The organism is Pseudokineococcus sp. 5B2Z-1, from assembly GCF_037482305.1.
In the GTDB taxonomy this organism is placed as follows: Bacteria; Actinomycetota; Actinomycetes; order Actinomycetales; family Quadrisphaeraceae; genus Pseudokineococcus.
The window spans coordinates 218,824-273,129 of sequence record NZ_JBBHZG010000003.1; the positions used below are offsets into that span (position 1 = coordinate 218,824).

At 75.4% G+C, this 54,306-nt stretch carries 62 protein-coding genes, 1 tRNA gene and 4 pseudogenes (1 of these 67 only partly in view); 32 read left to right on the top strand and 35 right to left on the bottom strand.

The features are described 5' to 3' along the window. Window positions 1-4: 4 nt before the first annotated feature. Window positions 5-978: pseudogene (locus WDV85_RS09485) on the bottom strand (zinc-binding dehydrogenase). Between the two features lie 107 nt (window positions 979-1,085). Here WDV85_RS09485 and WDV85_RS09490 point away from each other — a divergent pair. Continuing rightward, the gene (locus tag WDV85_RS09490) at window positions 1,086-3,260 is read left to right on the top strand and encodes a RecQ family ATP-dependent DNA helicase (protein WP_339570372.1); all 2,175 of its coding nucleotides are present in this window, start codon (window positions 1,086-1,088) and stop codon (window positions 3,258-3,260) included. Window positions 3,261-3,334: 74 nt separating this feature from the next. Here WDV85_RS09490 and WDV85_RS09495 read toward each other — a convergent pair whose 3' ends face one another. Continuing rightward, complete coding sequence (locus WDV85_RS09495; protein ID WP_339570373.1) at window positions 3,335-4,432, bottom strand: NAD-dependent epimerase/dehydratase family protein; 1,098 nt, start codon at window positions 4,430-4,432, stop codon at window positions 3,335-3,337. A 203-nt stretch (window positions 4,433-4,635) separates the two neighbouring features. Here WDV85_RS09495 and fabG point away from each other — a divergent pair, with 203 nt between their 5' ends. The 5 genes from fabG to WDV85_RS09520 all read left to right on the top strand — a co-directional run bounded on the left by fabG (window position 4,636) and on the right by WDV85_RS09520 (window position 8,365). Continuing rightward, window positions 4,636-5,397, top strand: coding sequence for a 3-oxoacyl-ACP reductase FabG (fabG, locus tag WDV85_RS09500; protein WP_339570374.1), 762 nt, complete (start codon window positions 4,636-4,638; stop codon window positions 5,395-5,397). Window positions 5,398-5,408: 11 nt separating this feature from the next. Further along, window positions 5,409-6,155, top strand: coding sequence for a maleylpyruvate isomerase N-terminal domain-containing protein (locus tag WDV85_RS09505; protein WP_339570375.1), 747 nt, complete (start codon window positions 5,409-5,411; stop codon window positions 6,153-6,155). Continuing rightward, window positions 6,152-6,700: a GNAT family N-acetyltransferase gene (locus WDV85_RS09510; RefSeq protein WP_339570376.1), complete on the top strand. Its 549-nt coding sequence runs from the start codon at window positions 6,152-6,154 to the stop codon at window positions 6,698-6,700. Before WDV85_RS09505 ends, WDV85_RS09510 begins: the two co-directional genes overlap by 4 nt. 169 nt (window positions 6,701-6,869) lie before the next feature. Next, the gene (locus WDV85_RS09515) at window positions 6,870-7,415 is read left to right on the top strand and encodes a hypothetical protein (protein ID WP_339570377.1); all 546 of its coding nucleotides are present in this window, start codon (window positions 6,870-6,872) and stop codon (window positions 7,413-7,415) included. Further along, on the top strand, window positions 7,412-8,365 hold the full coding sequence (locus WDV85_RS09520) for a hypothetical protein (protein WP_339570378.1): 954 nt from the start codon (window positions 7,412-7,414) through the stop codon (window positions 8,363-8,365). The genes WDV85_RS09515 and WDV85_RS09520 overlap by 4 nt, the downstream gene beginning before the upstream one ends. A gap of 25 nt (window positions 8,366-8,390) precedes the next feature. Here WDV85_RS09520 and WDV85_RS09525 read toward each other — a convergent pair whose 3' ends face one another. Together WDV85_RS09525 and WDV85_RS09530 are read right to left on the bottom strand one after the other, a co-directional pair. Further along, complete coding sequence (locus WDV85_RS09525; RefSeq protein ID WP_339570379.1) at window positions 8,391-8,843, bottom strand: hypothetical protein; 453 nt, start codon at window positions 8,841-8,843, stop codon at window positions 8,391-8,393. An 82-nt stretch (window positions 8,844-8,925) separates the two neighbouring features. Further along, window positions 8,926-9,324, bottom strand: coding sequence for a VOC family protein (locus tag WDV85_RS09530; RefSeq protein ID WP_339570380.1), 399 nt, complete (start codon window positions 9,322-9,324; stop codon window positions 8,926-8,928). Window positions 9,325-9,347: 23 nt separating this feature from the next. On the opposite strand from WDV85_RS09530, the gene WDV85_RS09535 reads away from it, so the two are divergent. Beyond that, the gene (locus tag WDV85_RS09535) at window positions 9,348-9,860 is read left to right on the top strand and encodes a GNAT family N-acetyltransferase (protein WP_339570381.1); all 513 of its coding nucleotides are present in this window, start codon (window positions 9,348-9,350) and stop codon (window positions 9,858-9,860) included. Between the two features lie 54 nt (window positions 9,861-9,914). Here WDV85_RS09535 and WDV85_RS09540 read toward each other — a convergent pair whose 3' ends face one another. Genes WDV85_RS09540 through WDV85_RS09550 form a run of 3 tightly spaced genes read right to left on the bottom strand, consistent with a single transcriptional unit; the run spans window position 9,915 to window position 11,118 of the window. Continuing rightward, entirely contained in the window at window positions 9,915-10,385 is a 471-nt protein-coding gene (locus WDV85_RS09540; RefSeq protein WP_339570382.1) for a DUF2975 domain-containing protein, read from the bottom strand. Continuing rightward, complete coding sequence (locus WDV85_RS09545; protein WP_339570383.1) at window positions 10,385-10,648, bottom strand: helix-turn-helix domain-containing protein; 264 nt, start codon at window positions 10,646-10,648, stop codon at window positions 10,385-10,387. Before WDV85_RS09545 ends, WDV85_RS09540 begins: the two co-directional genes overlap by 1 nt. Further along, window positions 10,648-11,118, bottom strand: a complete 471-nt coding sequence (locus tag WDV85_RS09550; RefSeq protein ID WP_339570384.1) for a DUF2975 domain-containing protein — start codon at window positions 11,116-11,118, stop codon at window positions 10,648-10,650. Before WDV85_RS09550 ends, WDV85_RS09545 begins: the two co-directional genes overlap by 1 nt. 196 nt (window positions 11,119-11,314) lie before the next feature. On the opposite strand from WDV85_RS09550, the gene WDV85_RS09555 reads away from it, so the two are divergent. Continuing rightward, window positions 11,315-11,869 carry a hypothetical protein gene (locus tag WDV85_RS09555; protein WP_339570385.1) on the top strand — a complete coding sequence of 185 codons (555 nt, stop codon included), beginning with the start codon at window positions 11,315-11,317 and terminating at the stop codon, window positions 11,867-11,869. Window positions 11,870-11,924: 55 nt separating this feature from the next. After that, window positions 11,925-12,221, top strand: coding sequence for an antibiotic biosynthesis monooxygenase family protein (locus WDV85_RS09560; protein WP_339570386.1), 297 nt, complete (start codon window positions 11,925-11,927; stop codon window positions 12,219-12,221). A gap of 96 nt (window positions 12,222-12,317) precedes the next feature. Here WDV85_RS09560 and WDV85_RS09565 read toward each other — a convergent pair whose 3' ends face one another. Next, on the bottom strand, window positions 12,318-12,728 hold the full coding sequence (locus WDV85_RS09565) for an ester cyclase (protein WP_339570387.1): 411 nt from the start codon (window positions 12,726-12,728) through the stop codon (window positions 12,318-12,320). Between the two features lie 70 nt (window positions 12,729-12,798). Continuing rightward, window positions 12,799-13,557 carry an alpha/beta hydrolase gene (locus tag WDV85_RS09570; protein WP_339570388.1) on the bottom strand — a complete coding sequence of 253 codons (759 nt, stop codon included), beginning with the start codon at window positions 13,555-13,557 and terminating at the stop codon, window positions 12,799-12,801. Window positions 13,558-13,639: 82 nt separating this feature from the next. Here WDV85_RS09570 and WDV85_RS09575 point away from each other — a divergent pair, with 82 nt between their 5' ends. Continuing rightward, window positions 13,640-14,650: an HD domain-containing protein gene (locus WDV85_RS09575; RefSeq protein ID WP_339570389.1), complete on the top strand. Its 1,011-nt coding sequence runs from the start codon at window positions 13,640-13,642 to the stop codon at window positions 14,648-14,650. Between the two features lie 64 nt (window positions 14,651-14,714). Here WDV85_RS09575 and WDV85_RS09580 read toward each other — a convergent pair whose 3' ends face one another. Further along, complete coding sequence (locus WDV85_RS09580) at window positions 14,715-14,951, bottom strand: hypothetical protein (protein ID WP_339570390.1); 237 nt, start codon at window positions 14,949-14,951, stop codon at window positions 14,715-14,717. A gap of 202 nt (window positions 14,952-15,153) precedes the next feature. Here WDV85_RS09580 and WDV85_RS09585 point away from each other — a divergent pair, with 202 nt between their 5' ends. Then, window positions 15,154-15,450: a hypothetical protein gene (locus WDV85_RS09585; RefSeq protein WP_339570391.1), complete on the top strand. Its 297-nt coding sequence runs from the start codon at window positions 15,154-15,156 to the stop codon at window positions 15,448-15,450. A 31-nt stretch (window positions 15,451-15,481) separates the two neighbouring features. Here the strand turns inward: WDV85_RS09585 and WDV85_RS09590 are convergent, their stop codons facing one another. Together WDV85_RS09590 and WDV85_RS09595 are read right to left on the bottom strand one after the other, a co-directional pair. After that, window positions 15,482-16,120, bottom strand: coding sequence for a hypothetical protein (locus tag WDV85_RS09590; RefSeq protein ID WP_339570392.1), 639 nt, complete (start codon window positions 16,118-16,120; stop codon window positions 15,482-15,484). Window positions 16,121-16,157: 37 nt separating this feature from the next. After that, entirely contained in the window at window positions 16,158-16,559 is a 402-nt protein-coding gene (locus WDV85_RS09595) for a VOC family protein (protein ID WP_339570393.1), read from the bottom strand. Between the two features lie 101 nt (window positions 16,560-16,660). Here WDV85_RS09595 and WDV85_RS09600 point away from each other — a divergent pair, with 101 nt between their 5' ends. Further along, window positions 16,661-17,395: a hypothetical protein gene (locus tag WDV85_RS09600; protein ID WP_339570394.1), complete on the top strand. Its 735-nt coding sequence runs from the start codon at window positions 16,661-16,663 to the stop codon at window positions 17,393-17,395. 60 nt (window positions 17,396-17,455) lie between these two features. Here WDV85_RS09600 and WDV85_RS09605 read toward each other — a convergent pair whose 3' ends face one another. Both WDV85_RS09605 and WDV85_RS09610 read right to left on the bottom strand, forming a co-directional pair. Continuing rightward, window positions 17,456-18,691 (bottom strand): MFS transporter, encoded by a 1,236-nt coding sequence (locus WDV85_RS09605; protein WP_339570395.1) that lies wholly within the window; start codon window positions 18,689-18,691, stop codon window positions 17,456-17,458. After that, window positions 18,688-19,341 carry a helix-turn-helix domain-containing protein gene (locus WDV85_RS09610; RefSeq protein WP_339570396.1) on the bottom strand — a complete coding sequence of 218 codons (654 nt, stop codon included), beginning with the start codon at window positions 19,339-19,341 and terminating at the stop codon, window positions 18,688-18,690. Before WDV85_RS09610 ends, WDV85_RS09605 begins: the two co-directional genes overlap by 4 nt. A gap of 153 nt (window positions 19,342-19,494) precedes the next feature. Between WDV85_RS09610 and WDV85_RS09615 the strand changes: the two genes are divergently transcribed. Then, window positions 19,495-20,850, top strand: coding sequence for a hypothetical protein (locus tag WDV85_RS09615; RefSeq protein WP_339570397.1), 1,356 nt, complete (start codon window positions 19,495-19,497; stop codon window positions 20,848-20,850). 28 nt (window positions 20,851-20,878) lie between these two features. Here the strand turns inward: WDV85_RS09615 and WDV85_RS09620 are convergent, their stop codons facing one another. The 4 genes from WDV85_RS09620 to WDV85_RS09635 form a co-directional block, all read right to left on the bottom strand. Continuing rightward, entirely contained in the window at window positions 20,879-21,460 is a 582-nt protein-coding gene (locus WDV85_RS09620; RefSeq protein WP_339570398.1) for a hypothetical protein, read from the bottom strand. A gap of 110 nt (window positions 21,461-21,570) precedes the next feature. Beyond that, on the bottom strand, window positions 21,571-22,209 hold the full coding sequence (locus WDV85_RS09625) for a CG0192-related protein (RefSeq protein ID WP_339570399.1): 639 nt from the start codon (window positions 22,207-22,209) through the stop codon (window positions 21,571-21,573). A 75-nt stretch (window positions 22,210-22,284) separates the two neighbouring features. Continuing rightward, window positions 22,285-22,755 (bottom strand): hypothetical protein, encoded by a 471-nt coding sequence (locus WDV85_RS09630; protein ID WP_339570400.1) that lies wholly within the window; start codon window positions 22,753-22,755, stop codon window positions 22,285-22,287. A gap of 373 nt (window positions 22,756-23,128) precedes the next feature. Further along, entirely contained in the window at window positions 23,129-23,971 is an 843-nt protein-coding gene (locus WDV85_RS09635) for a hypothetical protein (RefSeq protein ID WP_339570401.1), read from the bottom strand. Between the two features lie 272 nt (window positions 23,972-24,243). Between WDV85_RS09635 and WDV85_RS09640 the strand changes: the two genes are divergently transcribed. Then, a complete protein-coding gene (locus WDV85_RS09640) occupies window positions 24,244-24,636 on the top strand; it encodes a hypothetical protein (RefSeq protein WP_339570402.1) in 393 nt (130 codons plus the stop codon). A gap of 104 nt (window positions 24,637-24,740) precedes the next feature. Here WDV85_RS09640 and WDV85_RS09645 read toward each other — a convergent pair whose 3' ends face one another. Next, the gene (locus tag WDV85_RS09645) at window positions 24,741-26,027 is read right to left on the bottom strand and encodes an MFS transporter (RefSeq protein WP_339570403.1); all 1,287 of its coding nucleotides are present in this window, start codon (window positions 26,025-26,027) and stop codon (window positions 24,741-24,743) included. A gap of 60 nt (window positions 26,028-26,087) precedes the next feature. On the opposite strand from WDV85_RS09645, the gene WDV85_RS09650 reads away from it, so the two are divergent. Then, window positions 26,088-26,714: an ArsR/SmtB family transcription factor gene (locus WDV85_RS09650; protein ID WP_339570404.1), complete on the top strand. Its 627-nt coding sequence runs from the start codon at window positions 26,088-26,090 to the stop codon at window positions 26,712-26,714. On the opposite strand, the gene WDV85_RS09655 is transcribed toward WDV85_RS09650, so the two are convergent. Then, window positions 26,715-27,926 (bottom strand): hypothetical protein, encoded by a 1,212-nt coding sequence (locus WDV85_RS09655; RefSeq protein WP_339570405.1) that lies wholly within the window; start codon window positions 27,924-27,926, stop codon window positions 26,715-26,717. A 161-nt stretch (window positions 27,927-28,087) separates the two neighbouring features. Beyond that, complete coding sequence (locus WDV85_RS09660; RefSeq protein ID WP_339570406.1) at window positions 28,088-28,507, bottom strand: GNAT family N-acetyltransferase; 420 nt, start codon at window positions 28,505-28,507, stop codon at window positions 28,088-28,090. Between the two features lie 255 nt (window positions 28,508-28,762). Here WDV85_RS09660 and WDV85_RS09665 point away from each other — a divergent pair, with 255 nt between their 5' ends. Continuing rightward, window positions 28,763-29,194: a hypothetical protein gene (locus WDV85_RS09665; RefSeq protein ID WP_339570407.1), complete on the top strand. Its 432-nt coding sequence runs from the start codon at window positions 28,763-28,765 to the stop codon at window positions 29,192-29,194. A 109-nt stretch (window positions 29,195-29,303) separates the two neighbouring features. On the opposite strand, the gene WDV85_RS09670 is transcribed toward WDV85_RS09665, so the two are convergent. Further along, window positions 29,304-29,795: a MarR family winged helix-turn-helix transcriptional regulator gene (locus tag WDV85_RS09670; protein WP_339570408.1), complete on the bottom strand. Its 492-nt coding sequence runs from the start codon at window positions 29,793-29,795 to the stop codon at window positions 29,304-29,306. A 46-nt stretch (window positions 29,796-29,841) separates the two neighbouring features. Between WDV85_RS09670 and WDV85_RS09675 the strand changes: the two genes are divergently transcribed. From WDV85_RS09675 to WDV85_RS09700, 6 genes are all read left to right on the top strand, one after another. After that, entirely contained in the window at window positions 29,842-30,750 is a 909-nt protein-coding gene (locus WDV85_RS09675; RefSeq protein ID WP_339570409.1) for an EamA family transporter, read from the top strand. A 184-nt stretch (window positions 30,751-30,934) separates the two neighbouring features. Beyond that, complete coding sequence (locus WDV85_RS09680) at window positions 30,935-31,321, top strand: hypothetical protein (protein ID WP_339570410.1); 387 nt, start codon at window positions 30,935-30,937, stop codon at window positions 31,319-31,321. Window positions 31,322-31,481: 160 nt separating this feature from the next. Beyond that, window positions 31,482-32,123 (top strand): SigE family RNA polymerase sigma factor, encoded by a 642-nt coding sequence (locus WDV85_RS09685; RefSeq protein ID WP_339570411.1) that lies wholly within the window; start codon window positions 31,482-31,484, stop codon window positions 32,121-32,123. Continuing rightward, the gene (locus WDV85_RS09690) at window positions 32,120-33,154 is read left to right on the top strand and encodes a hypothetical protein (protein WP_339570412.1); all 1,035 of its coding nucleotides are present in this window, start codon (window positions 32,120-32,122) and stop codon (window positions 33,152-33,154) included. The genes WDV85_RS09685 and WDV85_RS09690 overlap by 4 nt, the downstream gene beginning before the upstream one ends. A gap of 233 nt (window positions 33,155-33,387) precedes the next feature. After that, on the top strand, window positions 33,388-34,485 hold the full coding sequence (gene trpS / locus WDV85_RS09695) for a tryptophan--tRNA ligase (RefSeq protein WP_339570413.1): 1,098 nt from the start codon (window positions 33,388-33,390) through the stop codon (window positions 34,483-34,485). A gap of 102 nt (window positions 34,486-34,587) precedes the next feature. Beyond that, window positions 34,588-35,115 (top strand): GNAT family N-acetyltransferase, encoded by a 528-nt coding sequence (locus WDV85_RS09700; RefSeq protein WP_339570414.1) that lies wholly within the window; start codon window positions 34,588-34,590, stop codon window positions 35,113-35,115. A gap of 91 nt (window positions 35,116-35,206) precedes the next feature. Here WDV85_RS09700 and WDV85_RS09705 read toward each other — a convergent pair. The 4 genes and pseudogenes from WDV85_RS09705 to WDV85_RS09715 all read right to left on the bottom strand — a co-directional run bounded on the left by WDV85_RS09705 (window position 35,207) and on the right by WDV85_RS09715 (window position 37,671). Further along, window positions 35,207-35,865, bottom strand: a pseudogene (locus WDV85_RS09705) (class I SAM-dependent methyltransferase). Between the two features lie 97 nt (window positions 35,866-35,962). Next, window positions 35,963-36,667 (bottom strand): class I SAM-dependent methyltransferase, encoded by a 705-nt coding sequence (locus tag WDV85_RS17125; protein ID WP_445263282.1) that lies wholly within the window; start codon window positions 36,665-36,667, stop codon window positions 35,963-35,965. A 90-nt stretch (window positions 36,668-36,757) separates the two neighbouring features. Then, a pseudogene (locus tag WDV85_RS17130) lies at window positions 36,758-37,105 on the bottom strand (VOC family protein); the annotation flags it as partial. A 236-nt stretch (window positions 37,106-37,341) separates the two neighbouring features. Then, window positions 37,342-37,671, bottom strand: a complete 330-nt coding sequence (locus WDV85_RS09715; protein WP_339570417.1) for a hypothetical protein — start codon at window positions 37,669-37,671, stop codon at window positions 37,342-37,344. 252 nt (window positions 37,672-37,923) lie between these two features. Here WDV85_RS09715 and WDV85_RS09720 point away from each other — a divergent pair, with 252 nt between their 5' ends. The 4 genes from WDV85_RS09720 to WDV85_RS09735 all read left to right on the top strand — a co-directional run bounded on the left by WDV85_RS09720 (window position 37,924) and on the right by WDV85_RS09735 (window position 40,278). Then, window positions 37,924-38,256 carry a hypothetical protein gene (locus WDV85_RS09720; RefSeq protein WP_339570418.1) on the top strand — a complete coding sequence of 111 codons (333 nt, stop codon included), beginning with the start codon at window positions 37,924-37,926 and terminating at the stop codon, window positions 38,254-38,256. Window positions 38,257-38,349: 93 nt separating this feature from the next. Beyond that, window positions 38,350-38,622 (top strand): hypothetical protein, encoded by a 273-nt coding sequence (locus tag WDV85_RS09725; RefSeq protein ID WP_339570419.1) that lies wholly within the window; start codon window positions 38,350-38,352, stop codon window positions 38,620-38,622. Between the two features lie 417 nt (window positions 38,623-39,039). After that, on the top strand, window positions 39,040-39,564 hold the full coding sequence (locus tag WDV85_RS09730) for a hypothetical protein (RefSeq protein ID WP_339570420.1): 525 nt from the start codon (window positions 39,040-39,042) through the stop codon (window positions 39,562-39,564). Between the two features lie 189 nt (window positions 39,565-39,753). Further along, window positions 39,754-40,278, top strand: a complete 525-nt coding sequence (locus tag WDV85_RS09735; protein WP_339570421.1) for an AAA family ATPase — start codon at window positions 39,754-39,756, stop codon at window positions 40,276-40,278. 74 nt (window positions 40,279-40,352) lie between these two features. Here the strand turns inward: WDV85_RS09735 and WDV85_RS09740 are convergent, their stop codons facing one another. From WDV85_RS09740 to WDV85_RS09770, 7 genes are all read right to left on the bottom strand, one after another. After that, window positions 40,353-40,892 (bottom strand): DinB family protein, encoded by a 540-nt coding sequence (locus WDV85_RS09740; protein ID WP_445263283.1) that lies wholly within the window; start codon window positions 40,890-40,892, stop codon window positions 40,353-40,355. 79 nt (window positions 40,893-40,971) lie between these two features. Further along, on the bottom strand, window positions 40,972-41,523 hold the full coding sequence (locus WDV85_RS09745; protein ID WP_339570423.1) for a 2'-5' RNA ligase family protein: 552 nt from the start codon (window positions 41,521-41,523) through the stop codon (window positions 40,972-40,974). 111 nt (window positions 41,524-41,634) lie between these two features. Then, window positions 41,635-42,039: a hypothetical protein gene (locus tag WDV85_RS09750; RefSeq protein ID WP_339570424.1), complete on the bottom strand. Its 405-nt coding sequence runs from the start codon at window positions 42,037-42,039 to the stop codon at window positions 41,635-41,637. Between the two features lie 193 nt (window positions 42,040-42,232). After that, window positions 42,233-42,580 carry a type II toxin-antitoxin system PemK/MazF family toxin gene (locus WDV85_RS09755; RefSeq protein WP_339570425.1) on the bottom strand — a complete coding sequence of 116 codons (348 nt, stop codon included), beginning with the start codon at window positions 42,578-42,580 and terminating at the stop codon, window positions 42,233-42,235. Next, a complete protein-coding gene (locus WDV85_RS09760; protein ID WP_339570426.1) occupies window positions 42,567-42,797 on the bottom strand; it encodes a ribbon-helix-helix domain-containing protein in 231 nt (76 codons plus the stop codon). The genes WDV85_RS09755 and WDV85_RS09760 overlap by 14 nt, the downstream gene beginning before the upstream one ends. A 162-nt stretch (window positions 42,798-42,959) precedes the next feature. Further along, on the bottom strand, window positions 42,960-43,613 hold the full coding sequence (locus WDV85_RS09765) for a hypothetical protein (RefSeq protein ID WP_339570427.1): 654 nt from the start codon (window positions 43,611-43,613) through the stop codon (window positions 42,960-42,962). 362 nt (window positions 43,614-43,975) lie between these two features. Beyond that, window positions 43,976-44,710, bottom strand: a complete 735-nt coding sequence (locus WDV85_RS09770) for an aspartate/glutamate racemase family protein (protein WP_339570428.1) — start codon at window positions 44,708-44,710, stop codon at window positions 43,976-43,978. 107 nt (window positions 44,711-44,817) lie between these two features. On the opposite strand from WDV85_RS09770, the gene WDV85_RS09775 reads away from it, so the two are divergent. Then, complete coding sequence (locus tag WDV85_RS09775) at window positions 44,818-45,714, top strand: LysR family transcriptional regulator (RefSeq protein ID WP_339570429.1); 897 nt, start codon at window positions 44,818-44,820, stop codon at window positions 45,712-45,714. A gap of 109 nt (window positions 45,715-45,823) precedes the next feature. Here the strand turns inward: WDV85_RS09775 and WDV85_RS09780 are convergent, their stop codons facing one another. Beyond that, the gene (locus tag WDV85_RS09780; RefSeq protein ID WP_339570430.1) at window positions 45,824-46,495 is read right to left on the bottom strand and encodes an NAD(P)H-binding protein; all 672 of its coding nucleotides are present in this window, start codon (window positions 46,493-46,495) and stop codon (window positions 45,824-45,826) included. A 283-nt stretch (window positions 46,496-46,778) separates the two neighbouring features. On the opposite strand from WDV85_RS09780, the pseudogene fdh reads away from it, so the two are divergent. The 3 genes and pseudogenes from fdh to nrfD form a co-directional block, all read left to right on the top strand. Continuing rightward, window positions 46,779-50,033 (top strand): annotated as a pseudogene (fdh, locus tag WDV85_RS09785) (formate dehydrogenase); the annotation flags it as partial. Window positions 50,034-50,347: 314 nt separating this feature from the next. Further along, a complete protein-coding gene (locus WDV85_RS09790; protein WP_445263284.1) occupies window positions 50,348-51,361 on the top strand; it encodes a 4Fe-4S dicluster domain-containing protein in 1,014 nt (337 codons plus the stop codon). After that, window positions 51,358-52,614 (top strand): NrfD/PsrC family molybdoenzyme membrane anchor subunit, encoded by a 1,257-nt coding sequence (gene nrfD / locus WDV85_RS09795; protein ID WP_339570432.1) that lies wholly within the window; start codon window positions 51,358-51,360, stop codon window positions 52,612-52,614. Before WDV85_RS09790 ends, nrfD begins: the two co-directional genes overlap by 4 nt. A 110-nt stretch (window positions 52,615-52,724) precedes the next feature. On the opposite strand, the gene selD is transcribed toward nrfD, so the two are convergent. Further along, window positions 52,725-53,747 carry a selenide, water dikinase SelD gene (gene selD, locus WDV85_RS09800; protein WP_339570433.1) on the bottom strand — a complete coding sequence of 341 codons (1,023 nt, stop codon included), beginning with the start codon at window positions 53,745-53,747 and terminating at the stop codon, window positions 52,725-52,727. Between the two features lie 107 nt (window positions 53,748-53,854). Here selD and WDV85_RS09805 point away from each other — a divergent pair. Next, window positions 53,855-53,947, top strand: a tRNA-Sec gene (locus WDV85_RS09805). A gap of 73 nt (window positions 53,948-54,020) precedes the next feature. Further along, window positions 54,021-54,306, top strand: partial view of an L-seryl-tRNA(Sec) selenium transferase gene (gene selA, locus WDV85_RS09810; RefSeq protein WP_339570434.1) — the 5' portion only. 1,091 nt of this gene lie beyond the right edge of the window; 286 of the gene's 1,377 nt are visible here — the first part of the coding sequence; its start codon is at window positions 54,021-54,023; the stop codon falls past the right edge of the window.

Below are 54,306 nucleotides of genomic sequence, written 5' to 3' on the forward strand. Positions count from 1 at the left end.
GTCGTCAGCGCCAGGGCTCGACGACGATGACGCCCGCCGCGGTGCGGCGCGGCAGCTCGACCAGAGCGCGTCCGGCGTCGGTCAGGGGCAGCACCTCGCCGACGAGGGCGCCCGGGTCCAGGGCGCCGGAGGCGACGAGCGCCAGCAGCCCGGGGTAGTCGGCAGCGGCCATGCCGTGGCTGCCGAGGAGGTCCAGCTCGTGGCTGATGGCCCGGTCGAGGGCGACGCGCGGGCGGCCCGCGCCGTCGGGCCCCGGCGGCAAGAGGCCGACCTGGACGAGCCGTCCCCGGCGCCTGAGCGACCAGACGCCCTGCGCCAGCGTGGCTTCCGACCCGAGCGCCTCGACGGCGACCGCGGCCCCGCCGCCCGTGGCGTCCCGCACCGCGGCGGCGACCGGGCCGTCCCCGCCGAGCCCGCCCGCCGACGGCCGGTCACCGCCGTCCACGCCGGGACCGGCTGCGGCGGAGGCGTCCACGACGACGTCGGCGCCGAGCTCGCGGGCGCGGGCGAGCGCCGCCGGCGAGACGTCGACCGCCACGACCGTCCCGGCGCCCATCGCGCGGGCGAGGACGACGGCCGACAGGCCCACGCCCCCGCAGCCCAGCACCACGACGCCCTCCCCCGGCTGCAGGCGCGCCCGGCCGCCCAGGGCCCGGTGCGCCGTCGCCGTGCGGCAGCCGAGAGCGGCCGCGGCGACGTCCGTGGGCCCTCCGTCCTCCACGGCCGGCAGGGCCCCCGGTCGCCCGGGCGCCACCGCGTGACCTCCGGCCCGACCCGCTCGACGACGCCGGCGAGCTCGTGGCCCAGCACCAGCGGGAGGACGACGTCGCCGTCGTGGCCGGCGTAGGCGTGCCAGTCGCTGCGGCACAGGCCGCTCGCGGTGACGCGCAGGACGACGCCGTCCGCCGGCGGCTCCGGGTCGGGCACCTCCTCCACGCGGGGCTCGACGCCGAACGCGCGCAGCACGAGGGCTCTCACGCCGCGCACGCTAGGGCGGGCGACGGACGGGCGGGGCGGCGGTCCGCGCAGCGGCGCTGTGGACGACGTGCGCCGGGCGTCGGTGGTGGCCCGTAGCGTCGTCGCCCGTGAGCACCGAGACCGTCGAGAGCCACTCCACCGGCACGGCCGCGGAGGCCGGCGCCGTCCTGCGCCGCCTCGTCGGGCGCGACGACGCCGTCCTGCGCGACGGGCAGGGCGAGGCGGTCGAGGCGCTCGTCGACCGGCGCGCGCGGGCGCTCGTCGTCCAGCGCACGGGCTGGGGCAAGTCCGCCGTCTACTTCGTCTCCACGGCGCTGCTGCGGGCGCGCGGGGCGGGGCCCACGCTGCTCGTCTCCCCGCTGCTGGCCCTCATGCGCGACCAGGTGGCCGCCGCCGCCCGTGCCGGGGTGCGGGCGGTCGAGATCTCCTCGGCCACGGCCCACGAGAACGACGAGGCGCTGCGCGCGCTGGCGGCCGACGAGGTCGACGTCCTCCTCATCTCCCCCGAGCGCCTCGTCAACCCCGCCTTCGCCGAGCAGGTGCTGCCCGACCTGCTGGCGCGCACCGGCCTGCTCGTGGTCGACGAGGCGCACTGCATCTCCGACTGGGGGCACGACTTCCGCCCCGACTACCGCCGCATCCGCGACCTGCTGGGGCGGCTGCCCTCCGGCACGCCCGTGCTGGCGACCACGGCCACGGCCAACGAGCGCGTCGTCGCCGACGTCGCCGAGCAGCTGTCCGCCCCCGCGCCGGGCTCGTCGGCGCCGGTGGAGGTGCTGACCGTGCGCGGCCCGCTCGCGCGCGACTCGCTGCGCCTCGGAGTCCTCGACCTGCCCGACGACGCGGCGCGGCTCGCCTGGTTGTCGGCGCACCTGCCCGACCTGCCCGGCTCGGGCATCGTCTACACGCTCACCGTGGCCGCCGCGGAGGACACCGCCGCGGCGCTGCGGGCCTCCGGTCACCAGGTGCTCGCCTACACCGGCCGCACCGACGACGCCGACCGCCGCGAGGCCGAGACGGCGCTGCGGGAGAACCGGGTCAAGGCGCTCGTGGCCACCTCGGCGCTCGGCATGGGCTTCGACAAGCCGGACCTCGGCTTCGTCGTGCACCTCGGCGCGCCGTCCTCCCCCGTCAGCTACTACCAGCAGGTCGGGCGCGCCGGCCGCGCCGTCGACCGGGCCGACGTCCTCCTGCTCCCCGGGCGCGAGGACCGCGCCGTCTGGTCGTACTTCGCGACGGCGAGCATGCCCCGCGAGGAGGACGCCGCCGCCGTCCTCGACGCCCTGGCCGGCGCGCAGCGGCCGATGAGCGCCGCCGCGCTCGAGTCCGTGGCCGACGTCCGCCGCACGCGCCTCGAGCTGCTGCTCAAGGTGCTGGCCGTCGACGGCGCCGTCGAGCGGGTGCGCGGCGGGTGGACGGCGACGGGGCGCCCGTGGGTCTACGACGCCGAGCGCTACGACCAGGTCGCGGCCACCCGTACCGCCGAGCAGCAGGCGATGGTCGCCTACGAGCGCACCGACGGCTGCCGCATGGCCTTCCTCCAGGAGGCCCTCGACGACGCCACCGCCGCCCCGTGCGGGCGGTGCGACCGCTGCGCCGGGCCCTGGTACCCGACCGACCTGCCCGACGAGGCGCGCGAGGCGGCCTCGGCCGCCCTGCGCCGGGCGGGCACGGTGCTGGAGCCGCGCGCGCAGTGGCCCACGGGCGCCGACCGCCTCGGGGTCACCGTGAAGGGCCGCATCTCCGCCGACGAGCAGCTCGGCACCGGGCGCGCGCTGGCCCGCACGAGCGACCTCGGCTGGGGCCCGCGCCTGCGCGACCTGCTCGGCGACGTCTCGGGCGACCGCGAGCGGGTGCGCGACGTCCCGGTGCCCTCCGACGTCCTGCGCGCCGTCGTCCCGGTGCTGGCCGCGTGGGACTGGGAGCGCCGGCCGGTCGCCGTCGCGTCGGTGCCCTCCCGCGGGCGCCCGACGCTGGTGGAGAGCCTCGCCACCGGCATCGCCGAGCTCGGGCGCCTGCCCTACCTGGGCGCGCTGCCCCTGGCGCCCGACCACCCGCCGGCGCGCGCGGGCTCGGGCAACAGCGCCTTCCGCCTGGCCGGCGTGTGGGGGGCCTTCGGCGACGCCGACGCCCTCGTCGCGCAGCTGCCGCCGGGGTCGGACGGCCCCGTCCTGCTCGTCGACGACGTCGTCGACACCCGGTGGACCCTCACCGTCGCCGGTCGTCAGCTCCGGCGCGCGGGCGTGCAGGTGCTGCCCTTCGCCCTCGCGGTGGTCGGCTGAGCCGGAGCGGGGCGGCGCCGCCGCGCCTGGTCGGGCCGCGGCGACCCAGCCGCGCCCTCGGCCCTGCTGGGCCCTCAGCCCTGGTCGGCCGGGCCGGCGCTGGGCGGCCGGCGGTCGCGGACGGCCCCGCGGGGCCGCAGCGGCGGGGTGCTCGCACCCCGGCCGCGGCCGAGCCCGTCGACGAGCTCGGTCAGCGCGTCCGGGGCCCGGACGGCCGGCTCCCACCCCAGCTCGGCCCGGGCGAGCGCGGAGGACAGCAGCGGCACCTGCGTGAGCAGGTCCACCCACCCGGCCTCGGTCGGCTGCAGCCGGGCGCGCCACGTGGCGGTCGCGAGGGCGCGCAGCGCCCGGGCCGGCAGCCGGGGCACGCGCTGGGCTCGCACGGCGGCGGCGACGTCCATCCGGTCGACGACCGGCGGGGCGACGAGGTTGAACGGCCCCTGCGCCCCGGTGCGCAGCATCCGCAGCACCGCCTCGGCGACGTCGTCGGCGTGGACGACCTGGAAGACGACCTCCTCCGGCAGCGGCAGGACCGGCAGGGTGACGCGCCCCACGAGGGACAGCGGCAGCAGCCCGCCGAGGAAGTAGCGGCCGATCTCCGAGCCGGCGTCGCCCTGCAGCACGAGCCCGGGCCGCAGCCGCGCGACGCGCGCGCCGGGCACGGCGCGCTGCACCTCGTCGAGCACCCGCTCGGCGGCCACCTTCTGGCGGCTGTAGAGCGACGTCGGGACCCCGGTCGTCGGCCAGTCCTCGCCGACGGCGTCGCGCGGCTGCCCGTCGGGGCCCGCCGCGCCGTCGGGGACGGGCGTCGCCCGCGGGGCGTAGGCGCCCACCGACGAGGCGTGCACGAGGTGGACCCCCGCGGCGGCGGCCGCCGTGGCCACCCGGCGGGTGCCGTCGACGTTCGCGGCGCGCAGCGCGGCCTCGTCGCGGCTCGGCTGCAGCAGCCACGCGAGGTGGACGACGGCGTCGGCGTCCGCCATCTCCCGCTCGAGCACCGGCACCGACGCGGGGGAGGCGAGGTCGGCGCCGACCCAGCGGACGCGCCCGCCGGAGGAGGGCTCGGGAGGGCGCCGCACGAGGCCGACGACCTCGACGTCGTCCTCGCGCGCGAGGCGCCGGCGCAGCGCGGTGCCGAGGTTGCCGCTGGCTCCCGTGACGAGGACCTTCATGGGGGCCACCCTGGTGCCCCGCATGGCCCGCGACCACCAGGACACGCGCGGCCACCGGCCACCGGGCGCGGCCGCGGTCGACGCCGTGGGACGCCGCGCGGCGCGTCGCCCCACGAGGACGCCCCGCGCCGCCCCGGCTACCGTGCCCGCGGTCGCCCCGCCCGGGGCGGCGGCGCAGACCCGCGACGGAGCAGGGGGAAGCCATGGCAGGGGTGCAGGGCAGGGTGGCGCTCGTCACCGGGGGCGGCCGAGGCATCGGCGCGGCGATCGGGCGGCGTCTCGCCGCCGGGGGCGCCGCGGTGGCGCTGCTCGACCTCGACGGCGAGCGCGCCGAGCGCGCGGCGGCCGACCTCGCCGCCACGGGCGCGCGGGCCCTCGGTCTCGCCGTCGACGTGACCGACGCCGACGCGGTCGCCCGCGGGGTCGAGCGGGTCGTGGCCGAGCTGGGCGGCCTCGACGTGGCCGTCAACAACGCGGGCGTCACCCGGGACAACCTGCTCTTCAAGATGAGCGAGGAGGACTGGGACACCGTCATGGCGGTGCACCTGCGCGGCGCCTTCCTCGTCTCGCGCGCCGTGCAGGCCCCGATGGTCGAGCAGAAGAGGGGACGGATCATCAGCCTCTCGAGCGTCAGCGCCCTCGGCAGCCGCGGCCAGGCCAACTACTCGGCGGCGAAGATGGGCCTGCAGGGCTTCACCCGGACCCTCGCCGTCGAGCTGGGCCGGTTCGGGATCACCGCGAACGCCGTGGCGCCCGGCTTCGTCCAGAGCGACATGACCGACGCGACGGCCGCTCGCCTGGAGATGACGCCGGAGGCCTACCGCGAGGCGGTCGCCGAGCGCACGCCGGTCGGGCGCATCGGCCAGCCGGAGGACATCGCCGAGGCGGTGGCCTTCCTCGCCTCCGACGAGGCGTCCTACGTCACCGGCCAGACGCTCTACGTCGACGGGGGCCAGACGCTGTGACACCAGACGCCGTGGGCTCCGGTCCCCCGGAGCCCGAGCGGCGGGACGACGCGCCCGGCGGCGGGAGCGCCGGCGCGGCCGACCCCGCCGCGCCCCTGTCCGCGACGGCGCGCACCGTCCGCGGCGCCGTCGACCCGGCGGCCGCGCCGCTGTCGGCCACCGCCGAGCGCTCCGACGGCTCCGCCCCCGCCCGGGCGCTGCTGCCGGACGGCCTGCGCGCCTTCACCGCCGCCGTCGACGCGGCCGCCCGCGCCGACGGCTGGCGGCTGCCGACGCCGTCGTCGGGCTGGGACGTGCGGGGCGTCGTCGACCACGTGGCGGCGCAGCACGCCCGGGTGCCGCAGCTGCTGGGGCTGGGCACGGCGCGCCCCGCTCCGGCGGGTGCCGCCCTGCTCGGCCCGGACCCGCGGCCGACGTGGCGCGCCCTGGCCGCGGCCTCGACCGTCGCCTGGGCGACGGCGTCCGAGGACGCCCGCGTCACCCTCGCGGGCGAGGACGCGCCTGCCTCCGAGCTGGCCGAGCGGCTGCTGCTCGACCTCGTCGTCCACGCCTGGGACGTGCGCGCAGGGCTGGCCGCCGACGGGCGTGGGGGCAGCGGGGACGTCGGCGGGTCGGGGGCGGCCGTGGAGCACTGCCTGGCCTGGGTGCGCGCGCACCAGCGCCTCCTCGCGGACTCGGGGCGCTTCGGCACCCCGGCCGAGCCCCGCTCGGCGGACCCCCTGGACCAGCTGCTGGCCCTCGTCGGCCGCCGTCCGTGACGCCGGCGACGGACGGCCGGGGGGCCGACGTCGCGCTGCGGCTCGTCGCCGAGGACGACGTCCCGGTGCTGGCCCACCTCGCCCGCGCGAACGCCGCCTTCCTCGCCCCGTGGGAGCCCGAGCGCGGCCCGGACCACGCCACCGAGGAGGGGCAGCGGCGCCTCGTCGAGGTGGCCCTCGCCCAGCACGCCGCGGGCACGCACTGGCCCGCCGCCGTCCTCGCGGGCGGCGCCGTCGTGGGGCGGCTGACCGTCAGCGACGTCGTGCGCGGCCCCTTCCTCAGCGGCCACCTCGGCTACTGGGTGTCCGAGCACGTCAGCGGCCGCGGCGTCGGCACGGCCGCCGTGGCGCAGGCCGTCGCCCTCGCCCTCGGGCCCATGGGCCTGCACCGCCTGCAGGCGGCCACGCTCCCCTCCAACGAGCGCTCGCGCGCCGTGCTGCGGCGCAACGGCTTCGAGGAGATCGGGTACGCGCCGCGCTACCTGCGCATCGCCGGCCGGTGGCAGGACCACGTGCTGCACCAGCGCCTCGCCGACGACGGCTGAGCACGCACCGGCGCGCTGGACGAGGGCGTGCCGACACGCCCGAGGGCCGGCGCAGCGGGGCGGGCACGGCCCTCGCGCACCGCGGCGCGTGACACGCTGCCCGCTCGGCACCGCTCGCCCTGGCAGGACGAGGTGGGGCGGTGCGAGGGGGCGGTTCGAGGGGGACGCGATGACGCAGACCGACGAGGCGGTGCGCGCAGCCGACGGGGACGGCGGGCGCGCGCCCGCGACGACGAGGACGACGCTGCGGCTGAGCGCGGTGGGGCGCGCCTGGCGCGCCGGCGTCGTCGCCGTCCTCGCGGTCGGCTTCGTGGCCGGCAGCCTCGTGGGCGACGACCACTGGTGGCCCTTCTCCCCTTGGCGGATGTTCTCGACGTCGAGCTCCCCGAACGGGGCCGTGCGCGTCTTCGTCCTCGAGGTGACGACCCCGAGCGAGCCGGGCTGGCGCGAGGTGCCCATCAACCTCTGGGTGGTCGGGCTCAACCGCGCCGAGCTCGAGGGCCGCTGGCCGCTCGTGCAGGAGCGGCCCGAGGTGCTCGCGACGCTGGCCGACGCCCACGCGCGCCTCGAGCCCGAGCAGGAGCGCTGGGACGGCGTCCGCCTCGTGCGCCGGTCCACGCCCATGGCGGGCGGGGTCCCCGACCGGGAGGCGACCACCGACCAGCCTCTCGCCGTCTGGACGGCCGACGGCGGCGCGCAGGTGCTGGGCTCGTGAGCAGCGCGACGGACCGCCGGCCCGACGGCGCCCTCCCCGGCCCGGCCGGCGGGCCGGGGCGCGGCCGGCTGTCGGCGTGGCTGTTCTGGGACGCCCCCCTGGCCCGCGTGGCGTGGCTGCGCCTCGCCGTCTACGCCTTCGTCGTCGTCGACGTCCTCTGGCTGCACTCGACCGGCCGCTACCACGGCGCGGCGGACCCGGTCTGGTACCAGCCCCTCGTCCTCGGCGACTGGCTCGGCGTCCCGGCCGCGACGGTGCTCCTCGCCGAGGCGACCCGGTGGGGCTCGGTCGCCTTCGCGCTCGCCGCGATGACCGGGCGCGCGCCTCGCCTGCTCGGGTGGGCGACCGCCCTGTGCTGGATCTGGTTCCAGTACATCGCCTTCGCCTACGGCAAGGTCGACCACGACCGGGCCGACTTCCTCGTCGCCCTCCTCCTGCTCCCGACCGTCGGCACGGCCCACCTGTCGGACCGCCGGCGGTCCGAGGCCGCCGGCTTCGCCCTGCGCGCGGTCCAGCTCATGGCGATCGCCACCTACTTCCTCGCCGCCGTCGCCAAGGTCCGCTTCGGCGGGTGGGAGTGGGTGCAGAGCGCGACCATCGCCCGCGCCGTCGTCCGCCGCGGCACCGTGGTGTCGGAGTGGATGCTCGACGTGCCGTGGCTCCTGCAGGCCTTCCAGTGGGGGCTGCTGGGCGCCGAGCTGCTCTCCCCCGTCATCTTCGTGCTGGCGCTGCGCTGGCAGCGGCGGGTCGTCGGGGCCTGGTACCTCTTCCACCTGGCGACGTACGCGGCCATCACCATCGCCTTCTGGCCGCACCTGGTGATGATGCTCGCCTTCCTCCCGCTCGAGCGGGCCCTGCCGGCGGCGCGCCGGGGCTGGGACCGCGTCCGGGGACGGGACGTCGACCGCGCCGACCGCGAGCCCCTCGTCGCCCCGGGCCGCGACGGCTGAGCGGGCGCGAAACGCCCCCGCGACGTCAGCGGGCGCCGGCGCGGCGGCGCCGCAGCGCGTCGACCGCCCCCACGACCGCGAGGCCCCCCGTGGCCACCGTCGCCAATCCGACGGGGTGGAGGAAGGCGAAGACCTCGAGGCCGTCTCCCCAGCCGCTGAGCCGGTAGCGCGCGACGACGACCGCGGCCACGACGACGTGCGGCAGCACGAGCGCGGCGCCCGTGGCGACGTAGGCGAGGTAGCCGGCTCGCGCGCGCCAGGCCAGGGCCGCCGCGACCGGGACGAGCGCGTAGGCGAGCCACCAGAGCCACTCGGTCACGAAGGTCGTGTCGTAGGTCGTCCCGTCGACGGTCGTGGCTCCCGGGGCGGTCGCGAGGGCGAGCACCCCGAGCGCCGTGGACGCGGCGCCGGTGACGGCGACCGCGGGCCACGGGCGGATGCGGCGGGCAGGGGCTGCGGGGTGCTCCCGGAGGGCCATGGCGGAGGGTCCCACCCTCGAGGCGTGACCGGGAGGACTTCTCCGCGGGTGCTGGCGGGTGGCGGCGTCCCCTCCCGGTCGACTACCCGGGCGCGGCGTCGCTCTCGTCGAGACCCATGACGGCGCCGTGGGGGCCGCGCACCTGGGCGATGCGTCGTCCGGGCTCCACCTCGAGCGGCCCCCGCAGGCGGTGCGCTCCCGCCGAGACGAGCACCCGGAGAGCGGCGTCGAGGTCGGGGACCGACCAGTAGGGCACCGTGCTGGCGCCGGAGGGGTTCTTCTCCGGGTCAGCGGGGTGGAAGCCGAGCTCGACGCCGCAGGGCAGGTCCACCCAGGCGAAGGCGCCGCTGCGTCGCGGGCGGACGTCGACGACCCGGGCCCACCAGGCGCAGGAGGCCTCCGGGTCGTCGCAGAAGACCATGACGGCGCGCACGCCGGTCAGGTGCAGGCGCTCCTCCTCGCCCCCCGTCGCTCCGTCCACACCGCCTTCCTACGCTGCCGGTCGTGGTCACGACCAGGCCGGCACGTCGCGAGGACGCCGACGCCCTCGGCGCCGTCCACGTGACGACCTGGCGGAGCGCCTACGCCGGTCTCATCCCTCGGGGGCACCTGGACGGGCTGTCGCCCGAGCGCTCGGCCGCGCGCTGGAGGGAGCACCTGCCCTGCGCACCGCCGGAGACGTGCCTCGTGTCCGTGGACCCGCGCGACCGCCCGACGGGCTTCGCCCTGGCCGGGCCCCACCGGGAGGAGCAGGACCCGGGCGCCTCCGAGCTGTACTCGCTCTACGTGCACCCCGAGCACGCCGGCGAGGGCGTCGGCACGGTGCTGCTGGCGCGGACGCAGGAGCTGCTGGGCGCGGCGGGCTTCGTCCGCGCCTCGCTGTGGGTGCTGACGAGCAACCACGGAGCCCGCCGCTTCTACGAGCACTGCGGGTGGTCCGTCGACGGGCGCACCCGCCTCGACGTCCTCGACGAGACTCCGCTGCACGAGACGCTCATGACCACCGAGCTCTCCTGACCACCGAGACCCTGGCGCGCTGCTGACGACGTCCCCGCGTCCCGCTCGACCGGCTCACCGCGTCGTCCGGTGGTCGCTGCGCTCGTCCCGCAGGACGCCGAGCACCCGCCTCCGCAGGACGACCACCCCGACCAGGAGGCCCGGGGACGCGACGACCACGAGCCCGGCGGGGGGCCCTCCGACGTGCTCGACGACGCCGGCGTGCGCGCCCACGCCGGCGACGAGCGCCACCGCGGCGACGAGCGCGGCCGCCATCACGTCTGCCCAGCGTCGCGCTCTGGGCGTGGGGCCCTCGCGCGACTCCGCCGCGGCGACCAGCCGCCACGCCGCCAGGAGGGCCAGCTCCACGGCCCCGAGCGCGAGGACGGCGACCAGGAGGTACGGGCGCTCGAGGTGCGCAACCTCGGGGAAGCGGGCGGCGGAGCCCGCCGCGGCGCGCGGCAGCACGACGAGCTGGAGCAGCACGGCCGCGACGGCGCCGGCGACGAGGCCTCCCCGGAGGACGCCGAGGCGCTCCCGCGACATCACGCGTCCACCCGCCGCCCCGTGGGCGGCACGACGCCGCGGTCGGCCCCCTCGCCGTCGTCAGGCTCCCAGCGCAGCAGGTCACCGGGTTGGCAGTCGAGGGCCGCGCAGACGGCCTCGAGGGTGGTGAAGCGCACCGCTCGGGCGCGCCCGTTCTTCAGCACCGAGAGGTTGTTGACCGTGATGCCGGTGCGCTCCGCCAGCTCGCCGAGCCGCACCTTGCGGCGGGCCATCACCACGTCGAGGTCGACCACGATGGCCATCAGACGACCTCGGCCAGCTCGGCGTGCTGGTCGGTGGCCTGGTGCAGCAGCGCCCGCATCACGACCATGAGCAGGGCCACCCCCGCACCGACCATCGCCAGCAGGACGCCCGAGACCCACGCCGGGGACCCGACCGTCGCCGAGACGTAGAGGCTGGCGCCGAGCACCAGCGCGCTGGCGGTCGCGGCGGCGCCGATGAAGACGTCGACGTACCGGTAGGCGGCCGGGTCGAAGATCCTGCTCTGGGCGACGAGCCGCAGGAGCGCCATGACGCAGACGGCCGCCACCTGCACGCACACGAGGGTCGCGACGGCCAGCACGAGCACGGGCGCCTGCGCGGACGCCGCCTCCGGGTACCGCCGTGCGGCGTCCGCGGCGAGGTCCGGCAGCACGACCACCTGGACGGCCAGCACCAGCAGGACCACGACGGCGAGCACCACCTGCAGCACCGCTCCGGCAGGACGAGACACGCGACCACTCCCCCGACGACCACGTCCACCGACGATCGGTGACGACACACCGATAGTCGTTGGGCCCGGCGGTTGGGTCAAGAGCCCGGCGTCAGGCCACCTCGGGTGCGCGGAACGTCCCGGACGTGGCTGGTCCTGCGCGGCGAGCCTTGACCGGCGCGGGCCTCCGACGTCCGCAGGGGGCACGATGGACGCCGTGCCTCCCGTCCGACGCCTGCGCCCCGCGCCCGTCGCCGTCGCGGCCGTGCTCGCGCTGAACGCCTGCACCACGTCGCCGACCGAGGCCCCCGCGTCGCGCCCCGGGCCCACGTCCACCGCGACCACCGCCGGCCCCAGCACCGAGGGCGACGTGGCCCTGGAGACGCTCGTGCCCGCCCTCGGCGAGCTCCAGGGTGACCAGGACCGCCTCCCGGGGGCGGAGAGGACCGGGCCGGTGGACGTCGGCGTGGACCCCGCGTCCACCCGATACCTCGGGGAGACACGACGCGCCCGCTACTGGGTGGCCCTGACGGACGAGGGCGCCGTCTGCCTCGTGGACGCGTTCGGCACACGGGAGGCCGAGGCCCTCGGTTCGACGTGCACGTCCCCGCGGGCCTTCGCGGACGGCGGGATCCAGACACGGACCACGTCGAGCACGACGACCGCCACCGGCTACCTCGTCCCCCGAGGCTTCGCCGTTGAGGACGCCGGCACGGACGTGGACTGGGCGGTGGTCGCCGACAACCTCCTGGCGCCCTCGGACCAGCTCTGAGAGGAGGGGTGTCGAGGCGCCGCACCGGCTCGCGGCGTCTGCCACGATCGCGGGCATGGTGCTCGAGCACGCCCTCCTGTCGGTCGTGACAGGTCAGGAGGAGGACTTCGAGGCCGCCTTCGACGAGGCGAGCGCCATCATCGCGGGCATGCCGGGCTTCGGGCGGCTGACGCTCTCCCGGTGCCTGGAGCGCACGGGCACCTACCTCCTGCTCGTCGAGTGGGACCGGCTGGAGGACCACACCGTCGGCTTCCGCGGCTCGCCCGAGTACCAGCGCTGGCGCCGGATGCTCCACCCCTTCTACGAGCCCTTCCCCGTCGTGGAGCACTTCGAGCAGGTGCTCACCGCCTGAAGCGCCGCCGGCGCCGGCCCGCCGCGCGTGCGGTCGCCGACCGCGGCGCTGGGTGGTCGCCGCGCGCGCGACTCTGCCTCTGTGGCGCAGCACGACTCAGGTCGCACCACGCCCGGCGGCACGCACCTGCGCCCTCACCGCGTCGGCGTCGAGCAGGGAGTGCACCTCGGCGATCCTGCCGTCGACGTAGCGGTAGAAGACGTGCTCGCAGAAGGTGACCCGCCTGCCGTCGACCGGTGCGCCGAAGAGCTCCCCGCCCGGCGTGCAGTCGAAGACGAGGCGGGCCGCCACCCGGTCCCGCTCCGCGACCAGGAGGTCGAGTCCGAAGGCCAGGTCGGGGATGCGCGCGAAGTCCCCTTCCAGCATCCGCCGGTACCCGGGCAGGCCCAGGCGCCGGCCGTTGTGCTGCACGTCCTCGCCGACGTGCTCGTGCAACCGGTCGAGGTCCCTGCGGTTGAGGCACGCCAGGTACCGCTCGTAGGCCGCGCGCAGCCCTCTGTCGTCCACCCGGGCACCCTGGCACCGTCCAGACCGCCTCCGCACCGAGGACGGCCCGGCCTCGGCGCACCAGCTCGGCCTACCCCTGCCGGGTCGCCTGCGTGCTCGAGCCCTCGGCGAGGGGACGCCCGATGGCCGCGAGCACGAAGGCGACGCTGCGCCTGACGATCTCCTCCGTCTGCTGATGGGTCCACGCGCTGTGCGGCAGCCCCGCCCAGGTGTCGACGACGTGGTGGTCGCGGGCGGCCGTCGCGATGGCGTGCCGATTGGCCTCGTCGACGAGGGCATCCCCCGTGCACTGCACGACGTAGGCCGGGCAGGCCACCCGGCGCAGGCAGGCGGCCACGTCCGCCTCGCGGGCCTCGAGCCAGAACCGACCGCGGACCAGCTGGCCGGCCTCCTCGAGGAGGTCGTCCGGGCCGACGTCGAGGGGGTCGGTGTTCGGGTCCGGCACCCACGCGACGAGACCCCGGAGCCCAGGTCGCTGCGACGAGACGACGACGGCGGCTGAGGCGCCCATGCTCTGCCCGAAGAGGACCACGCGGCGGCCGCGCTCGAGCTCGGTGTCGAGGAGCGCCGCGGTCGTGACGCACCAGTCCGTGAAGGAGGACTCCTCGTGCTCCCCCGCGGAGCCGCCGCTGCCGTACTGGTCGAAGCGCAGCGAGGAGACGCCGTGCTCGGCCAGGCGTCGGGCGGCACGGACGAAGGCGCGCTGGGGGCCCGTCAAGGAGCCCAGGAAGCCGTGGCAGAAGAGCACGACGTCCTCGCCACCCGTCTCGTGCACCACGACGGAGATGCGGCGGCCCGCCACGACCCGGTCCTCGGACGTCTCGACCATGCGCACCAGCATCCTCGGCACGTCGCAGGTGCTGGAGCGGGCGCGACGCCGGTCGGGGCGTGCCCTGGGGCAGGCTGGGCGGATGAGCCGCACGGGGCCGCCCATGGCGGACACGACGGGGAACGCTGGCTCCTACTGGGACCCGCTGTGGCGCATCGACGTCCGGCTCACCGTCGTCGAGCGCGCGCTCCTGCGGTCCTGGCCGGTGCGCCGGCTGGCCTTCGTCGCCCACGCCGGGGCCTCGGCGGTCGCGAGCACGCAGAGCACGTCAAGGCTCGAGCACAGCCTCGGCGTGCTCGCCCTCACCGCCCGCTTCGCCCCCGACGACGAGGTGGCGCGGGTGGCCGCGCTGCTGCACGACGTCGGGCACCTGCCGTTGAGCCACACCCTGGAGGAGCTCGCCGGCTGGGACCACCACGAGCTGGGGGCGCAGCGCACCCGCCTGCTCGCGCCGCTGCTGGCCGAGCACGGCATCGACGTCCAGGACGTCCTTGACGTGGGGAGCGGAACCCGTGCGTCCGTCCTGTCCGGTGCGCCGGGCGCGCTGGGGGTCGACCACCTCGACGGGCTCGTCCGCAGCGCGTCGGCGCACGGACGCACGCGCGCGGCACCACCGGCGACGCTGGCCCGGCTCGAGGTCGTCGACGGCTGCGTCAGCTGCGACGTCGCCACAGCCGACGACCTGGTCGCGATGGTCGCCGACGAGGCGCGGCTGCACTGCTCCGAACTCAACCTCGTGACGACGACCGTGGTGCGCCGGCTGGTCACGCTCCTGCTCGAGGACGCTCCCGCGGGCACCGGCGCGGACGTCGCCGCGATGACCGACGACGAGCTCTGGGCGCTGCTGCTCGCCTCGCCCTCCACCGCCGAGGGCGCCCGGGCCCTGCGGCGGGACCCCGGTGCCTGGCGCGTCGTCGACGTCGACGACCCGGCGAGCACGCACGGGGGCGTCGTCTCCACCCTGCGGCGCCTCTACCTCGACGTGCCCCTCGTCGACGGCACCATCCCTCGCCAGCCGCACCCGGCGCACGCCGACCTGCCGGCCGTCCCCTGGACCTACGCCGTCGTCCCCCGGCGCGCGGCGGGCTCCTGACGAGTCTGGCTCCAGCATCCGGAGCTGTCGCCGCGCACCCGGGCGTCGTCACCGACATGGGCCGTCATCGCCTCCCCCGTCGACGGGCCGTGGTCAGCAGCGCAGCACCCGCCCCGGTCGCGCCGACCACCAGCCCGACGGCGAGGACCCACGGCACCGCCAGGGCCAGGATCCCGAGGCCGATGTTGGCGCCGCCCTCACCGGCCGGTCGATGCAGCCCCCACACGACCACGAGCGCGAGCGCGGCACCGACCACCAGCAGCGCGTACGAGATGCGGTACAGGACTATGGATGCCGTCATCGAGCCTCCTCCCCCGAGCCGTGCCACCACCAGACCACAGACGGGTCTTCGGGTGCGCGTCGACACCGCCGAGAGCCACCTCGCTGGTCTCGTCCGCCGCTCCGGTACGCCATCCGCTCGTCCGACATGGAAGACCCGGCGCGGGTGATCGCGGTGGTAGACCAGGGCGCTCGAAGAACCGGACATCTCGAGAGGGGTCACGGTGAGGCGCTTCGCCGCGTGGCTGGGACTGTCGGACGCGCAGGCCGACGACGAGGGCGGCGTGCCCTCGTGGCACGGGGTCAGCACGCGCGCCAGGCGGCTGTGCGGCGCGGCCTGGCTCCTGGTCGCCGTCGCGACCTTCGTCCTCCTGCGGTGGCTCATGCCCCTCGACGACGGCCTCGTCGGCACGGCGCCTGCTGTCATCGCCCTCCTCCTCGGCGCCCTGGGCCTGTCGTGGACCGAGCGAGCACTGGTCTCGGCTCCCCGCCCTCAGGGCTCGAGCTGTCGGGGCTGCTGACGCGCCTCCTCGGTCGAGCCGCTCCGGTGCGTCAGCGCAGCAGGGTCGGTGCGTCGAGGTCCTCGTTGTCCACCACGTGCGTGGCGGCCTCCTGGGGGCGCGCGTCGCGCACGTAGAGCCGCTGACCCTCCACGTAGCGGTGGTTGGCGGGGTCGGTCGGGTCGGGGGAACCGGTGCCGTCGCGCGTCACGCAGCGCCGCAGGCTCGTGGCGCGGTCGACCTCGAGCCACAGCGACCACGACCACCGACCTGTCAGCTCGGGTCGGTGCAGGAAGATGCCGTCCAGGACGAGGACGCTCCCGGGAGCCGCTCGTCCCTGCTCCGCGACGTCGGGCCGGTCGGACCGGACGTCGAAGACGTGGGTGCGGTGCACCCCGTGCCCGCCCGGCCCGAAGGGGTCGAGCAGCTCGCGCTCGAGGGCGGCGAGGTCGTAGGAGTCGCGGTAGAAGCCCTCCGGGTCGTCGCGTCCTCGCGCGTGGCGCAGGGCGCGCGGCTGGTGGAAGCCGTCGGCGGAGGCGTGCACCACCGCGCGCCCCCGGTCTCGCAGCGAACGCGCCAGCTGGGCGGCGAAGGTGGTCTTGCCGGCACCGTCCACCCCGTCGACCGCGACCCGCACGAAGGGGTCCGGCGGCAGGGCGTCCACCTCGGCCGCCAGCTCGTCGATCAGCACGGGGCGCCGTCCGGCACCGCTCGCTGAGCACACACGCTCAGTGCGGCGGCTCGTCCGACGACGCTCCCGAGGGCTCGCGCGGCACCTCACCGTCCGGCTCGAGCAGCTCCAGCCGGTTGCCGTGGCAGTCACGGCTGTAGAAGCGCCGCATGCCGGGGAAGTCGTCGTCACGGTCGGCCGGGTAGCCAGCGGCCTCGAGGCGCGCCGCCCAGGCGTCGAGGTCGGTGACGAGCAGACCGGGGTGGGCCTTGCGGGCGGGGCGGAAGTCCTCCTCGACGCCGAGGTGGACCTCGATGCCGTGGCCGCGGAACCAGCAGCCGCCGCGAGCCGCCAGCGCGGGAGGTTTGGCGATCTCCGCGAGGCCGAGGACGCCCGCGTAGAAAGCGCGGGAGGCGTCCTCCGAGCCGGGCGGGCAGGCGAGCTGGACGTGGTGGATCACGGGGACCGCCAGGTGTCTCGATGTCGAGATGCTTGCCGTCGAGAGTATGTGGTCGGGCGTCGGCGCGGGCGACCTCCGGCGACGCGGACGGGACTGCCGCCGTGGAGATCAGCGCCGTCGACCCCCGTGACGTGCGGTGGGAGGCGGACGCCCACGCCTACCGCGTCCACTTCTGGGACCGGCCGACCGACCCAGACCCGATGCTGACGTGCGAGGAGACGCGCATCGTCGGCGCCGAGGACGTCTCCGAGGTCCTCGGAGGGGCGGCGAGCCGAGCCGGCGACCGCGACGTCGTCGTCCACCTCGAGGTCGCCACGAGCTCGCAGGGACCCGGTCCCTGGCTCGCCCACCTCCACGTCCGAGACCGGACGCCCCGGCATGAGCACGGCTGCGGCGCCGCTCCTCCCCCACTGCGAGACCGCCTGCGGAAGACTGCCTCGGTGCCGACATGGTCCGTGATCGTCCTCGCCCTGCTGGTCGTGGCGTCCGCCGTCGCGAGCCTCGTGACCCTGGCGAGGCACCGGACGCCCCACATGGGTAGGGCCACCGCCAGGAAGGTCGCCCGGTCGTTGAACCGGGGCGAGTTCCCGGCTGCGGAGGAGGACCGCCCCGCGGCTCTGGCCATGGCTCGGTTGCGCGCGTCGTCGCACTGGACCGTCGTCATGCTCGTGGGCTTGGCCCTGCTGCAGGTCGCGCTCGCCGAGGGCGACCTGGGCCTCCCCCGCGGGATCTTCTACGGCATCGCCGTCCTGCTGCTCGTGACGGCCGCCCTGACGCTGGCGCAGCTGCTCCGCAGCCGTCGGGCGCTCCGCAGCGCGGGCGCGCCCCGCCCGTAGGCGGCGTCCGCGGCCGTCGGTGCCCCGCCCCCACGGCCGGACGGCGGACCCCGCCGGTTGTCAGCGGTCCACGGCGGTGAGGCGCCGGACGCCGGGGGCGGCGGCAGCCGCCAGCGTGGCCGCGGCGACGAGCCCGGCGCCGGCGAGCAGGGTGGCACCGGTGCCGAGGACGACGGAGATGGGCCCGACCAGGGCAAGACCCAGGGGCGCCAGGGCGAAGGAGCCGAGGGCGTCGTAGGAGGAGACGCGCGACAGGGCCTCTCCGGGGACGTGCTGCTGCAGAGCGGTGGCCCACAGGACGTCGAAGACGGTGACGGCGACGCCGCCGAGGGCCATCGCCGCAGCCACCAGCAGGAGCGGCGCCTGCAGGGCCAGGAGCACCAGGGGCGGGACGAGGAGCAACACGGCCAGCACCCCGGCGAGCACCGGGCGTCGGGGCCGCACCCGCAGGGCGACGGCCCCGCCGACGAGCAGCCCGACCGCCTCGGCGGTGAGGACGACCGACCACGACGCGGGCCCGGCGTACCCCTGCAGGGCCACGACCGGGCCGAGGACCCGGGTCAGTCCGGAGAAGCAGGCGTTGACGACGGAGAACTGGACGACGACGACCCACACCCACTGGCGCGAGACGGTCTCGCGCCACCCGCCGGCCAGGTCGCCCAGCAGGGTCGGCGGCTCCGCCCGCGGGACGTGCGTCGCCCGCATCCCGGCCAGGAGGACGGCGGAGACGAGGTACAGGAGGGCGGTGACGAGCAGCGCCCACCCGGCGCCGGCCGCGGCGACGAGGACACCCGCGAGGGCGGCGCCGACGACGGCGCCCACGTTCTCCGACAGCCGCAGCAGCGAGTTGGCCCCGTGCAGCTGGCCGGCGCGCACCAGGGTCGGGACGATGCCGGCCGCGGCGGGCATGTAGAGCGCCGACGCGGCGCCGTTGACGGCCATCAGCGCCAGGACCCACCCCAGGGCCGGGTCGCCGACCAGCAGCAGCACGGCCACGCCTGCCAAGGACAGCCCCGCCACGAGCTCGGCGGCCGCCATGAGCGAACGGCGAGGCCAGCGGTCGGCGAGCACTCCCCCGGCGAGCAGGAAGACCATCTGCGCGACCACCCGGGCGCCCAGGACGAAGCCGACCCGCCCGGCGCCGGACCCGTCGGCGTCCAGCAGCCCGAAGGCGAGCGCGACGGCGACCATCGCGTTGCCGAGCACCGCCGCCAGCCGGGAGGCGAACAGCCGTCGGAAGGGCTGCACACCGAGCACGGCGGCGTCGGCGCGCCACCCGGTGGCCGTGGTGCTCACGCCGGGGCCTGCGGTGTCTCGGCCGCCGGTCGGACCCCGCCGGCACCGGGACCGCCCTCGCCGTCGTCAGCCGGATCACCGTCGTCAGCCGGATCACCATCATCGGCCTGATCCGGCCCGGTGAGCATCTCGAAGACGTAGAGCAGGGCGCTGACGCGGCGGGCGCCGTCCGCGTGCGGAGCCCGGGCGCCCTCGTGCAGCAGCGCCCCCGCGCGCCGCACCAGCTCGAGCACCTCGGTCCACGTCGCCTCCTCGACCCAGACCTCGGCGTCGGAGAAGGCGCCCTCGCCGTCGGGGTCCCGCTGGGCGGTGCGCCGCGACAGCTCCGCGCCCAGGGCCGCGAGCAGCGCCCGCTCGTCGGACGGGTCTCGCCGCGACAGCCGCTGCCCGCTGGAGGGCACGTGCCGGTAGCGCACCGCACGACCGCCGCGCACGACCTCGTGGCCAGCCACCTCCAGCAGCCCCGCCGCGTGCAGCCGCCGCAAGTGGTAGCTCACGTTGGCCTGGGACTGGTCGAGGTGCCGGGCCGCCTCCGCCGCGCTCATCGCCGACCCGGTCAGCAGCGACAGCAGCTGCAGGCGCAGCGGGTGCGCCACCACCCGCAGGCCCGAGAGCTCCGCAGGCGCCGGTCTGACCTCTCCTTCGTCCACGAGGGCGGAGTCTGCGACCTTCCCCCGCAACCGTCAAGCATCTCTTTGGTGGTCACTGGAGGCCGCCCGCCGACCACCGCTCGGTCGGGACGCCGCTCTGCTCCTCGACAGACCTGCGAGGGTCCGCCCGTGGGAGACCTGCTCGACGCGATAGTGAGGGCACGATCGGCGTGGACGTCGAGCACGGTGCGGGGCTGGTACTCCGAGCAGGACCTGCGCCGCCACCTCCGCGCGGCGCTGGCGGACGAGGCACGGCGGGTCGGTGACGCCGACTTCGGTCGCGGCTTCCGCGACGCCGTCGCCCTCCTCGACGTCCCTGACCCGCTGGACTGGGCGAACCGCGTCGTCGAGCTGCCCGGCGGCGGGTGGGTCGTGACGCACCTGCGCTTCCGCCTCGGCGACGTCATCCGACCCTTCGTCGACGTCGTCGCGACCACGGCCCCACCGACCCCGGACGGCCTCGCGCTGGTCACCGACACCGTCCTGCCCACCTACGCACCCTTCAGGCCGGTGTCCCTGCGGCTCGAGGTGCCCGACGGGGCGGACCTGCTCGCCGCTCTCGGCTCGGACGAGCGGTTCGGCCGCTGCGGCCCGGCCCTGCACGTGGTGGCCGGCCGCGTCGAGGACCTGCGCCGTCGTCCGCGGGCTCTCTCCTACCCGTCGGTCCGCCTTCGCCCGGCCGACCCCGGCGGGGCCGCGGAGCGCGCGGAGGTCACCTACGCCGAGCTGGCCGCCGGACGACCGCAGAGCCGGCCGTGGGCCGCCGCCAAGAGCATCGCGTCGTTGTCGGAGTGCGCCGAGCAAGGGCTGCTCTTCGACGTCGTCGTCGACGGGCTGTCGGCGGGAGTCGTCGCCGCCGTCCGCGACGACGACCACGGTCTCGTCGGCTCACCGTCAGGGAGCTGTGCCTGGACGCCCGGCACCGCGGGCGCCGGCTCGCCGGCGGCGCCCTGCAGCGCCTGGTCGACGAGCTGCCCGCGCGCCCCGGCGACGTCCTCTGGGGCACCGTCCACCCCGACAACCGGCCGTCCCTGCGCAGCGCCCTCTCGATCGGGCGCACGACGACGTCCTCGCTGCTGTGGGTCGCTCCTCGCGGCCACCCCGGCATGCCCGCCGACCTCTGAGAACTGGCTCGACGACATCCGCCTGAGCTGCGTCGCTGCGCTGCAGACGATGTCGTGCCCCTGGGCGACGGAGCGCAAATCTCGTCGACACCCGCCGCGACGGGCCTGCCGCCGCGGTGCCATGAGGACGAACCGGTCACACGCCGCCTACCGTCGTGACATGGGCACGGCGCGGGACGACGACCAGCCCTCCGGCTGGGGCGAGACGAGCGCAGCGATCGCCGTTGCGACGGCGGCGGTCGTCGCCATGGTCGCGACCTACGTCCTCGACGCCCTGGTGCCGCTCGACGGTGTCGTCACCGTGCTGCCGCTGACCCTGGGCGTCGCTGCCGGCGTCGCCGTCGGCCGTGCGCACGGCCGACGCCGCACGTCCGGCCGGCGCTGACGCGCGTCGACCCGCAGCGGCGCACCCGTCAGTCGTCGAGATCCGTCACCACTTCTCCTGAGGCCGGAGCCGTGCCCAGCGGCTCGCCCGCGGCTACGACCTCCAGCCGCCGCAGCAGGAGGTAGGCCCCCACCGCCGTCATCACGGGGCCGAGGTAACCGCTCACGATTAGGAGGACCTGGAGCACGACGTCCGAGGTCCCGTCGACGACGAAGCCGGAGTAGTTGCCGGCACGCACCTGGTACAGCAGGACGGGCAGCCGCACCTCCCAGACGACCATCAGCGCCAGGCCGACGAGGATCAGGACGAAGGCCGCCTCGCGCCGCCGAGGCCTCAGGGCCGGGCTCGTCGTCTCCGCACCTCTGCGAGCACTCCGGTGCGCCAGGACGCGACGCACGAGCGCGAACGAGAAGAGCGCGACCGTGAAGGCCCCGGCGTAGCGGATGAGCAGGCTGGCCACCACCGCCAGCAGGTACCGGTCTTCATTCGTGGCGCCCGCCAGGTCGACGACGCGGCTGCCGCCGAGGAAGAGGGCCAGACCGACGGCGATCGTGGCCGCCAGGTGCCCCCGACCCGCGGGCGGTGGCATCTCCGTGTCCTCCGAGCGCATCGACTGATCATCGGTGGCCGCGCCGGTCGTCGTCGTCGGCCACGCCGAGCAGGGCGACGCGGTGCCGCCTCGCAGCACCGGAGCGGACGAGCACGGCCCAGGCGGTCGTCTCAGGTGGTCCGTGCGAGCGTCGCCAGCACCAGCGGCACGTCCTGCCCCGGCCAGGTCCCCGTCAGCTGCAGCGCCGACCCGAGCGTCCGGTCCGTCGGCGCGTGCAGGAGGGTCAGGACGTCGCCGGCTGCCCGCACCCGGGTGGTGGTGCCCTCGACGTCCACGGCAGCCCTCGACCAGTCGGACCCACCGCCGGCCGGCGAGGTGCCGCAGCCGCGCACGTGGGTGGTGCCGGGCTCCAGGACGAGGCCCTGCGCGGTGGCCTCGAAGAGATCTGCCTCGCGTCCGCCGGTGGTGATGGTGAGCGCCAGCGCGGTCAGGTAGACGGGGTCGTGGCGGGCGTCGTAGACCCACCGGTCGCCGAGCGTGGTGTGCGTCATCGTGGTGACCAGCGACGCTGCCGCTGACGGCGACGGCGCGCCGCGGTAGGTGAGCGGCACCTGCAGGACCTGCCCGTCGGCGGTGCCCAGCAGGTGCGTCTCCATGCCCACCTCGCCGTCGGGGTCGTCGAAGCGGTAGGAGCCCAGCCGGCGCAGCGTCGAGGTGTCCGCTCCGGAGGCCCACGCCTGGAGGGGGACCCATGCCTGCAGGAGCTCGAGTTTGCTGGGCAGGATCGTCGCCGGGTGGTGGACGGCCATGACCGCATCCTGGCACCCGGGCGAGGAGCGAGCCGTGCCCTCGGGACGTCGGCGGAGACCGACGTCAGCCGTCGGTCATGCCGTGCGGTCGACGCCGGCGTCGACTGCGCCGCCGGGATGTCCGCGCCGCTGACGGATCGAGTGCAGACCGCCGGTGAGCAGGGCGACGACTCCGACAGCGAGCCCCAGGTAGAACGGCATGTAGAGAAAGAGCAGAGGCGCCGTCGAGGAGTCGCTCCTGACGAAGGAGGTCAGGAGCACGGCCGTGAGAGCGGCCACCCCCACGACGCCCACCGCGGCCGCTGGCATGCCCAGCGGGTGTGCGCGGCCGCCGACGACGACCACGACGGCCACGAGGACGAAGGGCGCGAGGTTGGCGACCGCGAAGGCGAGGAGGAAGACGAGGCCTGTGGCGTCGCCACCGCCGCCCCACCCGCTCGACCAGCCGAGGACGACCAGCACGGCGACGGCGGGCAGGGCCACGAGGGCCAGCAGTCCCCGCTGCCGCCGTGCAGATGTCCTGGCGGGCTCGGTCGAGTGGCTCATCCCCCGAGCATGCGCGGTGAGTCCGGGCCAGGCCCAGAGTCCCCTGACGGCAGGTCGTCGTCGGACCACCTCGGAGAGGTCGGCGCCGCAGGGTGGAGACCGCGGGCGGGCCGGGAACGGCCGCCGCTCGGCGATCTGTCCGCCTCCGCAGCAGCCGACCGCCCTTGGCGCCTGCCCGGTCGCTCCGAACCCTTCCCCCGAGCGGCGCGCTGCCGCTTCCCGAGCCGATCCACCGGCGCCGCGCCGGGCGGCCGATGACGTCCGCTCCGGTCAGGGGCCGCACGGAGCACGTCGAGGACCGACGACGGTCGTCGCGCCGGGACCGCTGGACGGCGCGCTCCCCGGTTCGGTCGCCCCGGTGCGCTGCCGACGGTCAGGGCTCGTAGGTCAGCGCCGGCAGCGCCGGCGTGAAGACCAGCGCGACCGCGCCGTCCTCAGCACGGGCGTCGTCCGGCCAGGTCGCCGTGGCCGTGTGCCGCCGACCGTCCAGGAGCAGCGCGACGTCGTAGGTGAGGGGGGCTGTGCCCAGTGCGGCGGCCCGCTGCCCCTGCTCCGCCGGCCCGGTGAAGTCCACCCTGCCCTCCTCGTCGCACTCGCCCACGAGCCGGGTCGGTTCGAGGGTGGTGGACCGCCCTTCCGAGGAGGTCACGGTGATGTCCGCCTCTGCACGCCCAGGTGTGGCAGCGAGGTCGTCGAGGAGGAGCTCGACGCCGTAGCTGTCCACGGTCCCGTCGTCCTGGGACAGGACGCCCAGTGACGCGACCGGGCTCTGGAGAGGTCCGTCGGCCTCCGTCGTCCACCGCACGGTGACGACCACGTCGCCCTGCGGGCCGCGGCCGAGGAGGTCGACGTCGTAGCTCCCGGCAGGTCCGGCCGGCAGGAGGCGGTGCTCCCCCGTTGCGGTCCGCTCGAGCGGCACCGTCTGCGCCGGACCGCACGGCTGCCCGGCCGGACGGAGGACCGCCTCGAAGTCCCACCCGTCCGCCGGGAAGCCCACCAGCAGCTGCTCGCCGCTCCCGAGGTCGGTCGGGTCCTGCGGTGGGAGCCCGTCGACGCACCCGTTGGTCCAGCACCACGTCCACGGCGCCAGCGCCACCGCGTCCCGCTCGCCACGCACGACGACCGACGGCGGACCGCCGCCGGGCAGCGTCCCGCACCCGCCCAGGCCGACCACCACGACGAGAGCCGCCACCGCGGCACGGGCACGCTCAGTCATGGCACTTCGACTCCGCGCATGCGCTCCAGGTTCCTCACCGTCCGAGGGACGGGGGCGACGCACGCCGCGAGCGTCCGCCATGGGCCGTGCTGGCTCGTCGCCCGGACGGAGCGCGCCCGAGGCTCCCCGTGAGACCGACGGCGGCCGGAGCCGCGCCCCCGGCGTGCGCCTGGACGTCGGCACGAGCGAGGCCGTCCGGCCGGTCCTGCACCCGCGGAGCCCGGGAGTGCGGCAGCATCACCACAGGCCAGCTCTGGACGGGGGAGACCACGATGACGTCGCCGACCGAGCCGGTGGCTGCCGCTCGGGACCGCCCGACGACCTCGACGTCGTGGTGGCCGCCGCTGCTGGTCCTGACGACGCTGGTCCTGGTGGCGCTGACCATGAGCACCATCGGGTACTGGTTCCCCTCCTTCGGGGTCATGACGGGGTGCACGAGCGAGCCCGTGCCCGACGTCGACGCCTACTGCCTGCCCGCTGAGCGGTGGCTGAAGGCCGGGCCGGTGGGACAGGGAGCGCTCGTCGTGGGCGCTGTCGTCGCCTCGGTCGTCGCCGTCCGACGACCGTCGCGGAGGCTGCTCGTCCTGCACGTCGGCGTGGTGGGCCTGCCGGTCTCCCTCGCGTGGACGGTGCTCGTCACCGCCGCCGCCTCGGCCAGCTACTGACGTCGGTGCGCCCGGCGGTCGACTCGGCGCACCGTCGGCTCGTCGCGGTCGTCGCCGTGGCCGGCCTCACCGCCGTCGTCGCGATCCGGTCGGCGTCGCGCCGGTCAGGTGGTCGGTCGCCGGGGTGCGCTCATGTGCTTCCAGGGTCCCCCGAGGAGCGGCGTCAGCGTGAGCACGAGGTAGGTGCCGCCGGCGACGACCAGGGTGGTGGTGAGACCCACGTGCTCGGTGGCGAAGCCGGCCGCGAGGGAGCCGAGGGGCATGCCGGCCCAGGCTCCGGCGCCGATGACGCCGTAGACGCGGGCTCTCATCCCGGCGGGCACCCGCTCGAGCTTGAGCGTGCCGATGATCGGGTTGATGCCTCCCGCCGCGAGGCCGGACGCCGCGGTCACCGCGACCAGCACCGGTAGGGGCAGGCCGGTGGCGAGGGCGAGGAACGTGGGCGCCCCGGCGAGGGTGAAGGCGGTCACGAAGGTCGCCCGGCGCGGCAGGCGGTGGCCGACGGCGCTGAACAGCAGCGACCCGGCGAGGGCGCCGCCGGCCATGGTGCCGACCAGGAGGCCGTAGACGACCGACCCGCCGAGCTGGCGCTCAGCGGCCACGGGCAGCAGCACCGAGGACTTGGCCGCGTCCAGCACGTTGGTGCCCAGGACGAGCAGGACCACCGCGCGCAGGAGCGGTTCGCGCAGCAGGAACCGGACCCCGTCGGCGAGCTCGCGCCAGTACCCGGCCCGCAGCGCCGGCGCGGCAGCAGGCTCCTGGTCCTCGTCGGCGACGCTGCCGGTGTCGACCCGCGGGGCGGCGGGCAGCAGCCACAGCACGGCGAGTGCGGCGACGACGAAGGTGGCCGCGTCCAGCGCGAGGGCGCCCGGGGCGCCGACGACGGCGACCAGGAGCCCGGCCACAGGTGCCCCGGCCAAGCGCGCCCCTCGCTCGATGGCCTCGAACCACCCCACGGCCCGCTCCAGCGGGACGTCGGCGGCCGCCGCCGCCTCGGGCAGCAGGGCGCTGCGGGCGACCTGCCCGGGCGTGTCCAGCAGACCGGTGGCGAAGGTCAGGGCCAGCAGCGCCCACAGCGGCAGGCCGATGGTCTGGTCCAGCAGCGGGACGGCACCGATGGTCAGGGCGCCGACCAGGTCCGCGACGACGCTGGTGCGCCGGTAGCCCAGGCGGTCGACGAAGACGCCACCGAGGGCCCCGCCGAGGACCACGGGCAGCGTCGCCACGGCGCCGGTGACACCGGTCAGGGCTGGTAAGCCGGTCTGGGCCAGGACGTACAGCGGCAGGGCGATCAGCGTCAGCACGTTGCCGGTCAGCGAGATGCCGTGGGCGGCCAGCAGCCCCACCAAGGGCCGGCGCGCGCGGACGCCCGGCGGGACGTCGACTGCCATGGCGTGAAGTTAGGCCTTCACATCCGGATGTCAAGCGGCGCCTTCACGTATCGTCGCACCATGGCGAAGCCGCGGAGCACCTGGGGCGTCCACCTCACCGACCCGGCGGTCCTGCGGGCCCTCGGCCACCCGACGCGACTCCGGATCCTCGACGTCCTGCAGGCCAGAGGAGGTGCCACGGCCACGGCCTGCTCGGAGGTCGTCGGCCTGTCCGCCAGCGCCTGCTCCTGGCACCTGCGCCAGCTCGCGGCCGTCGGGCTCGTGCGCGACGCCGGCGCCCGCGCCGGCAGCAGCGATGGTCGCCAGCGGGTCTGGGAGGCGGCCGTCCCGAGCTGGCAGTTCGACGCACGAGCGATCGACGCCGACCCCGTCGAGGCCCAGGGCGTCGACGTCGCGGTCACCCAGGCGCTGCTGCAGGCCTCCGACGCAGCGGTCGAGGCCCACACCGTCCGCAACGCCCAGGACCAGGAGCCGCCCGCATGGCGGGAAGCGAGCCTGGTCAGCAACAACAGCCTCCGAGTGACCGCCGAGGAGCTCACCCACCTCGTCGACCAGGTCATGGAGCTGCTCGAGCCCTACCGACTGCGCCAGCGCCCCACCCCCGGCGGCGACCAGCGCGTCGTCCACGCCGCACTGCGCTTCGTGCCCCTCGAGGCGGCCGACGAGGCTCCTGACGACCTGGACTGATCAGCCCGAAGACCACTGTCCTGGCCGTCCCGGCGAGCGACCCCTGCGATGCGGGCCGCCTTCCTCGGCGAGGGACCAACCGAGGTCGCCGCGCCACTGCTCGTCCCTCCTCCAGCGCTGGGCGTCGCCCGCGGCCTCGAGGGCGTCGGTCAACCAGAACGTCTGTCCGGGACTCCATCCCGCGAGGAGGGTCCTCGCGGGTCCCGGCGCGAGGGCGCCTCGCTGCTCGCCGGTGACCGTCGTGGTGAGCAGGCGTCCGGAGACCGCGAGGTGGCCCAGGACGGACAGGTGCACGCCGTCCCACTCGCGGGCCACCGACGCCCAGTCCGGCAGCGCCCAGGAGCCGGCCCAGCCGGTGGACAGCTGCCAGTCGAGTCCGCGGGACCAGGTCACCTCCCGCGGGTGGGCCTCGACGAGGTCGCACCAGGCCCGAGCGCTGTGGATCTCCAGGACCCGCGCGTCAGGCCGAGCCCGCAGCGGGCGGAGGACCGCGCGACCGTCGTCGGAGGCGTCCTCGACCAGCGCCAGTCCGACCGGCAGCACCTCCTTGCTCCTGAGAGGCCGGAGCACCGGGCTCGTGGCGACCACCCCGTCGACGTGGGACGGCGAGGACCACCACGCGCCCGACCACGGTGCCCGCGCCAGACCGGGGTGCTCCCGGCGCTCCCGCGCCTCCCGGACGGTCTCCTCCTCACGCTGATCCCGCAGCGCCCTCCGACCACCGGTCAGCACCGGAGCCTGCCGCCCGGCGGGCGAGCCCCAGAGCCAGTCGACGTGCTGCTGGAGACCGAGGTCGACGTCGTCGCGCCACCAGGTCGTGGCCGGTGCGGCCAGGACCGGGGCTGCCAGGGGCCGCAGGACCTCGACCGCGCGCGGATCGGCCAGGACGCCGTCGACCGCGTCCACGTCCTGCCAGTAGCGCGCGGAGTCGACCGAGGCTGCCAGCGGCTCGAGCAGCTCCTCGGGCCAGCGCACGCCGACCAGGGCGTGGAGGTCGACCCGGTCGACGAGCTGCTGCAGCTGCTCCAGGCAGGCCCCGCGCAGGTCGGACGGCAAGTCGTCACCGCTGTGGCGACCCATCGCCGGCCCCGCCCACGCCGGCAGGGACCACCTCTCCTCCGGCGCGAGCCGCCACTCGGCGAGCTCGGCCAGGAACCGACGACCACGCGGACCAGCCAGAAGTTCGTCCACGACGACCTCGTCACCAGGCACCCGCCCACGCTAGGAGCCCGGCGCCCAGCGCGGCCCCGTCTCGGCGGACACCGCCGAGAGCCCGCGCAGGCTGACGACACGGCCAGTCGTCCCCCTCCCGCTCGGCCGTCGGAGCCACCTCGGCACCGAGGACGGGGACGGGCCGCTCCCGCTGGTCCGCCCTACCCGACCGGGACGCCGGGGGGACGCAGGCGTGCGAGCAGGAACATGTCCCGGCGCCGGCCGTCGACCTCTCGGAAGCTGCGCATCAGCCCCTCCCGCTCGTAGCCGGCCGTGACGGCTGCGCGCAGCGACCCGGTGTTCCAGGGCTCGACGTAGAGCTCGAGGCGGGCCAGGCCGAGCTCCTCGATCGCCCACCGGGACAGGCACTCCAGGGCGGCCGTGGCGAGGCCGCGGCGTCGCGACGACGGCGCGACCCAGTAGCCCACGCTGGCGCGGCCCTGCCCCAGGGGCCACAGCCCGATCTGCCCTCGCCCAGCTCCGGTGCGGGCTTCGCAGATGGCCGACGACCACCCCGTCCCGCTGCGGGCGCGTTCGTGCTGGCGCTCGAGGAAGGCCTCCACGGCGTCCGGGCTGGGCACCCGGGGACGGTGGTCGTGGCCAGGATGTACGGGTCCCGGCTGGCCTCGACCACCAGGGGCGCGTCCGCAGCCGTGAAGGCGCGGAGCAGGACGGGCGGGTGCACGAGGAGGGGCACGTCCAGCGGCGCGGGGCTCACCTCGCCAGGGTCCCGCCGCACGCGGCCGCCGGGCGAACGACCGACGACCTCGCAGGCGGAAGCGCTGGCCGATGATCATCCGGTCGAGCGTGACTCTGGGACCGGCCACACTCGAGCGATGCCCGCACCCGACGACGTCTCGTCCATCACCTGGCTGCAGGTCGGCGTCGACGGCGTCCTGGTGCCGCGCGGCTTCGCCGCCGGTCAGGGCGGCGGCGCCGGTGACGAGCGGGCTCAGGTCATCTGGTGTGCTGCGGCCAGCGACCTCGCCACCCGCTTCCCCGGGCTGCCGACCAGCAGTGAGCCAGCCGGGGGATGGACCACCATGTGCACCGACCTGGTCGTCGATCTCGCCCTCGCCGCCGGCGACTGGTGCCTCGCGGGCGTGAGCCTGGAGGGCCACGACCTCGACCAGGTCCTCGCTGACATGGGGCTCGTCGATGCCGCCCAGCGAGCTGACGACCTCCTCGGCTCACCGGCACCGAAGTGCCTCCGACCGCTGACGCCGCTGCTCACCACGCTGCTCGACGAGGCGAGCTCGCCGGCCTGACGACGCGTCGGCAGCGTGACGGGCCCGGCCAGGTGGACGCGTGACTGTCCGGGGAGGACCGGTCACCGGCACGCTCCGCGTCACCACTGGCCACCGGACGCCGGGACGCTCAGCTCGTCTCGTGCTCCGCCAGCAGGTCGCGCAGCAGGTGTGCCAGACGTTCGACGTCCTGGTCGGCCAGCGGCGCCAGGACGCGACGACCGGTGTCGAGGTGATCCGGCAGGGCGGCCTCCACGGCTGCCCGTCCCGCAGCGGTCAGGGTCACGAGGACGGTCCGGGTGTCGACGTCCCCGCGCCGACGGCTGACCAGACCCCTGGCCTCGAGGCGGTCCAGGCGCTGGGTGACCGCGCCGCTGGTGACCATCGAGGCGGACGCCAGCTGCCCCGCGGTCAGCTCGTGCGGCGGGTCGCTGCGGCGCAGGGTGGCCAGCACGTCGAAGGACGGGGCGTCGAGGTCGTGCCGGGCGAAGGTGGCCTGCTGCCGGGCCTCGACCAGCCGGGCGAGGCGGGCCAGGCGTCCCAGCACCGCCATGGGCGTGGTGTCCAGGTCCGGCCGCTGACGCGCCCACTGGGCCAGGACGACGTCGACGTGGTCGCTCATGCCGGCAGCCTAGCCAGATCCCTTAGTGCTGAGACATGATGCTTCAGTGCTAAGAGGAACCCGGGCCCTGACGCTCACGACGGCTCTCGCACCGCTGGTGTGGGGCACCACCTACCTCACGACCACCGAGCTGCTGCCACCCGACCGTCCGCTGCTGGCCGCCGCGCTGCGGGCGCTGCCCGCCGGCCTGCTGCTGGTCGCCTGGACCCGGGTGCTGCCGCAGGGGTCCTGGTGGTGGCGGGCGGCGGTCCTCGGCACCCTCAACATCGGTGGCTTCTTCGCGCTGCTCTTCGTCGCCGCCTACCGCCTGCCCGGGGGCATCGCCGCCGTGGTCGGCGCCCTGACGCCCGTGCTGGTCGCGCTGGTCGCCCCGCGGCTGACGGGAGAGCGCAGCTCCCCGACCGCCCTCGTCGCCGGGCTGCTGGGACTGGTCGGCGTGGTCCTGCTGGTGCTGCGCTCCGAGGTCGTCCTCGACCCGCTCGGCCTGCTGGCGGGTCTCGGCGGGGCCGTCTCGATGGCCTTCGGCGTGCTGCTGACCAAGCGCTGGGGGCGCCCGGCGCCGCTCCTGGCTCTCACCGGGTGGCAGCTGCTGGCCGGCGGCCTGCTGCTGGCGCCGCTCGCGCTGGCCGTCGAGGGCGCACCGCCGCCGTTCGACCCGACAGCCGTGGCCGGCTACACCTACCTGGCGCTCGTCGGGACGGCCCTCGCCTACGCGCTGTGGTTCCGCGGCGTCGCCGCCCTGCCGGTCGCCCGCGTCGCCGCCCTCGGGCTGCTCAGCCCGGTGGTCGCCGCCACCGCCGGGTGGCTCGTCCTGGAGCAGTCGCTCACCCCGCTGCAGCTGGCCGGGGCGACGATCGTCATCGCGGCCGTCGCACTGGCCCAGCTCCACGGGCGGACTCCGCCTCCCCCCTCACCCGGTGCACCGACCCCTGGCCGCACCCGCCACCTCACCTGACGACCGCCTGTCGGCGGCCCGACGGCGGCCCGACGACGGCCCGACGACGGCCCGACGGCGGCCCGACTGCCCTGCCGCCCCGCTTCCACGGCGGTCCCGGATCCGATCTGTACCGGCCACGCCGCGCCTCCATGGCTCGCCGGCTTCGCGCGAGGCTGTGCCCATGCCTGTACCAGTCCGCCTCGTGACCTCCGTCGACCTCAACAAGACGGCAGGCCCGAGGTTCGACACCGGTGACCAGATGGCCGTCTCGGCGCTCCTCGAGCTCGAGCTCGACGACGGACGGCGAGTGGTGCTCCTCGACGACCGGGGCTGGTCGTCCCGCGGCCGCGGCGTCTGGGCCCACACCAGTCTCGAAGACCTCACGGACACCGCGCGCATGGTGGTCGGCCCCGACGAGCCGCCGGACGGCGTCTCCTACCAGGAGGAGGCGGCGCTGCACTGGGGCGAACTGGCCTCCCGAGCCCGCAGCAGCGGGGTCGACGTCGACGGCAACGACCTGATCGCCCTCCCGCACGACGTCGACATCAGCACCGAGGTTCGAGCACGCGTGGCCCGCGGCAGGCGCTGACGTGAGCGTGACGACGGGCAGTCGATAGCCAGCAGGTCAGCGCCCCGCTGCGGATCCTCAAGCGGCGTCGTCGGGGCGCGAGATCCGCCCTCACCGACCCGTGCAGTCCCATGTCTGTCGGCGAGCAACCTTCCGGGGCGCCGATCCGTCTTAGAGGAGCGTGACCGAGCACCAGGCCGACGGCGGCGCTGACGACAGTGACGGCGCCGTCGACCTCGGCAGCCGCTGGCGCGGTGGATGGGCAGGTCCGCGCCGGGAGCAGTTCACGCGCTTCATGCAGGACGCCGAGCCTGCGCTGTGGCGGCTGGCGTGGCTGCTCACCGGTGACCAGCACCGCTGCGAGGACCTGGTGCAGCAGACGCTCGTGCGCACCTACGCCGCCTGGCCCCGCGCACGGGACGGCGACCCGATGGCCTACGCCCGCCGAGTCCTGGTCAACGCCCGCACCGACATCCTGCGCAAGCACCACCGCGAGGTCCTCGTCGACGACCACGACCATGACGACCGCCCCTCGAGGACGTGGCGGGCGCCGGCGGCCAGCACCGCCCAAGAGGTCGTCGACCGGGACGTCCTGGTCCGCGCGCTCCGGCAGCTGAGCCCACGCCGGCGCCGCGTCGTCGTCCTGCGCTACCTGATGGACCTGTCCGAACGTGAGGTCGCCGACGACCTCAACGTCTCGGTCGGGACCGTGAAGTCCACCGCCGCCCGCGGCCTCGCCCAGCTGCGCGCCCTGCTGGACGCCCCACCTCGGTCCGTCCCCGCGACCTCACCCGCTGCCACCCACCCGGAGGCCCTGCGATGACCCGAGACGACGACCTGGTCGAGCACCTGCGCCACCTGGCCCGCTCCACTCCGCCGCCCAACGTGGACCGCGCCGGCGTCCTGCGCCGGGGCGAGCGCAGACGAGCCGCTCGGGCTAGTGGCGTCGTCGTGGCGGCCGTCGGCGCGGTCATCGCCTCCGCGGCCGGCGTCCAAGCACTCCTCCCGCAGGCACCGGCGCCGGCTCCCCTGGCCGACCTCTCCACCAGCGCCCCGCAACCGACCAACGCCGCCGGTGACGGCGTGGCCTTCGACGCCAGCGACACCACCGTCACCGAACCGCTGGACGCCTGGGTGTGGTCGCGCCAGGAGCTGGCGATCACGTCCGCGGCCACGTGGCACTACCTCGACAGCTGCATGGCCGCCGCCGGCCTGCCCGGCTGGGCCGAGGCCGCCGACGAGATCGTCGTGCCCGCCGCACCGCAGGACGGCTTCGACACCTACGGGCTGTGGAACACCACACAAGCCGACGGGGACCGCTACGCCCCCCGCCCCGAGCCCAGCGACGTCTACGACGGCAAGGCTTCCGCCTCCAGCGACCGCGAGATGACCGACCTCACTGCCGCCGTCTCCCGTGACTGCTTCCAGCAGGCCCTCGCTGCTGACGTGGCCTACGACCTCGAAGAGGTCGACGCGGTGGCACCCGCCCCCACGGGCGTGAACCCACCCCAGTACACCGACGACGGGCGGGCAGTCATCCAGGAGTGGGCCGACTGCGTCCGCGCCGCAGGTGTGCCGGTCACCACCGACGAGGACCCGCTCCGTCTCGTGCCCGACGGCGCCGCCGACGCGACCCCCGACGAGCGCCAGCGCATGGCCGCGATCGACCTCGGCTGCAAGCAGCAGCTCGGCACCACCGAGGCCATCGCCCAGATCGTCGCCCGCGAGCAGAACGCCTACATCGACCGCGCCCACGACCACCTCGTGCTGCAGAAGACCGTCCAAGACCGGGTGCTCGCCGCGTCCATCGCCTACCTCACCGAGCAAGGCGTCGAGGTCCCGGCCACCGATTGACCACGCTCAACGGGAGCACCGGACCAGCTCACAGGAGTGGTCAAGGGGTGGCCCTCCATCGTCCGGTAGGACTAGCGTCCGCGCGTGCTCCTCTCCTCGCGCACCGGGTGGTGGCCGTCGTCTCGGCGGCCATGACCTGACCCATGTCGGGCTGCCAGCAGGCAGCCCGACGGCACGAACACCGGACGTCGGCGTCGCAGCCTGTGAGGCAGCCCCCTTCCTAGGGAGCTCCGATGACCGACACCACCCTGCCGACCGGCGACCTGCCCGACGACCACGACGAGTCCTACCGGGTCGCGGCCGCCCGCAGCGCCACCCTCGAGCAGCGCATCAGCGACGCCCCGAGCACCTTCCGGGTGCTGACCGGGGACCGCCCCACCGGGACGCTGCACCTGGGCCACTACTTCGGGACCCTCGCCAACCGGGTCCGCCTGCAGCGCACCGGCATGGACGTCCTGCTCGTCATCGCCGACTACCAGGTCATCACCGACCGCGACAGCGTCGGCGACCTGCGCGGCAACGTGCTCGGCATCGTCGCCGACTACCTCGCCGCCGGCATCGACCCCGCCCGGGCCACGATCTTCACCCACAGCGCCGTCCCCGCGCTCAACCAGCTGATGCTGCCCTTCCTCAGCCTGGTCACCGACGCCGAGCTGCGCCGCAACCCCACCATCAAGGCCGAGGCCGACGCGGCCGCCGGCCGCGCCCTGTCCGGACTGCTGCTGACCTACCCCGTCCACCAGGCCGCCGACATCCTCTTCGCCCGCGCGAACCTCGTCCCCGTCGGCCGCGACCAGCTGCCCCACCTGGAGGCGACCCGCACCATCGCCCGACGCTTCAACGACCGCTACGCCGGCGGCCAGGAGGTCTTCCCCGTCCCCGACGCCCTGCTCACCCAAGCGCCGCTGCTGCTGGGCACCGACGGCGTCAAGATGAGCAAGTCCCGCGGCAACGCCATCGAGCTGCGCGCCAGCGCCGACGACACCGCCCGCCTGCTCAAGCGCGCCAAGACCGACACCGACCGCACCATCACCTACGACCCCGTAGCCCGTCCCGAGGTCGCCAACCTCTTGCTCATCGCCGCCCTGTGCACCGGCCAGGACCCCCAGCACCTCGCCGCGACCATCGGTACCGGCGGCGCCGCCCAGCTCAAGGCCACCGTCACCGAAGCGGTCAACGAGCACCTGCGCCCCCTGCGCCGCCGCAGGGCCGAGCTCACCAGCGACCCCGGGCTCCTCCTGCACGTCTTGCACGAGGGCAACGCCCGCGCCAAAGCCCTCGCCGACGCCACCCTCGACAGCGTCCGCACTCTCATGGCCATGACCTACTGACGCCGGACGAGCGCCCTGGCCTGCCTCCCACCCGGGGCGCCTGTCCGTGCGGGATCGACAAGCTGGATGACCAGCGCGCCCGGAGGCGGCACCCTCTCCCCCGTGAGCGCCATCCTCGTCGAGCCGACCGCCGACCTCCGCAGCTCCTGGAACGACGCCCGCGACGAGTTCGGCCCCGGCGCGCACATCGACGGCTCCGGGCTCCGCGACATGGACGACGTCGAGACCGCCGCCGGCTTCGCGGCGTGGACCGCGCACCTGCGCCGCTGCGCCGACACCTCCATCGCCCCAACCCCCGGACGCGTCCACTCCACCTACCGGTGGATCGTCGAGGACGACACCTACCTCGGGGCCATCGACCTGCGCCACGAGCTCAACGACTTCCTCCTCGAAGCCGGCGGTCACATCGGCTACAGCGTCCGACCCAGCGCCCGCCGCCGCGGACTAGCGACGTGGGCCCTCGCCCGCACCCTCGATCGCGCCCGCACCATGGGCATCGACCGGGTCCTGCTCACCTGCGACCCCGACAACACCGCCTCCGCCAAGACCATCGAACGCAACGGCGGCCAGCTCGAGGACACCCGCGACACCATCCTCGGGCCCACGCGCCGCTACTGGATCGCCTTCTGACCCACCCACCCACTACCGCGCCACCCACTACCGCGACGTCGACGTCATCTCACAGGCCAACGGTGACCGGGATCCCTCTGGTCCCTCACCGCTACGGCGCTCCCGGCCCGCCGGAGCGACGAGCGGCCACGATGACCGCTGGTCCCTGCCGGTCCGAGGCAGGGAAGCGCATCTCGGAGGTGACCTCGAGCCTGGCCCCGCCCAGCAGGTCCGTGAGCTGTTCGGGCAGCCACCGGTGCGTGGTCCAGGTCACCGGAATTCCGCCGTAAGCCTCGCGGCGCAGCACGTCTCCCTCGCCGACGTGCGTGGCGATGAGCACTCCGCCGCCGGGCACCAGCGGGCCTGCGCGAACTCCGCCAGGACCTCGGGCAGCACGTCGCGGGGCAGGTTGAACAGCGACCACCACCCCAGCACCCCACCGAGAGAGGCAGGGGCCAGGTCGAGGGCGGTGGCGCTGGCGACGCGGAAGTCCAGGTGTGGGTGGGCGCGGCGGGCGTGCTCGACCATCTGCGGTGACAGGTCGACGCCTCGGACGTCCAGCCCACGGGCGGCCAGGTGCGCGCTGACGTGCCCGGGGCCGCATCCGACGTCCAGGACGGGCCCGAGCCCGGCGACCTGCTCGGCGAAGGCGTCCAGCGCGGCTCGCTGCCACGGGGCTCCGGCCAGCTGGGCGGGGACCATCTGCACGTAGGCGTCCGCGACGCGGTCGTAGGAGACGCGCACCGCATCCAGGTCCTCGGGCTGCCGCATCCCTACATACTCCTGCGCGAGCCGACCGGAGCTGGGCCCTCGAGCACTCGCGCCTTCGTCGGAGCGTCCGCAGAGGATGGCCCACTGGCGCGCCGCATCACGGCTTGGTCGCGGCCCAGAGGGTCCAGCGATCCTGCTCGACGAGGGGCTCGTCGGGCAGCCGAGATCGCAGGTCGCGGACGAGGCGGTCGAGCTCGTCGTCGGTGAGGTGGTGCAGCAAGGAGCGGCCGGTCCGCGTGGCGACGTCGGCCAGGTAGCTCTCGCGGTCGGGGTGGTGGGCGCGGGTCTCCCAGACCGTGCGCGTGGTCGCGCCGGTGAGCCCGGCACCCTCGAGCACGCGGAGGAGGGCGTCTGCGTCGGGCCGTCGTCCGACCTCGACGGGCAGGAGCTGCGGGGCCAGCTCGAGCAGGTGGCCCCGCAGGTGGTGTGGTCCTGCTGGCTGGTTGACGTCGTCGGCGGTGCGGTCCTGGACGACGAGGGTCCCGCCGGGGCGCAGCAGCCGGACCGCCTCGCGGGCGAGGGCTGCGTGGTCGAGCAGGTGGTGGACCAGGGCGCGGGCCAGGACGAGGTCGGCGCTGGCGTCGGGCAGGCCGGTGCTGGTGGCGTCGGCGTGGTGGAAGCGCAGACCGGTCAGGTGCCCGTGGTCAGCGCGGGCCTGGTCGAGGATCGGCGTGCTGGAGTCGACGCCGGTGACGCTGCGGGCGCCGAGGTCGTGCAGGGCTCGGGAGTAGGTGCCGCCGCCGCAGCCGAGGTCGACGACGCCGGCGCCGACGGGGTCGACGAGGTCGGTCAGCGCCTGCACCCAGGAGGGGTCCGCGGCCCGGCCGGAGTAGGTCCGGGCGCCCGCGGGGTCGGCGAAGTCGATCCCGGTGCCCGCGTGCTGTCGTGCCGGGAGGGGCTCGAGGAGCTCGAGCCGGTTGCCGTGCGGGTCGCGGCTGTAGAGGCGCCGCATGCCGGGGAAGTTGTCGTCACGGTCGACGGGGCACCCGGCATTGGCGAGGCGGTCGGCCCAGGCGTCGAGGTCGGTGACGAGGAGGCCGGGGTGGGCCTTGCGGGCCGGGTGGAAGTCGTCCTCGACGCCGAGGTGCAGCTCGACGCCGTGGCCGCGGAACCAGCAGCCGCCGCGGGCGGCCAGGGCGGGGGGCGTGGGGATCTCCGTCAGGCCGAGGACGCCGGCGTAAAAGGCGCGGGAGGCCTCTTCGGAGCCGGGTGGGCTGGCGAGCTGGACGTGGTGGATCACGGTCGTCACCCCGGGTGTCTCGACGTCGAGATACTTGTCGTCGAGAGACTACGGTTCAGCACTCGGAACGGACAGCCGTCGACCATGCCAGTGGAAGGACCGTCGGTCGCAGTTCCGTCAGCCGACCGCCTTCCGACGACCCGGCGGCCGCTCGAGCGCTGCGCCGCCGCCCTGCCGCGACGGTCCCACGTCCGACCGCTGGCCCGACCGTGTCCCGCTGTCGATCGCCAGCTGGGTCAGCAAGTGCCCGTCAGCAGGACCAGGCTCGTGTCGTCGCTGACCCACTCGCCGGCGGTCCAGACGACGTCCCCGTCCGGACGGGGCACCGAGGCGGTGAGCCGAGTGCGTGCCGCCTCCCAGGCACGGCCCGCGTCCTCGCCGTCGCACCAGTCGAGCTGTGAGCCGCCGTACCAGTACAGGACGAGCGGCGCGCCGCTGCTGAGCAGGTCATCGACCTGGCGACGACGCATCCGCGTCGACTGCCGCTCGTAGCGCCTGCCGTCGGGACCCTCCAGTCGTCCGGACGAAAGGGCGTCCCACTGCTCGTCGGGAAGCTCCACCTGCACGGCATCAGTCTGGCGCGGTGCCCCCAGCGCCCGCGGCGGAAGTCGAGGTCACACCCGGACAGGTCCCCGCGGAGGCTTCTCATCCGGTCGCGCCACGGAGCACATCAGCAGTGCTCACGATCGACGGCCGGAAGCCATCGAACGTGCCACCGTGTCGGCATGCGCGAGCGGCGAAGATGCGGGCCCGGCGCCGGTGCCGCGGCAGCCGCCCTGCTGCTGGCCCTGTCAGGATGCGCTGACGGCGGAGAGGCCGTGGCGACCTGGGACGTCGCCCCCGGTCAGGCTCTCGAGAGCGGCTCAGCCTCCTTCACCGCCCTCGTCGCCCGCCTGGGCTGCAACAGCGGGGTGACCGGGGAGGTCAACCCCCCGCACATCGAGGAGACGGACGACGTCGTCACCATCACCTTCACCGTCAGTCCCGGCCCACCTGAAGCTGCCGACTGTCCCAGCCACGACGCTGTCCCCTACGAGGTCGAGTTGAGCAGCCCTCTTGAAGGACGCCTGCTCGTCGACGGCGCCTGCGAGACCACCGAGGCCAGAACGACGACAGACTGCGACCCGGACGGCACCCGGTCTCCCAGCTGACCGCCGAGGCCGGCGCCGAGCTTCAGCCCTTTCCCGCAGGGACCGCGAACGGCGTAGCCGCACCTCTGCTCCCGGCACGGACACGATGGGCCCATGGCGGTCACGGCGGTAGTGCGCGAGTGGGACGAGGCCGAGGGCTGGGGCGTCCTCGACTCGCCGGAGACCCCCGGCGGGTGCTGGACGCACTGGTCGAGCCTCGCCGTTGACGGCTTCCACAGCTTGGCGCCGGGCCACGACGTGGAGCTCGAGTGGGAGCCGGCCGACCAGGACGGCTACAGCTACCGCGCCCTGCGGGCGTGGCCGGCCGGCGTCGCTCCGGTCGATGACGACGGCCCCTACCAGGCAGCGCCTACAGCAGCACGCTGACGATCCGCTACGACGACGCGAGCTGATCGGTCGGAGATCCATCCGCGGCAGCGGCAGCGTCCGGAGGCGAGCCTTGAGCGATAGGAGGTCGGAGCCTCATCTCCGACGACCACTCGCCGGGGCGCCGCCACCAGGTGACGACACCAGGTACCCGCACCGGCCGGCGCGTCTCCATGTCACCTTGTCCTTGAACAGGACCACTCGGCACAGAGAGGCTTCCGCGACGACATGGCCATCCGGCGTCGCCTCTCGGCCGGCTGGAGAGAGCACTTTGGGCGCCGGCGCGCCAACAGGCGAGCCAAGCAGGAGGAGCGGCGGACGCCGCACCCCCGGCACGTGGGGCCGCCGAGCCGGTCCGACCGGGTCGCCTGGCGGGCGGGTGACCTGTCCGACCGCCCGTGGGTCCGCGGAGCGCTGGTGGCCGTGGCGGTCTGGGCCTTCCTCGTCGCAGCCTCCAGCCTCGACTTCTTCGGCTACCGAGGCGAGCCCGTCGAGACCACCCTCGTCCTGTCGGTCGAGCTGTCGGAGACGGAAGAGATCGCGTGCGGGCGCGCGGTCGTCCCGAATGAGCAGGCCGAGGTGGTGACCTACCGGTCGCTCACGACTCGCGAGGGCTACCCCGACGTCTTAAGGGCGGTCACCTGCCCGGGCACGGACGAGCAGCCCGAGGACCAGGTCCCGGTCGTCCGGACGGGAGTGGGCGACGACTACGTCTTCCCGGACCCGATCGTCACCGTGAGCCAGCTGCTCACCTGGCCGCTGCCTGGCGCCGTGGGGGCCGGCGTCCTGGCCACGATCGCCTTCGTCGTGCGTGAGGAGTTCTTCGCCACGCGGTGGTCTACGAAGCGCGAGCAGGCCAGAGCCGCCGCTGAGGCGGCAGAGCTCACCGTCGAGGCGGCCTTGCGCCGTGACGCAGCCCGGCGCAGGGCCGCAGAGCAGTAGCGCGTGGAGCGCCGCACCCAACCCGCAGTCGATCGTCGACCGGGGCGACCCGGCGCCGCGCGGCCTCGGGCTCCTCGGGAGCCACTCGGCGTCGTGGCTGGTCATGACCGGCGCGTGCATGATCGGCGGCGCCGACCATGCATGCGCCGTCACGGCGTGGGGTCGAGCCGTCGGCAGCAGGAGGTCACTGTGCTGGTGCAGGTGTGCGGACTCGCGGGGTCCGGCAAGTCGACGCTCTCGGCCGCCCTCGCCGACGTCAGACCCGTGGTGTGGCTGCGCGTCGACGCCATCGAGGCGGCCCTGCGCCGCAACGGGCTCACCCCGCAGCAGACGGGCGTCGCGGCGTACTCGGTGGCTCACGCCATCGCTGCCCCGCACCTGCAGCGGGGGCAGACGGTGGTGGCCGACGCCGTCAGCGCCGTCGAGGCCGCCCGCGCCGGCTGGGTGGCCACCGCGTCCGCGGCTGGGGTGCCGCTGCGGGTGATCGAGGTGGTCTGCTCGGACCCGCACGAGCACCGCCGAAGAGTGGAGAGTCGACGCAGCGACCTCGAGGGATTCGAGGTGCCGGACTGGTCGTGGGTGCGAGCCCAGGCCGAGCAGTACGAGCCGCGGCGAGACGACCGCCTGGTCGTGGACAGCACCAGAGACCCGGCCACCTGCCTTCGCGAGGTGCTCGAGCACCTCGCCTCCGACGACGTGCCGGTCGTCCCGTAAGACGACCACCCATCAAGGACGTCGACCGGCGGTTCCAGCATCAGTGCTGATGCAGTCGTCGCTACGACCGCAGCTCACCTCGGCGACGGTGCGCCCCCTTGGTGCGCCCACAGGTCCCTGAGCAGGCAGATCTCTGCGCCGTGGTGCACCACCTCCCGGTTGACGTGCAGCACCAGGCCGGCCATGGGGTGCGCCGCCCAGGCGCCCTCGGACGGCCCCACGGGGGCGGCGAGGTCCGACGCCGACAGGGCCGCCACCCCAGCCGTCCACGTCGCGTACGCGACGTCCAGCTGCGCGAGCCCCTCCTCGGCGCGTGCGGCGTAGGCGTGGGTGCGGGCGTCGATGGCCGGTGCCCCGAAGTGCACCGCTGATCGGGCCCCCATGAGGGCGATGATGTGACCGATACGCCAGGCGATCGTCGTCACCGGCGGAGGAGTCGGAAGGTCGGCGGCGGACTCCAGGCCCCAGCTGCCGTCACCGCGTGGCCTCAGGCCCCAGCAACCCGCTACCGGTTCCCAGTGGTACTCGGAGTCGCCCAGGCCCTCCAGCCGCGGACGCAGTCGCCCCTGCCAGTGCGACGTCAGCTGACCGAGGACCTCCTTGGACCACCGCAGCGTCACCCTCCGCAGTCTGCCCCGGAGCCTCACCGTTCATGGCGGATCGGCCCTACCGGCCACCAGGGCCGCGGGGGCCTCACGCGAGCGGGAAGTCGTGGGCGACCGACCAGGAGCCGGGCGCGTCGGCGCCGACGAGCAGGTGCACGCGCTCGACGCGCGCGTGGACGGGCAACGTCGTCACGACGTCGGCCTCGGCGCGCTCGAGCGCTCCTTGGCTGCCGAGTCGGCTGTGTCCGATGGTCAGGTGTGGTGCGGACCCGTCGAAGACGCCGGCGTAGGGCGGGTAGTCGGGGAAGGCCCGGACCACCGCGGCGATGACGTCGCGGAAGGGCTGAGCCGGCTCCGGAGCCAGCCAGAGCACGTCGCGGCCGAACCAAGCGGTGCGGGTGAAGGCGACGTCGAAAGCCGCGACCGTGCGGACCGCCGCAGCCAGCCGCGCGAGGACCTGGTCGTCGACGTCGTCCGGGGCCATGAAGGGGTACAGAACGGTGACGTGCGCCGGCACGCCCCGTCGCGCTGCGGGATCCAGGCGGGCACGGTGACGGGCCACGGACGGCTCCGCAACGGGGACGAGCGCGAGGACGGCGGTCTGCTCGGCTCCGAGGTCCGCGCTGGTCGGCTGCGCCATCTGCGCAGGCTAACGACAGCAGTCGTGCTCGCGGTTATTGACGAGGGACCACCCACCACCCACGGTCGCGGCCGACTCGTCGCGCGCGCCGTCCACGAGCTGGAGTGCTCGTCAGGCTCGCGGCTGCCGGTAGGCGTGGGGCAGGAGCTCGGTCGCGGATACGGCCACGGCGCCTTTCTGGCTGTCGATGATGACTCGCACGTCCGGGTAGAGGTCGGTCAGGACTTGGCGGCATCGCCCGCACGGCGCCAAGATCGCCAGGTCGGAGCTCGCTACGGCGACGATGACCTCCAAGGGGTCGGCGGTCAGCGAAGCAGCCAGTCCTGCGACCACGAGCTCTGCGCACGGGCCGCCGGTGAAGTGGTGGACGTTCACCGCGGTGTGCACGCGCCCGCTCGTGTCTGCGGCTGACGAGACGACGGTGTGGGTGTAGTCCTCCGGAGATCGGCGCTGCTCGAGGCGATGCGCCGCGTCCGTCGCCGTCTGCAGGAGCTCGTGGTCGTGGCTGGAGAGCACGAACGCATCGTCGCTGGTCCCACTGCTCAGCGCGGTGGCCTGACAACTCGGGTCGCTCGACCGTCGGGCAAAGGCCCGGCCCAGCAGACGACCCCCTGCCGGCGAAGCTGCGGCCCCTCGGGGTCGCCGCCACCGCTTCCCCGCGGCCGTTCCACTCGGGATCCCCTTCTGGCGAAGCCCGGCCGATCCGACGTCACAGGGCCAAGTGCAGGCGCAGCGCCTCGTCCACCTCGGCCAAGAGCTCTCCGCCGAGTCGACCCAGCGCGGCGCCTACCCGCTGGACGGCGACCGAGCGCACCTGCTCGGCCTGCGCCTTGGAGTCGCGTTCGAGACCGGTGTGCTCGGCGGCCAGCAGGACCTGGAAGGGCCAGACGCGCGCGGTGTTGCTCGTCAACGGGACCACGGTGACGACGCCCCGGCCGGAGCCGGCTGCGGCGGCGTTGGCGTGGTCGTTGCTGACGACCACGGCGGGGCGGCGCTTGTTGGCCTCGCTGCCCTGTGCTGGGTCGAGGTCGACCAGCCGGATCTCACCGCGCAGCATCGTCGATGCCGTCTGCGGTGGTCGTCTCCCACCAGGCCCGCTCACCGGAGGCGTCCCACTCGGCGTACGCCTCGGCGTAGGCCTGCTGCAGCCCTTGGTGTCGGAGTCGGCGCACCGCCTGCTGCACGGCCGCGGACCGCGAGGGCAGTCCTGCCGTGCGGACGTACTCGTCGAGGGTGGCGACGTCGTCGTCCGTCAGACTCACACTGAGTTTCACACCGTGATGCTACCCCGATGCCACCGATCGAGTGCAGCCGATCAGGACGATCGACTGCCGCCTCTCCTCCGACGCCGACTCCAACAAGCCGGCCGTCGCGGCCCCACAGTGGATCGCTGGCCGGACAGCGTCCCGCTGTCGATCGCTGGGCGGCCCTCGCGTCTACTGCGCGAGTGCCGCCTCCGCGGCATCGTCGAGAAGCGGCAAGTCGAGGGCCCGTGCTGCTTGAAGGGCCAACTGGCTCGCGTCGTCGACGGCGGAACGGCCCGTCGTTCCAGGACGAAGAACGACCGTCACCTCGTACACCAGCGTCCTCGACCCAACGACGGCTGTCGTGAGCAGCTGAGCGCGAGCACCGTCGTCGTCGGAGTCGTCGGCGAAGTCCCCGGCTGAGAGCGCGTCGGCGTAGCCGAGCACCCGTTCGGGCGGGTAGGTGAAGACGGCTGACCCAGCACGCGCGACCGCCGCGACGTCCACGCCTCCCGTCCCTCGCGGGGTCACAAAACCGGTGAGCCCGGGCTCGTCGAGTCCCGTTACGAAGACCTCGCACAGCTCGCCCGAGGGGACACCGTCGTCCACGAGGTAGCCGCCCTGTGCGCTGGACACCCGACGGCCGGAGAGAGCCGTCTCGACGTCCGCCTGGCGGAAGAGTCCGCAGACACCTGCGCCAGCAGGCGGCCGTTGCGTGCTGATCGCCTGGTCGGATGTCGCCCCCGGCATGGGCGGCGACTGGGCCTCGGAGCAGCTGGTCGTGGTCAGCAGGACGGCTACCGCCACGACAGCGGGGCTGACTTTCGCCAGGGGGCTTGTCGGCACGACTGCAGTCTGCCGTTGCACTCTCGCTTCTCCCCATCCTCGGGTCGGCTTCATACAGGGGCGGCCGACCAGGGTGCAGGCTGCGCCGTTCTGCCGTCGCGACCACAACGTCTCAACTGCCGACCCCCTACTGGCCATGGAGGTGCTCGCCGCGACGAGGAGATGTCGATCCTCCGCCGCCGTCCCAGCAGACCTGTCCGGGTCGAAGCCCGGAGAAGGGGCCTCCTACGGCGACGCCTCCCGAGGCCGGGCGCTGGCCTCGCGATGGCGACGCCGTCGGCGGGCCCTCGCCGCGCTGGTGACATAGCCGACGGACGGACGTCTCTCGACGCACGCAGGTCTCGCGACGGCGTCGAGCCTCCTCAGACGGAGGCGGCGGTCTGCTGGCCGGACGGGCGCGCCACCTCGCCCGCCCCCGTCGCCGCGAGCGCGGCCTCGACGTGGAGCCGGGCAGACGGCAGCAGGGGCACGGCCGCGTCCTCAGGCGTGAGCAGCAGCTCGAGCTCGGTGCATGAGAGGGCGACGGCCTGCGCCCCGCGCTCGACCAGTCCGGCGACGACGGCCCGCAGGTCCGCGCGGGTGGCGTCGGAGAGCACGCCGCGGCAGAGCTCGTCGAAGACCGCCCGGTCGACGCGCTCGATGCCCTGCGCGTCGGGGACCACGACCTCGAGCCCCGAGCGCGCCAGACGCTCGGCGTAGAAGCCCTCCCGCATGGTCGCGCCCGCGCCCAGCAGGCCGACGACCCGTGCCCCCGCGCGGTGGGCGGCGGCCGCGACGACGTCGGCCAGGTGGAGGAAGGGGACGTCGAGGGCCTCCTCCAAGGGGCCCGCCGCCTTGTGCATGTAGTTCGTCGCCAGCAGGACGAGGCCGGCACCGGCCCCCTGCAGCGCCAGGCCCTCGCGGCGCAGGAGGGCCTCGGCGTCGTCCCAGCGGTCCTCCAGCTGCATCTCACGGACGGCGGAGAAGTCCACGCTGCGCAGGAGCAGGTCGGCGCTGGCCAGACCGCCGCGGCTCTCACGGACCATCTCGTTGGCCAGGCGGTAGTAGAGGGCGCTGGACTCCCAGCTCATGCCGCCGAGGACACCGATCGTCGTCATGGCGGCCACGCTCCCCCGCCGCACCAGCCGCGCGCTACGGGCGCAGGGCCGGGGCCTCCCCCAAGCGCTGCTTGGGTCCGACGTCGCACCGAGGGCACCATGGCGGCGTGGACCCCCGCCGGCTGCTGCTCCTGCGCACGGTCGGCGACGAGGGGTCGCTCGCGGCGGCCGCCCGTCGGCTGGGCACGACGCAGCAGGCCGTGAGCCAGCAGGTGGTCCGGCTGGAGGCCGAGGCGGGGACCGCGCTCGTCGTCCGGCAGGGCCGCGGCACGGCCCTCACCGAGGCGGGCGCCCTGCTGGCGCGCCGCGGCGCCGACCTCGCGAGCGTGCTGCGCGCGGCGCAGGACGACCTCGCGGCCCTCTCGGGCCTGCTGCGGGGCGAGGTGGCGGTCGCCGCCTTCCCGACGGCCACCGCGCTCGTCCTGCCGGAGGCCCTCGCGGCGCTGGCCGCGACGGCGCCGGACCTCGACGTCCGCCTCGCCGAGCTCGAGCCGCCCGAGGCCGAGGACGCCGTGCGGGCGGGCCGGGCCGACGTCGCCCTCGTCTTCCGCCACGTCGGGGACCCCGAGCCGGTGCCCGGCGACCTCGTGCGCCGCCCCCTCAGCAGCCACGCCGTCCACGCCGTCGTCCGCGCCGGCGCGCCGCGGCCGACCCGCCTCGGCGACCTCGCCGACGAGCGTTGGGTCGCGGGGTGCCCGCGGTGCCGCGCGCACCTCGTCCGGGCGGCCGCGACCGCGCGCTTCACCCCGGACGTGCGGCTCGCGACGGACGACCACGTCGCCGTCCAGCGCCTCGTCGCCGCGGGGCTCGGGGTGGCCCTCCTGCCGGTGTGGGCGCTGCGCGCAGCGGCCCTCCCGGGGGTCAGCACCGGGCCCCTCGAGGGGGTCGACGACCGGGTGGTCGAGGTGCTCCTGCGCCCCGAGGCGCGGCGCGTCCCCGCGGTGCGCGCCCTCGTCGCCGAGCTGGAGCGGGTGGCGCGGTCGGTCGACGGCGACGGCGCCTGAGCCGGCTCCCTCGTCGCACCCCTCGTCGCGCCGGGGACCGGCCGCGCGGCCCCGGACGCACCGCGGGCCCGGCACCTCGTGAGGCGCTGGGCCCGCGGACGGCGACCGCTCAGGCGAGGGCGGCCACGGCCTCCTCGACGGGCACGTCGCCCGAGACGAGCTCGAGGGTCTCCCCCGCCGTCCCGGGCGCCGCCAGCAGCGCCGCCAGCACGGCGGCGACGTCGGCGCGCGGCACCCCGCCGACCTCGAGGGTGCTGCGCGAGAGCGCGACGCGGCCGGTGGCCTCGTCGTCGAGCAGGTGCCCCGGGCGCAGCACCGTGAGGTCGAGCTCGGGGCGCGAGCGCAGCGCGTCCTCCGCCTCGAGCTTGGCCCGCAGGTAGTCGACGAAGCCGGGCTCGACGCCGTCGGGCGTCGCGCCGTCCACGACGGCCTGCAGGCCCATGGCCGAGACGAGCAGGTAGCGGCGCACGCCCGAGACCGACGCGGCGTCGGCGAGCTTGAGGGCGCCGTCCCGGTCCACGTCGATCTTGCGCTGGGCCCCGCCCTTGCCGCCGGCGCCGGCGGAGAAGACGACGGCGTCCGCGCCGCGCACGTGCTCGGCGAGGTCCGCGGACGTCGCGGTCTCGATGTCGAGGACGACGGGGGACGCGCCGTCCTGCTCGAGGTCGGCGACGTGGTCGGGGTTGCGGACGACGCCCACGACCTCGTGGCCGCCGGCGACGAGGCGGGGAGTCAGCTGGCGGGCCACGCCGCCGTGCGCTCCGACGATGACGACCTTCACGGGGTACCTCCTGCTGCTGGGTGCTGCGGCGGCGCGATGGCGCCGCCGGGTTCTCGGCCGCCCGCGGGCGGCCACCCCGGCCCCAGCACCCCGACGCGGCCCGCTGTTCCGCGCGGTGGCCCGCCGGGGTCCGCCGCCCGGGCGCGCCCCCTTGCTCTCACGGCGACCGTGGGGTCAACTGCTCCCGGAGCACCCGCGGTGGCCGTCCAGTCCGGGCGCCCGCGAGCGGGGCTCCAGCCCAGCAGGTCCCGCGTCGGAGCGGGGCCGGGTCGTGAGGAGCACCATGTCCGTCATCGAGCACCTGCCCTGGCCGCTGCTGCGCCAAGCCGTGGCCGCGCGCCGCGGCGCCGGCGACGCGCTGGGCCGGGGCGCCGCCGTCCGATCGCGCGGGACGGAGGCGAAGGTCGCGCGCACCGCGACGGCGGACCGGGTGGCCGACTCGGTCTGCCCGTTCTGCGCGGTCGGCTGCGGCCAGAAGGTCTACGTCAAGGACGAGAAGGTCGTCCAGGTCGAGGGCGACCCGGCGTCGCCCATCAGCCGCGGTCGCCTGTGCCCCAAGGGCAGCGCGAGCACGCAGCTCGTCACCTCCCCCAGCCGCGTGACGACGGTGAAGTACCGCCGCCCCCACGGCACGGAGTGGGAGGACCTCGACCTCGACGTCGCGATGGAGATGATCGCCGACCGCGTCCTCGACGCCCGCCGCAAGGGCTGGCAGGAGACGGACGAGTCGGGCCGTCACCTGCGGCGGACCCTCGGCTTCGCGAGCCTGGGCGGCGCGACGCTGGACAACGAGGAGAACTACCTCATGAAGAAGGTCTACACGGCGCTCGGCGCCGTGCAGGTCGAGAACCAGGCGCGCATATGACACTCCTCCACGGTCCCCGGTCTGGGGACCACGTTCGGCCGCGGCGGCGCGACCACGCACCAGCAGGACCTGTCCAACGCTGACTGCATCCTCATCGAGGGCAGCAACATGGCGGAGGCCCACCCCGTGGGCTTCCAGTGGGTGATGGAGGCCAAGCGCAAGGGCGCGACGATCATCCACGTCGACCCCCGCTTCACGCGGACGTCGGCGGTGGCGGACCTGCACGTGCCCATCCGGGCCGGCAGCGACATCGCCTTCCTCGGCGGGCTCGTCAACCACGTCCTCTCCGGCGGGCACGAGTTCCGCGAGTACGTCGTGGCCTACACCAACGCCGCGACGATCGTCTCGGAGGACTTCCGCGACACCGAGGACCTCGAAGGCCTGTTCTCCGGCTACGACGAGGAGCGGCGCGCCTACGACCCGGCCTCGTGGCAGTACGCGTCCGGGCCGACGACGGCCGCCTCGGGCCAGCGCGACCCCGAGCAGGCCGCCGGCGTGCAGCCCCAGGGCGGCTCGCCCGACTCGGCCGACCAGGGCTCGCAGGGCCCCGGCGGCGCCGACGCGCTGAGCACGGGCGGCGTGCCCGAGCGCCAGCAGCGCGACGAGACGCTGCAGGACCCGCGCTGCGTCTTCCAGCTGCTCAAGCGGCACTTCTCGCGCTACACGCCCGAGATGGTCGAGGAGACCTGCGGCATCTCGCCGGAGCAGCTCGCGGCCGTCGCCGACGCGCTCGTCCGCAACAGCGGTCGGGAGCGGACGACGGCGCTCGCCTACGCCGTCGGCTGGACCCACCACACCGTGGGCGCCCAGATGATCCGGACGGCGGCCATCCTCCAGACGCTGCTCGGCAACGTCGGCCGCCCGGGCGGCGGCATCCTGGCGCTGCGCGGGCACGCCAGCATCCAGGGCTCCACGGACATCCCGACGCTCTTCAACAACCTGCCCGGCTACCTGCCGATGCCCTACGCCCGCGACGGCCTGGACCTCGACAGCTACATCGCGCAGGACACGACGTCGACGGGCTTCTGGGGCAACAGCCGCGCCTACCTCGTGAGCATGCTCAAGAGCTGGTGGGGCGACGCGGCGACGGCGGAGAACGACTTCTGCTTCGACCGCATCCCGCGCCTGACGGGCGACCACGGCACCTACCAGACGGTCCTCGACCAGGTCGCGGGCAAGGTGCCCGGCTACTTCGTCGTCGGCCAGAACCCGGCCGTCGGGTCGGCCAACGCCCGCCTGCAGCGCCTCGGCCTCGCGAACATCGAGTGGCTCGTCGTGCGCGACATGCAGATGATCGAGACGGCGACGTTCTGGAAGGACGGCCCGGAGATCGAGACGGGCGAGCTGCGGACCGAGGACATCGGCACCGAGGTCTTCTTCCTGCCGTCGGCGAACCACGTGGAGAAGGACGGCACCTTCACCAACACGCAGCGCCTGCTGCAGTGGCACCACAAGGCCGTCGAGCCGCCGGACGACGCCCGCAGCGAGCTGTGGTTCTACTTCCACCTCGGGCGCATCCTCCGCGAGCGCCTGGCGGGCTCGACCGACCCCAACGACCGGGCGCTGCTCGACCTCACGTGGGACTACTCGACGGAGGGCCCGCACGCGGAGCCCAGCGCCGAGGAGGTGCTGCGCGAGATCAGCGGCACCGGGCCCGACGGGTCGGCGGTGTCCGGGTACACCGAGCTCAAGGACGACGGCTCGACCCGGTCCGGGTGCTGGATCTACTCCGGCGCCTACGCCGACGAGGTCAACCAGACGGCGCGGCGCAGGCCGGGCTGGGAGCAGGACCTCACGGCCGCCGAGTGGGGCTGGGCGTGGCCGGCCAACCGCCGCGTGCTCTACAACCGCGCCTCGGCCGACCCCCAGGGCAAGCCGTGGAGCGAGCGCAAGAAGCTCGTGTGGTGGGACGAGGAGGCCGGCCGCTGGACCGGGGACGACGTCCCCGACTTCGAGGCCACGAAGCGGCCCGACTACGTGCCGCCGGCGGGCGCGAAGGGGCCGGACGCCCTAGCGGGCACCGACCCGTTCGTCATGCAGTCCGACGGCAAGGCCTGGCTCTTCGCGCCCTCCGGGGTCGCCGACGGGCCGATGCCCTCGCACTACGAGCCCACCGAGTCGCCCATCGGGAACCCGGTGTACCCGCAGGTCACCTACAGCCCGACCCGGCAGGACTTCGACGTCCCGGGCAACCGGCGTAACCCCGCCCGCAGCCGGGTCTACCCCTTCGTCTTCACGACGTACCGGCTCACCGAGCACCACACGGCCGGCGGCATGAGCCGGACGCTCCCGTACCTGTCGGAGCTGCAGCCGGAGATGTTCTGCGAGGTGTCCCCCGAGCTCGCCCGGATGCAGGGCCTGGACCACATGGGCTGGGCCACGCTCACGTCCGGGCGCAGCGCGATCGAGGCCCGCGTCATGGTCACCGAGCGCATGCGGCCCCTGCGGGTGGGCGGCGAGGTCGTGCACCAGATCGGGCTGCCGTGGCACTGGGGCCCGAACGGCCTCTCGACCGGTGACGCGGCCAACGAGCTCGTCGAGATCGCCCTCGACGCCAACACCCACATCCAGGACAAGGTCGGCACCTGCGACATCCGCCCGGGCCGCCGTCCGCGGGGGTCGGCGCTCGTCGAGCACGTGGCGAGCTACCGACGCCGGGCGGGCCTGCCGGACGACCGCGACGTCGCCTCGGCGCGGGGCGGGACGCTCGTGCCCGCGGACGCCGGGGCGCAGGCGGACCCGGACGGGACCGTCGCCCGCGGCGGGCCCGGAGGGCCGGCACGGGGCGCCGACGAGGAGTCGGGCGGCTCGGGCACGGCCCGACCGGGGTCCGACGGCCCGAAGGACGACCGCACGGACCACCGAGGGAGCACGGCGTGAGCGCCAGCACGGACAGCAGGCCCACGACCGGCGGGCACCGGACGGGGTTCTTCGACACCCCGTCACCCGCGGACGGCACCGGCTACGACGCCGACCACCCGCCCCGCATGGGCTTCTTCACGGACACCAGCGTCTGCATCGGCTGCAAGGCCTGCGAGGTGGCGTGCAAGGAGTGGAACATGGTCCCCGCCACCGGGGAGATGGACCTCACCGGCACCTCGTACGACAACAGCTCGATGCTCGGCGGGTCGACGTGGCGCCACGTCGCCTTCGTCGAGCAGCCCGTGCCGCAGCGGGCCCCGGTCGGCCTCGGGATGCCGGGCATCGGCCCGGGCCCGGCGCCGGCCGCCGCGCCCGGCGGCGGAGGCGGGTGCGGCTCGGGCGGCGGGGGCTGCGGCTCCGGCGGCGGGGCGTCCTCCGGCGGGCTCCCCCCGGTCGCCGACATGGGCGACTTCGACGTCCTGTCCTCCCTCGAGGGCACGGCCACCGACCCGGGCTCGCTGCCCGCGCCGTCCGCCGGCGCCGGTGAGCAGGGCCCCTCGGGCTCGCCCGAGGGCGTCCGCTGGCTCATGGCCTCCGACGTCTGCAAGCACTGCACCAACGCCGCCTGCCTCGACGTCTGCCCCACGGGCGCGCTGTTCCGCACGGAGTTCGGCACCGTCGTCGTCCAGGACGACGTCTGCAACGGCTGCGGCTACTGCATCCCGGCCTGCCCCTACGGCGTCATCGGCAAGCGCGAGTCCACGGGCCGCGCCCACAAGTGCACGCTCTGCTACGACCGGCTCGGCGAGGGCATGACCCCCGCCTGCGCCAAGGCGTGCCCGACGGAGTCCATCCAGTTCGGCCCCGTGGACGAGCTGCGGCGCCGGGCCGACGAGCGGCTCGCCGTCCTGCAGGAGAAGGGCGAGCTGAAGGTGCAGCTGTACGGCCACGACACCGAGGACGGCGTGGGCGGCGACGGCGCCTTCTTCCTCCTCCTCGACGACCCGGAGGTCTACGGCCTGCCGCCGGACCCGGTGGTGACGACGCGCGACCTACCGGACATGTGGAAGCACGCCGCCATGGCGGCGGGCACGATGCTCGGCGCGCTCGCCCTCTCCTTCCTCGGGGCCCGCCGGTGAGCGCCCGCGAGCGCGGTGGGGCGGAGCGTCGCGACGCCGAGCGCGGGATGCCGGCCAGCGCCGGTGAGCCCCGCGACGGCGAGGCGCCCGCCCCGGGCGAGGGGCCGACGCCGGACCGCGGGGAGCGCCACGGCTGGGACCAGCTGACGACGACGCCCAGCGAGCAGGGGACGCTGACGGGCGGCCCGCAGGACCGGGGTCGGCCCGGGGCGTCGCGGCGTCGGCGCCGCGGCGCCGAGGAGCTCATGGTCCCCGAGGCCGAGTTCCAGTCGTACTACGGCCGGCAGGTCATCCACACGCCCACGTGGAAGGTGCCGGACGTCCCGCTGTACCTCTACCTCGGCGGGCTCGCGGGCTCGAGCTCGGTCATCGGAGCGCTCGCGGACGCGACCGGGCGACCGGTGCTGCGGCGCACGGCCCGCCTGGCCGGCTCGATCGGCAGCATCGGCAGCGTGGTGGCGCTCATCCACGACCTGGGCATGCCCAGCCGCTTCCTCAACATGCTGCGCGTCTTCAAGGTCACGTCGCCGCTGAGCGTGGGCAGCTGGATCCTCTCGCCGTACAGCGCCTTCGCCGGCGTCGCCGCGGCGGCGGAGGTCGGCGGCCCGCTGCTGGCCTCGGGGCGCCTCCCCCGCCTCGCGCCGCTCCTGCCGATCGTCGGGCCGGTGGGGCGAGCGTCCGGCGTCGCCGCCGCCGTCCTCGGGCCGCCGCTCGCGACCTACACGGCCGTGCTCATCGCCGACACCGCGGTGCCGACGTGGCACGAGTCGTACCCGGAGCTGCCCTTCGTCTTCGCCGGGTCGGGCATGGCCGCCGCCGGAGGGCTCGGCATGATCGCCGCGCCCGTCCACGAGGCCGGCCCGGCGCGGCGCGCCGCCGTCGCCGGTGCCGCGCTCGAGCTCGGCCTGAGCCACCGGATGGAGCACCGCACCGGTCTCGTCGGGGAGCCCTACACGATCGGACGCCAGGGGCGGTGGCTCAAGGCCGCCAAGGCCCTGACGGCCGTGGGTGCCGTCGGCGCCCTCTTCGCCGGCCGCTCGCGCGCCGTCGGGGTGGCGTCGGGCCTGGCGCTCAACGCCGGCTCGCTGCTCACGCGCTTCGGCGTCTTCGAGGCGGGCATGGCGTCGGCCCGCGACCCGAAGTACACCGTCGTGCCCCAGCGGGAGCGCCTCGAGGCGCGTCGCCGCGCCCAGGCCGAGGCCGCCGCTGCCGCGGAGGGCCAGGACCCTGGTCGGGTGGGCTCCGCGGCCTGACACGGCGGGGCGCGCCCCGACCCGTCCGGGCCCGCTCGTGCGGGCCCGGACCTGGGACCAGGTCATGAGAGCCCACCGCTGGAGGCTCGACGGCGTAGCGCTCGGAGTGGTCAGCGCACGTGCACCTCGACCGCGGCGCCGCGGCGGGGCACGAGCTCGCCGACCACGGGCGCGCCGGGCACCTCGCCCGCCACGAGGAGCCCGCCGGAGGTCTGGGCGTCCGCGAGCAGGAGCAGCTCGTCCTCGGGCAGCCGGCTCGCGAGGTGGGGGCGCACCCAGTCGAGGTTGCGGCGCGTCCCCCCGGAGACGTGCCCGTCGCGCAGCGCGTCGCGGGCGCCGTCGAGGTAGGGCACCGCCGCGGCGTCCACGACGGCGTCGACGCCGCTGGCGCGCGCCATCTTCAGCAGGTGGCCGAGCAGGCCGAACCCGGTGACGTCCGTGGCCGCCCGGGCGCCCGCGGCCACGGCGGCGCGCGAGGCCTCCGCGTTGAGCGTCGTCATCGCCTCCACCGCCTGCGGGAAGACCTCGCCGGTCGCCTTGTGCCGGCTGTTGAGGACGCCGACGCCCAGCGGCTTGGTGAGCGACAGCGGCACCCCGGCGACGCCGGCGTCGTTGCGCAGCAGGCGCTCGACGTCGACGAGGCCGGTCACCGCCATGCCGTACTTGGGCTCGGGGTCGTCGACGCTGTGGCCGCCCGCGACGTGGCACCCGGCGAGCCGGCCGACGTCGGCGCCGCCGCGCAGCACCTCGGCCGCCACCTCCATCGGCAGGAGGTCGCGCGGCCAGCACAGGAGGTTGACGGCGACGAGCGGCGTCCCGCCCATGGCGTAGACGTCCGACAGGGCGTTGGTCGCCGCGATGCGGCCCCAGTCGTAGGGGTCGTCGACGACGGGCGTGAAGAAGTCGGCGGTCGCCACGAGGCCGACGCCGGGCGTGGCCGGCGAGGTGACGACGGCGGCGTCGTCGCCGTCGTCGAGGCCGACGAGCAGCGTCCCGGCCCCCGCGGGCGCCGTCCCCCGACCGGGCAGGCCGGCGAGGACCGCCTCCAGCTCGCCCGGCGGGATCTTGCACGCGCACCCCCCGCCGTGGGCGTAGGAGGTGAGCCGACCGGTCTGCTGGGGCGTCGCCGTCACAGGGGCGAGTGTGCCTCGTCCGGTCGCCGGGCCGCCGCGACGCGACGACCGGGGCCGACCGGACTGCACGGCACCCGCGGGCGTGCGGCACACTCGTCCCCGCGCGTGGAGGCGTCTGGGTTCCTGGTGGGCCCCGCGGTCTTCAACACCGACGAGGCCGAGCACCTCGGTCTGGCGGGTTCGATTCCCGTCCGCCTCCGCCGCGCGCCCCTCGTCCCGGGCAGGGGCACGGCCAGCGCCGGCACCGCCGTGGCGCGACCTAGAGTCGGCCCCGTGAGCACCTCCGCACCCTCCGACCGGCGCTCCCCCGCCCGCCGGGTGCCGCGGACCGACGTCGTCCTCGCCGACGACGCGCTCGCCGAGCCTCAGCACCGGCTCGGGCGGGCGCTCGTCAAGGAGGTCGTCACGGGGGTCCAGCAGCGCGTGCGCACCGGTGAGGTCGCGCCGGAGGACGTCGTGCCCGAGGTCCTCGCGGCCCTGCCCGCCACGGCGGCGAGCCTGCGGCCCGTCCTCAACGCGACGGGCGTCATCCTCCACACCAACCTCGGCCGGGCGCCCC

Coding starts and splice junctions, on each gene's coding strand:
- WDV85_RS09495 (WP_339570373.1), bottom strand. CDS start 4,432: ATGAAGGTCCTCGTCACGGGAGCCAGCGGCAACCTCGGCACCGCGCTG.
- fabG (WP_339570374.1), top strand. CDS start 4,636: ATGGCAGGGGTGCAGGGCAGGGTGGCGCTCGTCACCGGGGGCGGCCGA.
- WDV85_RS09515 (WP_339570377.1), top strand. CDS start 6,870: ATGACGCAGACCGACGAGGCGGTGCGCGCAGCCGACGGGGACGGCGGG.
- WDV85_RS09525 (WP_339570379.1), bottom strand. CDS start 8,843: ATGGCCCTCCGGGAGCACCCCGCAGCCCCTGCCCGCCGCATCCGCCCG.
- WDV85_RS09540 (WP_339570382.1), bottom strand. CDS start 10,385: ATGTCGCGGGAGCGCCTCGGCGTCCTCCGGGGAGGCCTCGTCGCCGGC.
- WDV85_RS09545 (WP_339570383.1), bottom strand. CDS start 10,648: ATGGCCATCGTGGTCGACCTCGACGTGGTGATGGCCCGCCGCAAGGTG.
- WDV85_RS09560 (WP_339570386.1), top strand. CDS start 11,925: ATGGTGCTCGAGCACGCCCTCCTGTCGGTCGTGACAGGTCAGGAGGAG.
- WDV85_RS09570 (WP_339570388.1), bottom strand. CDS start 13,557: ATGGTCGAGACGTCCGAGGACCGGGTCGTGGCGGGCCGCCGCATCTCC.
- WDV85_RS09575 (WP_339570389.1), top strand. CDS start 13,640: ATGAGCCGCACGGGGCCGCCCATGGCGGACACGACGGGGAACGCTGGC.
- WDV85_RS09580 (WP_339570390.1), bottom strand. CDS start 14,951: ATGACGGCATCCATAGTCCTGTACCGCATCTCGTACGCGCTGCTGGTG.
- WDV85_RS09620 (WP_339570398.1), bottom strand. CDS start 21,460: ATGCGCTCGGAGGACACGGAGATGCCACCGCCCGCGGGTCGGGGGCAC.
- WDV85_RS09625 (WP_339570399.1), bottom strand. CDS start 22,209: ATGGCCGTCCACCACCCGGCGACGATCCTGCCCAGCAAACTCGAGCTC.
- WDV85_RS09630 (WP_339570400.1), bottom strand. CDS start 22,755: ATGAGCCACTCGACCGAGCCCGCCAGGACATCTGCACGGCGGCAGCGG.
- WDV85_RS09635 (WP_339570401.1), bottom strand. CDS start 23,971: ATGACTGAGCGTGCCCGTGCCGCGGTGGCGGCTCTCGTCGTGGTGGTC.
- WDV85_RS09640 (WP_339570402.1), top strand. CDS start 24,244: ATGACGTCGCCGACCGAGCCGGTGGCTGCCGCTCGGGACCGCCCGACG.
- WDV85_RS09645 (WP_339570403.1), bottom strand. CDS start 26,027: ATGGCAGTCGACGTCCCGCCGGGCGTCCGCGCGCGCCGGCCCTTGGTG.
- WDV85_RS09650 (WP_339570404.1), top strand. CDS start 26,088: ATGGCGAAGCCGCGGAGCACCTGGGGCGTCCACCTCACCGACCCGGCG.
- WDV85_RS09665 (WP_339570407.1), top strand. CDS start 28,763: ATGCCCGCACCCGACGACGTCTCGTCCATCACCTGGCTGCAGGTCGGC.
- WDV85_RS09670 (WP_339570408.1), bottom strand. CDS start 29,795: ATGAGCGACCACGTCGACGTCGTCCTGGCCCAGTGGGCGCGTCAGCGG.
- WDV85_RS09690 (WP_339570412.1), top strand. CDS start 32,120: ATGACCCGAGACGACGACCTGGTCGAGCACCTGCGCCACCTGGCCCGC.
- trpS (WP_339570413.1), top strand. CDS start 33,388: ATGACCGACACCACCCTGCCGACCGGCGACCTGCCCGACGACCACGAC.
- WDV85_RS09725 (WP_339570419.1), top strand. CDS start 38,350: ATGGCGGTCACGGCGGTAGTGCGCGAGTGGGACGAGGCCGAGGGCTGG.
- WDV85_RS09745 (WP_339570423.1), bottom strand. CDS start 41,523: ATGGCGCAGCCGACCAGCGCGGACCTCGGAGCCGAGCAGACCGCCGTC.
- WDV85_RS09755 (WP_339570425.1), bottom strand. CDS start 42,580: ATGCTGCGCGGTGAGATCCGGCTGGTCGACCTCGACCCAGCACAGGGC.
- WDV85_RS09770 (WP_339570428.1), bottom strand. CDS start 44,710: ATGACGACGATCGGTGTCCTCGGCGGCATGAGCTGGGAGTCCAGCGCC.
- WDV85_RS09790 (WP_445263284.1), top strand. CDS start 50,348: ATGGGCTTCTTCACGGACACCAGCGTCTGCATCGGCTGCAAGGCCTGC.